This window comes from Nocardia sp. NPDC006630, from assembly GCF_040611495.1.
GTDB lineage: Bacteria > Actinomycetota > Actinomycetes > Mycobacteriales > Mycobacteriaceae > Nocardia.
In genome coordinates this window covers 515,013-569,198 of record NZ_JBEXOK010000003.1, presented here as the reverse complement: position 1 = coordinate 569,198, position 54,186 = coordinate 515,013, and the positions used below count along the sequence as shown (strand labels likewise).

At 66.0% G+C, this 54,186-nt stretch carries 64 protein-coding genes (2 of these 64 running past the window's edge); 30 read left to right on the top strand and 34 right to left on the bottom strand.

Annotated elements, in window-relative coordinates; genetic code table 11:
* Nucleotides 1–559: the 5' portion of an NADP-dependent oxidoreductase gene (locus tag ABZX86_RS10795; protein WP_355122222.1), read on the bottom strand. It extends 413 nt beyond the left edge of the window; the window shows 559 of its 972 coding nt (coding positions 1–559); its start codon is at nt 557–559; the stop codon falls past the left edge of the window.
* Between the two features lie 139 nt (nt 560–698).
* Nucleotides 699–1,184 (bottom strand): hypothetical protein, encoded by a 486-nt coding sequence (locus tag ABZX86_RS10790; RefSeq protein WP_355122220.1) that lies wholly within the window; start codon nt 1,182–1,184, stop codon nt 699–701.
* 349 nt (nt 1,185–1,533) lie between these two features.
* Between ABZX86_RS10790 and ABZX86_RS10785 the strand changes: the two genes are divergently transcribed.
* Together ABZX86_RS10785 and ABZX86_RS10780 are read left to right on the top strand one after the other, a co-directional pair.
* Nucleotides 1,534–2,181, top strand: coding sequence for a CoA pyrophosphatase (locus tag ABZX86_RS10785; RefSeq protein WP_355122218.1), 648 nt, complete (start codon nt 1,534–1,536; stop codon nt 2,179–2,181).
* A gap of 303 nt (nt 2,182–2,484) precedes the next feature.
* The gene (locus tag ABZX86_RS10780; RefSeq protein WP_355122216.1) at nt 2,485–2,988 is read left to right on the top strand and encodes a DUF6069 family protein; all 504 of its coding nucleotides are present in this window, start codon (nt 2,485–2,487) and stop codon (nt 2,986–2,988) included.
* Between the two features lie 137 nt (nt 2,989–3,125).
* Here ABZX86_RS10780 and ABZX86_RS10775 read toward each other — a convergent pair whose 3' ends face one another.
* Nucleotides 3,126–3,809, bottom strand: a complete 684-nt coding sequence (locus tag ABZX86_RS10775) for an HAD family phosphatase (RefSeq protein WP_355122214.1) — start codon at nt 3,807–3,809, stop codon at nt 3,126–3,128.
* A complete protein-coding gene (gene ribB, locus ABZX86_RS10770; protein ID WP_355122212.1) occupies nt 3,806–4,576 on the bottom strand; it encodes a 3,4-dihydroxy-2-butanone-4-phosphate synthase in 771 nt (256 codons plus the stop codon). The genes ABZX86_RS10775 and ribB overlap by 4 nt, the downstream gene beginning before the upstream one ends.
* 278 nt (nt 4,577–4,854) lie before the next feature.
* Between ribB and ABZX86_RS10765 the strand changes: the two genes are divergently transcribed.
* Entirely contained in the window at nt 4,855–5,664 is an 810-nt protein-coding gene (locus tag ABZX86_RS10765) for an amidohydrolase family protein (protein ID WP_355122210.1), read from the top strand.
* A gap of 3 nt (nt 5,665–5,667) precedes the next feature.
* Here ABZX86_RS10765 and ABZX86_RS10760 read toward each other — a convergent pair whose 3' ends face one another.
* The 8 genes from ABZX86_RS10760 to ABZX86_RS10725 are packed head-to-tail and all read right to left on the bottom strand — an operon-like array spanning nt 5,668 to nt 13,462.
* The gene (locus ABZX86_RS10760) at nt 5,668–6,516 is read right to left on the bottom strand and encodes a carbohydrate ABC transporter permease (RefSeq protein ID WP_355122208.1); all 849 of its coding nucleotides are present in this window, start codon (nt 6,514–6,516) and stop codon (nt 5,668–5,670) included.
* A complete protein-coding gene (locus ABZX86_RS10755) occupies nt 6,509–7,462 on the bottom strand; it encodes a sugar ABC transporter permease (protein ID WP_355122206.1) in 954 nt (317 codons plus the stop codon). Before ABZX86_RS10755 ends, ABZX86_RS10760 begins: the two co-directional genes overlap by 8 nt.
* A gap of 4 nt (nt 7,463–7,466) precedes the next feature.
* Nucleotides 7,467–8,324, bottom strand: coding sequence for a metallophosphoesterase (locus tag ABZX86_RS10750; protein WP_355122204.1), 858 nt, complete (start codon nt 8,322–8,324; stop codon nt 7,467–7,469).
* A complete protein-coding gene (locus ABZX86_RS10745) occupies nt 8,321–9,691 on the bottom strand; it encodes an ABC transporter substrate-binding protein (RefSeq protein ID WP_355122202.1) in 1,371 nt (456 codons plus the stop codon). Before ABZX86_RS10745 ends, ABZX86_RS10750 begins: the two co-directional genes overlap by 4 nt.
* 35 nt (nt 9,692–9,726) lie before the next feature.
* Nucleotides 9,727–10,860 (bottom strand): ABC transporter ATP-binding protein, encoded by a 1,134-nt coding sequence (locus ABZX86_RS10740; protein ID WP_355122200.1) that lies wholly within the window; start codon nt 10,858–10,860, stop codon nt 9,727–9,729.
* A 9-nt stretch (nt 10,861–10,869) separates the two neighbouring features.
* The gene (locus ABZX86_RS10735; protein ID WP_355122198.1) at nt 10,870–11,763 is read right to left on the bottom strand and encodes an alpha/beta fold hydrolase; all 894 of its coding nucleotides are present in this window, start codon (nt 11,761–11,763) and stop codon (nt 10,870–10,872) included.
* Complete coding sequence (locus tag ABZX86_RS10730; RefSeq protein ID WP_355122196.1) at nt 11,760–12,287, bottom strand: YiiD C-terminal domain-containing protein; 528 nt, start codon at nt 12,285–12,287, stop codon at nt 11,760–11,762. The genes ABZX86_RS10735 and ABZX86_RS10730 overlap by 4 nt, the downstream gene beginning before the upstream one ends.
* 14 nt (nt 12,288–12,301) lie before the next feature.
* Entirely contained in the window at nt 12,302–13,462 is a 1,161-nt protein-coding gene (locus ABZX86_RS10725; protein WP_355122194.1) for an acyl-CoA dehydrogenase family protein, read from the bottom strand.
* Between the two features lie 143 nt (nt 13,463–13,605).
* Here ABZX86_RS10725 and ABZX86_RS10720 point away from each other — a divergent pair, with 143 nt between their 5' ends.
* Both ABZX86_RS10720 and ABZX86_RS10715 read left to right on the top strand, forming a co-directional pair.
* Nucleotides 13,606–14,532 (top strand): PDR/VanB family oxidoreductase, encoded by a 927-nt coding sequence (locus ABZX86_RS10720; RefSeq protein WP_355122193.1) that lies wholly within the window; start codon nt 13,606–13,608, stop codon nt 14,530–14,532.
* A gap of 106 nt (nt 14,533–14,638) precedes the next feature.
* On the top strand, nt 14,639–15,337 hold the full coding sequence (locus tag ABZX86_RS10715) for a hypothetical protein (RefSeq protein WP_355122191.1): 699 nt from the start codon (nt 14,639–14,641) through the stop codon (nt 15,335–15,337).
* A 97-nt stretch (nt 15,338–15,434) separates the two neighbouring features.
* Here ABZX86_RS10715 and ABZX86_RS10710 read toward each other — a convergent pair whose 3' ends face one another.
* A complete protein-coding gene (locus tag ABZX86_RS10710) occupies nt 15,435–16,379 on the bottom strand; it encodes an AraC family transcriptional regulator (protein ID WP_355122189.1) in 945 nt (314 codons plus the stop codon).
* 87 nt (nt 16,380–16,466) lie between these two features.
* Between ABZX86_RS10710 and ABZX86_RS10705 the strand changes: the two genes are divergently transcribed.
* Both ABZX86_RS10705 and ABZX86_RS10700 read left to right on the top strand, forming a co-directional pair.
* Nucleotides 16,467–16,787 (top strand): EthD family reductase, encoded by a 321-nt coding sequence (locus tag ABZX86_RS10705; RefSeq protein ID WP_355122187.1) that lies wholly within the window; start codon nt 16,467–16,469, stop codon nt 16,785–16,787.
* Between the two features lie 31 nt (nt 16,788–16,818).
* Nucleotides 16,819–17,022: a hypothetical protein gene (locus tag ABZX86_RS10700; RefSeq protein WP_355122185.1), complete on the top strand. Its 204-nt coding sequence runs from the start codon at nt 16,819–16,821 to the stop codon at nt 17,020–17,022.
* A gap of 62 nt (nt 17,023–17,084) precedes the next feature.
* On the opposite strand, the gene ABZX86_RS10695 is transcribed toward ABZX86_RS10700, so the two are convergent.
* A complete protein-coding gene (locus tag ABZX86_RS10695) occupies nt 17,085–17,735 on the bottom strand; it encodes a class I SAM-dependent methyltransferase (RefSeq protein ID WP_355122183.1) in 651 nt (216 codons plus the stop codon).
* A gap of 54 nt (nt 17,736–17,789) precedes the next feature.
* Nucleotides 17,790–18,155, bottom strand: a complete 366-nt coding sequence (locus tag ABZX86_RS10690; protein ID WP_355122181.1) for a TIGR03618 family F420-dependent PPOX class oxidoreductase — start codon at nt 18,153–18,155, stop codon at nt 17,790–17,792.
* A gap of 122 nt (nt 18,156–18,277) precedes the next feature.
* Here ABZX86_RS10690 and ABZX86_RS10685 point away from each other — a divergent pair, with 122 nt between their 5' ends.
* Both ABZX86_RS10685 and ABZX86_RS10680 read left to right on the top strand, forming a co-directional pair.
* Entirely contained in the window at nt 18,278–18,745 is a 468-nt protein-coding gene (locus tag ABZX86_RS10685) for a helix-turn-helix domain-containing protein (RefSeq protein ID WP_355122179.1), read from the top strand.
* Nucleotides 18,746–18,792: 47 nt separating this feature from the next.
* Nucleotides 18,793–19,392: a hypothetical protein gene (locus ABZX86_RS10680; protein ID WP_355122177.1), complete on the top strand. Its 600-nt coding sequence runs from the start codon at nt 18,793–18,795 to the stop codon at nt 19,390–19,392.
* 9 nt (nt 19,393–19,401) lie between these two features.
* Here ABZX86_RS10680 and ABZX86_RS10675 read toward each other — a convergent pair whose 3' ends face one another.
* The gene (locus tag ABZX86_RS10675) at nt 19,402–20,622 is read right to left on the bottom strand and encodes a cytochrome P450 (protein ID WP_355122175.1); all 1,221 of its coding nucleotides are present in this window, start codon (nt 20,620–20,622) and stop codon (nt 19,402–19,404) included.
* Between the two features lie 153 nt (nt 20,623–20,775).
* Here ABZX86_RS10675 and ABZX86_RS10670 point away from each other — a divergent pair, with 153 nt between their 5' ends.
* A complete protein-coding gene (locus ABZX86_RS10670; protein ID WP_327140046.1) occupies nt 20,776–21,240 on the top strand; it encodes a PaaI family thioesterase in 465 nt (154 codons plus the stop codon).
* 100 nt (nt 21,241–21,340) lie between these two features.
* Here the strand turns inward: ABZX86_RS10670 and ABZX86_RS10665 are convergent, their stop codons facing one another.
* Genes ABZX86_RS10665 through ABZX86_RS10640 form a run of 6 tightly spaced genes read right to left on the bottom strand, consistent with a single transcriptional unit; the run spans nt 21,341 to nt 26,333 of the window.
* Nucleotides 21,341–22,183 (bottom strand): acyl-ACP desaturase, encoded by an 843-nt coding sequence (locus ABZX86_RS10665; RefSeq protein ID WP_355122173.1) that lies wholly within the window; start codon nt 22,181–22,183, stop codon nt 21,341–21,343.
* Between the two features lie 15 nt (nt 22,184–22,198).
* Nucleotides 22,199–23,047 (bottom strand): class I SAM-dependent methyltransferase, encoded by an 849-nt coding sequence (locus ABZX86_RS10660; protein ID WP_355122171.1) that lies wholly within the window; start codon nt 23,045–23,047, stop codon nt 22,199–22,201.
* Entirely contained in the window at nt 23,047–23,298 is a 252-nt protein-coding gene (locus tag ABZX86_RS10655) for an acyl carrier protein (protein ID WP_327140043.1), read from the bottom strand. The genes ABZX86_RS10660 and ABZX86_RS10655 overlap by 1 nt, the downstream gene beginning before the upstream one ends.
* A complete protein-coding gene (locus ABZX86_RS10650; RefSeq protein WP_355122169.1) occupies nt 23,295–23,846 on the bottom strand; it encodes a PaaI family thioesterase in 552 nt (183 codons plus the stop codon). Before ABZX86_RS10650 ends, ABZX86_RS10655 begins: the two co-directional genes overlap by 4 nt.
* A 2-nt stretch (nt 23,847–23,848) precedes the next feature.
* Nucleotides 23,849–24,637, bottom strand: coding sequence for a ferritin-like domain-containing protein (locus tag ABZX86_RS10645; RefSeq protein WP_355122167.1), 789 nt, complete (start codon nt 24,635–24,637; stop codon nt 23,849–23,851).
* A gap of 40 nt (nt 24,638–24,677) precedes the next feature.
* Nucleotides 24,678–26,333 carry a fatty acyl-AMP ligase gene (locus tag ABZX86_RS10640; protein ID WP_355122165.1) on the bottom strand — a complete coding sequence of 552 codons (1,656 nt, stop codon included), beginning with the start codon at nt 26,331–26,333 and terminating at the stop codon, nt 24,678–24,680.
* 227 nt (nt 26,334–26,560) lie between these two features.
* Between ABZX86_RS10640 and ABZX86_RS10635 the strand changes: the two genes are divergently transcribed.
* The 9 genes from ABZX86_RS10635 (at nt 26,561) to ABZX86_RS10595 (ending at nt 34,445) form a co-directional block, all read left to right on the top strand.
* On the top strand, nt 26,561–27,814 hold the full coding sequence (locus ABZX86_RS10635; protein WP_355122163.1) for a cytochrome P450: 1,254 nt from the start codon (nt 26,561–26,563) through the stop codon (nt 27,812–27,814).
* The gene (locus ABZX86_RS10630) at nt 27,811–29,025 is read left to right on the top strand and encodes a cytochrome P450 (protein ID WP_355122161.1); all 1,215 of its coding nucleotides are present in this window, start codon (nt 27,811–27,813) and stop codon (nt 29,023–29,025) included. Before ABZX86_RS10635 ends, ABZX86_RS10630 begins: the two co-directional genes overlap by 4 nt.
* Nucleotides 29,022–30,350: an FAD-dependent monooxygenase gene (locus ABZX86_RS10625; protein ID WP_355122159.1), complete on the top strand. Its 1,329-nt coding sequence runs from the start codon at nt 29,022–29,024 to the stop codon at nt 30,348–30,350. Before ABZX86_RS10630 ends, ABZX86_RS10625 begins: the two co-directional genes overlap by 4 nt.
* Nucleotides 30,351–30,422: 72 nt before the next feature.
* Complete coding sequence (locus tag ABZX86_RS10620; RefSeq protein WP_355122158.1) at nt 30,423–31,691, top strand: cytochrome P450; 1,269 nt, start codon at nt 30,423–30,425, stop codon at nt 31,689–31,691.
* 61 nt (nt 31,692–31,752) lie between these two features.
* Entirely contained in the window at nt 31,753–32,178 is a 426-nt protein-coding gene (locus ABZX86_RS10615; protein ID WP_355122156.1) for a hypothetical protein, read from the top strand.
* 11 nt (nt 32,179–32,189) lie between these two features.
* Entirely contained in the window at nt 32,190–32,396 is a 207-nt protein-coding gene (locus ABZX86_RS10610) for a helix-turn-helix transcriptional regulator (protein WP_355122154.1), read from the top strand.
* Entirely contained in the window at nt 32,396–33,364 is a 969-nt protein-coding gene (locus tag ABZX86_RS10605; RefSeq protein WP_355122152.1) for an NAD(P)-dependent alcohol dehydrogenase, read from the top strand. The genes ABZX86_RS10610 and ABZX86_RS10605 overlap by 1 nt, the downstream gene beginning before the upstream one ends.
* A gap of 171 nt (nt 33,365–33,535) precedes the next feature.
* Nucleotides 33,536–33,670 carry a hypothetical protein gene (locus tag ABZX86_RS10600; protein WP_327140032.1) on the top strand — a complete coding sequence of 45 codons (135 nt, stop codon included), beginning with the start codon at nt 33,536–33,538 and terminating at the stop codon, nt 33,668–33,670.
* Nucleotides 33,671–33,986: 316 nt separating this feature from the next.
* Nucleotides 33,987–34,445: an ester cyclase gene (locus tag ABZX86_RS10595; RefSeq protein WP_355122150.1), complete on the top strand. Its 459-nt coding sequence runs from the start codon at nt 33,987–33,989 to the stop codon at nt 34,443–34,445.
* Nucleotides 34,446–34,460: 15 nt separating this feature from the next.
* On the opposite strand, the gene ABZX86_RS10590 is transcribed toward ABZX86_RS10595, so the two are convergent.
* Together ABZX86_RS10590 and ABZX86_RS10585 are read right to left on the bottom strand one after the other, a co-directional pair.
* Nucleotides 34,461–35,021, bottom strand: coding sequence for a hypothetical protein (locus tag ABZX86_RS10590; protein ID WP_355122148.1), 561 nt, complete (start codon nt 35,019–35,021; stop codon nt 34,461–34,463).
* A 111-nt stretch (nt 35,022–35,132) separates the two neighbouring features.
* Nucleotides 35,133–35,606, bottom strand: coding sequence for a MarR family transcriptional regulator (locus ABZX86_RS10585; RefSeq protein ID WP_355122146.1), 474 nt, complete (start codon nt 35,604–35,606; stop codon nt 35,133–35,135).
* 85 nt (nt 35,607–35,691) lie between these two features.
* Between ABZX86_RS10585 and ABZX86_RS10580 the strand changes: the two genes are divergently transcribed.
* From ABZX86_RS10580 to ABZX86_RS10550, 7 genes are all read left to right on the top strand, one after another.
* The gene (locus ABZX86_RS10580) at nt 35,692–36,129 is read left to right on the top strand and encodes an SgcJ/EcaC family oxidoreductase (protein WP_355122144.1); all 438 of its coding nucleotides are present in this window, start codon (nt 35,692–35,694) and stop codon (nt 36,127–36,129) included.
* A gap of 265 nt (nt 36,130–36,394) precedes the next feature.
* Entirely contained in the window at nt 36,395–36,571 is a 177-nt protein-coding gene (locus ABZX86_RS10575; RefSeq protein WP_355122143.1) for a hypothetical protein, read from the top strand.
* Between the two features lie 265 nt (nt 36,572–36,836).
* Nucleotides 36,837–37,067: a hypothetical protein gene (locus ABZX86_RS10570; protein ID WP_355122141.1), complete on the top strand. Its 231-nt coding sequence runs from the start codon at nt 36,837–36,839 to the stop codon at nt 37,065–37,067.
* Between the two features lie 161 nt (nt 37,068–37,228).
* Nucleotides 37,229–37,558, top strand: coding sequence for a metalloregulator ArsR/SmtB family transcription factor (locus ABZX86_RS10565; protein WP_355122619.1), 330 nt, complete (start codon nt 37,229–37,231; stop codon nt 37,556–37,558).
* A gap of 96 nt (nt 37,559–37,654) precedes the next feature.
* Nucleotides 37,655–39,325: a SulP family inorganic anion transporter gene (locus ABZX86_RS10560; protein WP_355122139.1), complete on the top strand. Its 1,671-nt coding sequence runs from the start codon at nt 37,655–37,657 to the stop codon at nt 39,323–39,325.
* Complete coding sequence (locus tag ABZX86_RS10555; RefSeq protein WP_355122137.1) at nt 39,322–39,705, top strand: DUF5313 family protein; 384 nt, start codon at nt 39,322–39,324, stop codon at nt 39,703–39,705. The genes ABZX86_RS10560 and ABZX86_RS10555 overlap by 4 nt, the downstream gene beginning before the upstream one ends.
* A gap of 404 nt (nt 39,706–40,109) precedes the next feature.
* Entirely contained in the window at nt 40,110–40,370 is a 261-nt protein-coding gene (locus tag ABZX86_RS10550; RefSeq protein ID WP_355122617.1) for an SHOCT domain-containing protein, read from the top strand.
* Between the two features lie 80 nt (nt 40,371–40,450).
* Here the strand turns inward: ABZX86_RS10550 and ABZX86_RS10545 are convergent, their stop codons facing one another.
* On the bottom strand, nt 40,451–40,651 hold the full coding sequence (locus ABZX86_RS10545; RefSeq protein WP_355122135.1) for a three-helix bundle dimerization domain-containing protein: 201 nt from the start codon (nt 40,649–40,651) through the stop codon (nt 40,451–40,453).
* Between the two features lie 225 nt (nt 40,652–40,876).
* The gene (locus tag ABZX86_RS10540; RefSeq protein WP_355122133.1) at nt 40,877–43,054 is read right to left on the bottom strand and encodes a malate synthase G; all 2,178 of its coding nucleotides are present in this window, start codon (nt 43,052–43,054) and stop codon (nt 40,877–40,879) included.
* Between the two features lie 199 nt (nt 43,055–43,253).
* On the opposite strand from ABZX86_RS10540, the gene ABZX86_RS10535 reads away from it, so the two are divergent.
* From ABZX86_RS10535 to ABZX86_RS10525, 3 genes are read left to right on the top strand one after another with little or no spacing between them, the layout of a single operon-like run.
* Nucleotides 43,254–44,000 (top strand): SDR family oxidoreductase, encoded by a 747-nt coding sequence (locus ABZX86_RS10535; protein ID WP_355122131.1) that lies wholly within the window; start codon nt 43,254–43,256, stop codon nt 43,998–44,000.
* A complete protein-coding gene (locus ABZX86_RS10530; RefSeq protein WP_355122129.1) occupies nt 43,997–44,629 on the top strand; it encodes a TetR/AcrR family transcriptional regulator in 633 nt (210 codons plus the stop codon). Before ABZX86_RS10535 ends, ABZX86_RS10530 begins: the two co-directional genes overlap by 4 nt.
* A gap of 10 nt (nt 44,630–44,639) precedes the next feature.
* Nucleotides 44,640–45,929: an acyl-CoA dehydrogenase family protein gene (locus ABZX86_RS10525; RefSeq protein WP_355122127.1), complete on the top strand. Its 1,290-nt coding sequence runs from the start codon at nt 44,640–44,642 to the stop codon at nt 45,927–45,929.
* Between the two features lie 24 nt (nt 45,930–45,953).
* Here the strand turns inward: ABZX86_RS10525 and ABZX86_RS10520 are convergent, their stop codons facing one another.
* The 5 genes from ABZX86_RS10520 to ABZX86_RS10500 form a co-directional block, all read right to left on the bottom strand.
* On the bottom strand, nt 45,954–46,679 hold the full coding sequence (locus ABZX86_RS10520; protein ID WP_355122125.1) for a hypothetical protein: 726 nt from the start codon (nt 46,677–46,679) through the stop codon (nt 45,954–45,956).
* A gap of 138 nt (nt 46,680–46,817) precedes the next feature.
* Nucleotides 46,818–47,585 carry a glucose 1-dehydrogenase gene (locus ABZX86_RS10515; protein ID WP_355122123.1) on the bottom strand — a complete coding sequence of 256 codons (768 nt, stop codon included), beginning with the start codon at nt 47,583–47,585 and terminating at the stop codon, nt 46,818–46,820.
* Nucleotides 47,586–47,673: 88 nt separating this feature from the next.
* Entirely contained in the window at nt 47,674–48,342 is a 669-nt protein-coding gene (locus ABZX86_RS10510) for a DUF305 domain-containing protein (RefSeq protein ID WP_355122121.1), read from the bottom strand.
* Nucleotides 48,339–49,916 (bottom strand): hypothetical protein, encoded by a 1,578-nt coding sequence (locus ABZX86_RS10505; RefSeq protein ID WP_355122615.1) that lies wholly within the window; start codon nt 49,914–49,916, stop codon nt 48,339–48,341. Before ABZX86_RS10505 ends, ABZX86_RS10510 begins: the two co-directional genes overlap by 4 nt.
* A 230-nt stretch (nt 49,917–50,146) precedes the next feature.
* Complete coding sequence (locus tag ABZX86_RS10500) at nt 50,147–50,428, bottom strand: hypothetical protein (protein WP_327140004.1); 282 nt, start codon at nt 50,426–50,428, stop codon at nt 50,147–50,149.
* A 364-nt stretch (nt 50,429–50,792) separates the two neighbouring features.
* Between ABZX86_RS10500 and ABZX86_RS10495 the strand changes: the two genes are divergently transcribed.
* Nucleotides 50,793–51,185: a hypothetical protein gene (locus tag ABZX86_RS10495; protein ID WP_355122119.1), complete on the top strand. Its 393-nt coding sequence runs from the start codon at nt 50,793–50,795 to the stop codon at nt 51,183–51,185.
* Between the two features lie 279 nt (nt 51,186–51,464).
* On the opposite strand, the gene ABZX86_RS10490 is transcribed toward ABZX86_RS10495, so the two are convergent.
* The 3 genes in view from ABZX86_RS10490 to ABZX86_RS10480 are tightly spaced (at most 7 nt apart) and all read right to left on the bottom strand, a layout consistent with a single transcriptional unit that may run on beyond the window.
* A complete protein-coding gene (locus ABZX86_RS10490) occupies nt 51,465–52,349 on the bottom strand; it encodes a 3-methyladenine DNA glycosylase (protein ID WP_355122117.1) in 885 nt (294 codons plus the stop codon).
* 7 nt (nt 52,350–52,356) lie between these two features.
* Nucleotides 52,357–53,421: a hemolysin family protein gene (locus tag ABZX86_RS10485; RefSeq protein WP_355122115.1), complete on the bottom strand. Its 1,065-nt coding sequence runs from the start codon at nt 53,419–53,421 to the stop codon at nt 52,357–52,359.
* Nucleotides 53,414–54,186 carry the 3' portion of a hemolysin family protein gene (locus tag ABZX86_RS10480; RefSeq protein WP_355122613.1) on the bottom strand. 604 nt of this gene lie beyond the right edge of the window, so 773 of the gene's 1,377 nt are visible here — the last part of the coding sequence; its start codon lies beyond the right edge, outside the window; the stop codon is at nt 53,414–53,416. The genes ABZX86_RS10485 and ABZX86_RS10480 overlap by 8 nt, the downstream gene beginning before the upstream one ends.

Below are 54,186 nucleotides of genomic sequence, written 5' to 3'. Positions count from 1 at the left end.
GCCGGGCCAGCTGGACGGCGAATACGCCGACCCCACCCGCCGCACCGCCGATCAGTAGGGTGTCCTCCGGGCCGGGGTCGATCACGGCGAGAGCCGCGGATGCGGTGCGCCCGGCGATCGCGAAGGTGGCGGCGGTGCGATCGTCGACGCCGTCGGGAGTGTGATGGGCTTCGTTCGCCGCGATCTCCCCGGCCGGTGTGACCACCACGAAGTCGGCAACCGCGCGGGACAGGGCGCTCCCGAAAACTCGGTCGCCAGGCGCGAAGCCGGTCACCCCGTCTCCGACCTGATCGACCACGCCCGCATAGTCGGTCCCGAACCCCGCAGGAAGGCTCAACCCGAACCGTGCGGCGGTATCCGCATCGCCGGTCATAATCCAGTCCATCGGATTCAGACCGGCCGCAGCGACCCGCACCCGGATCTGACCCGGGCCCGCCTGCGGAGCGGGAATCTCACGGACTTCCAGGACCTCGGGTCCGCCGAATGAATCGAGCTGGACCGCCCGGCTCGTGCCCTTCGTCGATTGAGCGCTCTGTTCCTGCACGTATACCTCTTTCATTTGGGCCGAGGAAACGCATGTAAACGGACGATGCTCCGTTTAGATGAATTACCGTAACCCAAACGGAGCGTGATCCGCGTCGACTGATGCTGAGACTCCCCGGAACAGGTCCGCGCAATCGATCGCCGATACCGGGGCACTATCCCAGCGGTCCGACATCCTCGGCGCTTCCGCTCGTAGTGGGACCGATGCTTTCGATCGTCCGTGTCAGGTATGCGGCCACGTCGTTGACGGCGTGAATTGACAAGGCCTGGTTGACGATTAGCCAATCGGGGATGTCGTCGCCGCGGACGTACTTGCGGAAGCAGTTGTAGATTGCGTAATAAGTGAACTCGGCCGGATCTGGGAACGATAGGTCGTCGTCTTGTAGGGCGGTGATGGGCTCCAAGTATCGGTTGCCTATATCGGCTAGATCCATGCCGGCGTGGGCGGCGCGGAGGGCGTCGGCTGGGAGTTCGGGGTCTACGTGGTGCCACATTCCGACTATCGAGTCGCGGTAGCGAAGTGGGGTGCGCTTGCTGCGGATGTAGGTGATCCAGGTTGGCAGGGCGTCGTCGCAGAGCGCGAGGTGAACCTGTCGTCGGTGGTCGCCTCCCAGTTGGAGGAACAGTTCTCTCGGCGTCATGAGCGATTCTAACGAAACGTAAAGGAGAACGGGCAGAGGGTGTTTCGAGATCGGCGATCACCAGAGAGGCGTCGATGTCATCGGAGAAATCGGTGATTGCGCGGGTCCTGCTCTGGGTATTGTCGGCAGATTCCGTGGCATGTGCCGTGGCCGGTGCGGGCGAGACGCCTCAGGGGCGGCGTGATCGAGATGTCGAGTTGGTATCGATGTGGATGGCTCGCCGGAGGGGGTAGGCCAGCGTCGCATGCTGCGGTCGGTGAATCAGGCGTCCGGAGCACGGCAGCGTTGCGGACCGGGCTTGCCGGAGCGGGCGTTTGACGGTGATGGTGGGGCGAATTAGGTTCGGCTGATGGCGGTCGACGGGGATAGTGGGGGATACCGCTGGAGTGAAGTGCCCGGGGACCAGTTGCGGTGGGGGATTGCGGGGGCGCTGGGCGGGTTTTCGCGGCGGGCTGTTGATCCTGGTGACCGTAAGGCTGCCGCGGTATTGATTGCGATCGCCGATCGTGGTGGGGAACAGGGGATTTGGCTTACGGAGCGGTCTTCGGGGCTGCGGGCTCATGCCGGGCAGTTGGCCTTGCCGGGCGGGCGGCTGGATCCGGGGGAGGATGCGGAAGAGGCGGCGTTGCGGGAGTTGCACGAGGAGTTGGGGATCGCTGTGGCTCGCTCGACGGTGCTCGGGCTGCTCGACGATTACCCGACTCGCTCCGGCTATGTGATGACGCCGGTGGTGGCCTGGCTCGGTGACTCGCCGGAACCCACCCCCAATCCGGCTGAAGTGGCTGTGGTGCACTGGATTCCGCTCTCGGATCTCGATGTCGAACCGCGCTTCGTGCCTGTGCCGGGTTCCGACCGTCTCGCCATCCAGTTACCGCTGCTCGGCGGCCACCTGCATGCCCCGACCGCTGCGATCCTCTATCAATTCCGTGAAGTGGCCCTGCATCACCGCGCCACCCGCGTCGATCACATGGATCAGCCCCGCTTCGCTTGGGAATGAGCTGTAGCCGGAACCCGTATCGGATGACTGTGAGGCATCGGGGCACCGTGCCGCGCGACGATTTCCTGATCCCGACCTCACCCGCCGAGTCGATGCTGTCGACCGCTCGCCCGATCTCGAGATGATGCTCTCGACCTCGCGCCGCTGAAGATTTGCCATTGACCGTTACTGGGGAGTTCCCCGCAGGTTGGATGTGCGTTTTGGGTGATTGCGCAGTGGTTGTACGGCGCGTCGTTGTCGTGTCGTGTTGCGCGGAGCGCGTATTCGCGTGGGCATGGGGGTGGTGCCGGTACGGTCTGGCGCATGCGCGACTACAACGTGCCACTTCAGGGTGAACCGTACGCACCGCGAGCCGACTCCGGGTATGAGGAGCCGGCCTCCGGCCGTGGCATCGATTTCGGCAAGTTGTGGGCCGGGGGTGTGGGGGCGGCCATTGTCGTGGCGCTGGTGATCGTGGTCGGAGTGCTGTTGGTGCGCGGGGTGTTCGGGTTCGCGCTATTGGCGCCCGAGGGCAATGGGACCTACGGCAATGCGAGTACGACCGGGTACGCGCTCGGCGGTGCGGCGGTGGCGCTGCTGTCGACCGCGCTGCTCACGCTGTTGCTGCTGTTCATGCCCAATCCCATGACCCTCTTCTATTGGATCGTGGCCCTGGTCACCGCCGTCGCGGTGATCGTCCCGTTCACCCTCACCGCCGACCAGACGTCCGAAATCGCCACCGCCTGCATCAATCTCGTCGCCGGTTCCGCCCTGATAGCCGTGCTGGGCTCTGCTGCCCGGGCCTCGATCGGCGAACCGGATTATTGAGTGGCGGTGGTGCGCAGGTCGCCGTTATAGTGGTCGCCGCGACGCGGGGAAGCTCCTGGATCTATAGCTGGGGGCCGAGTTGAGTTCCCCTGCGTCGTCCAAAAATTCCCCGGTCGCGGCGGGTCCGGAGGGATCGGTCAGATTCCGGCCGGCACCGGCGTAGATCCGGTCATTGCCGCGCGCAGCCAGCGGTCGGCCTGTATGGCATCGGCGGCGAGGTGATCGGCCAACTCCGCCTCTGCCGGATGCAGCGCGGGGCTCCAGCTCGGAATTGCCAGCACTCGCATACCCGCCGCATGCGCGGAACGAATACCCGCAGCCGAATCCTCCACTGCCACACAGTATTGCGGTTCGACACCCAGTAGGGCCGCAGCGTGCAACCAGGGCGCGGGGTGCGGTTTGGTGGCTGCCTGGTCCTCGCGAGCCACCACGACCCGCAGGAACCGATCCAACCCGAAATGGTCCAGCGTGGCATGCACAAATCGGCGCGGCGACGCCGACACTACACCCGCCATCGCGGTGCTCACGGCCGTGTCCAGCAGCGCTTCCGCGCCCGGCAGCAATGCGATTCGCCCCGATTGCACCTGTTCAACCATCAGATCCACACAGTCGGTGACGACCCGATCGGCCGACTCGACACCGCACACCTGCGCGAGATACCGGGCCCACTCACCGTGGCCGTGGGTCCGTCGGCGGTCGGCATCGGACCAGTTGTGGCCATGCCGGGCGGCGTAATCCGACCAGCAGCGGTCCCACGGCTGCATTGTCGCGGCCAGCGTCCCGTCCAGATCGAACAGCACCGCATCGATGCGCCCGCTCATGCCGGCACGATCACGTCGGACTCGGGACGAGCCGCCTCGGACTCGGGATGAGCCGCTGCGGACTCCGAACGAGCCGCCTCGGACTCGGGGTGAGCCGCTGCGGACACCGGAGGAGCGGCCGCCGACACGGGACGACCGGCCGCGGCGATGAGCTGATCGATCGAAATCAGTTTCAGCCCATGGGTATCGGCGAAGACCCGAAGATCGCTCAGCCGCATCACCGACCCGTTGTCATGGCACACCTCGCTGATCGCCGCGACCGGTGACAGTCCGGCCAACCGCATCAACTCCACGCCGGCTTCGGTGTGCCCCTGCCGTTCGGCCAACCCTCCGGGGTGCGCGCGCAGCGGAAACACATGCCCCGGCCGCTGCAGATCACCCGCCGTCGTGCCCGAGCCCGCCAGCGCTCGCAGGGTCGTGGCCCGATCGGCGGCGCTGATCCCGGACACCACACCCGCCACCGCATCGACGGTCACCGTGAACGCGGTCTGCTTCTCGTCCTCGTTCGCCGAGGTCATCAATGGCAACCCCAGCAGATCCGCCCGCTCGGCCGGCATCGGCGCGCACACCACGCCGCCGGTGTAGCGGATGAAGAATCCCAGCGCCTCGGGCGTGGCCAGCTCGGCGGCCATGATCAGATCGCCCTCGTTCTCGCGGTGCTCGTCATCGACCACGATCACCGCACGACCGGCGGCGATCTCGCGCACCGCATCTTCTAGCTCGTCGAAGAGATTCACCCGGTACTGCATGCTCGCTGAAACGGTCATCTCAGTGGCCTCCGCCCTGTCTCGGGATGGAATCACACGTACAACGCAACAGACGGCAAACAAATCAAGATCATTATCCTCACCACTTCATACGATGCGAGCACCCCCTCCCGAGATATCCGCAGCCGGCCGCCCGCTGCACGAGTGCGGCGATCCTCGCCTCGTCGGCGCCACATCTCGGTCGCTTTCGAGTGTGATGCGCCGCCGCGGCAACAGCGTCTTCAAAACTGATCGATATCCGGCCATGATGGACTCGAGGTCGAAAGGAGCACCGGCGCATGACGATCGACGCTTGGGCGCAACATCCCACCGCCCGCTTTCTCGCACAGGACATGTTCGCTTCCCTGCGGAAGTGGACGGGTGATGCCATACCCACCGGTGAGATCCCGCTGTCGGCGACCCTGGCGGTGATGGATGCCGCCGGTGTGGACCGGGCGCTCATCTCGGCCTGGTCGGCGCCGGAGGGCGTGCTGATCAGCAATGACGAGGTCGCCAAATGGGTGGCCGAGGCGCCCGACCGGTTCTCCGGCATCGCCTCGGTGGATCTGCGCAAGCCCATGGAGTCCGTGCGCGAGCTGCGCCGGTGTGCCGAGCAGGGCTTCGTGGGTTTGCGGGTGCTGCCGTGGCTGTGGGAGGTGCCGCCCACGGACGCCCGCTTCTACCCGCTGTATGCCGCGTGTGTGGACCTGGGCATTCCGTTCTGCACCCAGGTCGGGCACACCGGCCCGCTGCGCTCCTCGGAGCCCGGGCGGCCCATTCCCTATATCGACCGGGTGGCGCTGGATTTCCCGGAGCTGACCATCGTCTGCGGCCATATCGGCTACCCGTGGACCGAGGAGATGATCGCGGTCGCCCGCAAGCACGAGAACGTGGTCATCGACACCTCGGCCTACACCACGAAACGCCTTCCGCCCGAGCTGGTCTCGTATATGAAGACCCGCAGCGGCCGCCGGAAAGTGTTGTTCGGCACCAACTATCCGATGATCTTCCCGCAGCACGCGCTGGACGGCCTGGACGATCTCGGCCTCGATGACGAGACGCGCGCGCTGTATCTGGAAGGCAACGCGCGCCGCGTCTTCGGGCTGTAGCGCCTATTTCAGGCCGGAGCGGACGAAGGCATTGACAATGTGCCGCTGCAGCACCAGGTAGAGCGCGAGGACCGGGAGGCAGGCCAGGCCCGCGACGGCCATCATCGGCCCCCACTGCGTGCCCTCGGTGCCCATGAAGCTGCGCAGGCCCAGCTGCAGTACCCCATTGGACTTGCGCAGCACCACCGCCGGCCAGAAGTAGTCGTTCCAGGCATTGATGAACAGCAGAATGCCCAGGGCGGCAAGGGCGGACCGCAGATTCGGCACCACGACCGTCCACAGGATGGACCAGGAGGAGCGCCCGTCCATCTTCGCCGCGGCCACCAGTTCCTTCGGAAAGGCCGCCATATGCTGTTTCATCATCAGCACCCCGAGCGCCGAGCAGAGCGTGGGCAGCACGATGCCGATCAGGGAGTCGATCAAGCCCAGCCGGGTGAGCAGAATGAAGTTCGGCAGCATGGTCACCTGGAACGGCACCAGCCAGATGCCGACGAACGCCAGATACAGCAGCTTCTGCAGCGGAAAGGTGTACATGGCGAAGGCATACGCGGCCAGCAGTGCGACCAGCAGCTGTCCGGTGGCCGAGAGTATCGCCACGAAAAAGGTATTCGCGATCAGGCCGGTGATGTCGACCTCGTGTGCCGCGGTGGAGAAGCTGCTGAACGACAGCGGCCACGGCAGCGGTGACTGCGAGTTGACGTCCTCGGGCCGGCGCAGCGCCGTGGCGAAGAGCCAGTAGATGGGGAAGACGCACAGGACCGCGGTGACCGCCAGCAGCAGGTGACTGCTCGCGGTCCGCACTCGTCCGCCGATCGAGGTGTCGGTCATCGTGGCAGGCGATGTGTCAGTCATCGTTGAAGGCAACCTTTTCCGAGATCCAGACGAGTATCCCGGCCACCACGCCGAAGCCGAGGAACAGCAGAACGCCTGCGGCGGCGCTCAATCCGGCGTCGAAGCTGTGGAATGCGTAGTCCCACAGCAGATAGTAGATATTCGTGGTGGCCTGCGCGGGCCCGCCCTGGGTCATAGTGTCGATGAGCGGGAAAGTCAGGGTGGGACTGAGCAATACGGTGGTCAGCACCAGGAACATGAGGGTGGGCGAGAGCATCGGCAGTGTGATCCAGCGCAGGATCTGGCCCGGACTGGCGCCGTCCACCTGTGCCGCCTCGTTGTAATCGCCACTGATGCCGGCCAATCCGGCCCACACCACCAGCACCGCGAAGCCCAGCAGCTGCCAGCCGGTGATCGCGATGATCACCCCGTGCGCCGTCGAGACGTCGTACACCCAGTTCCGCTTGCTGCCGAGCAGCTGATCGACAAAACCGCTGCCGGGGTGCAGGAGCCAGCGCCACACCGCCGCCGCGGCGACCGGAGCGACGAGGAATGGCGCGAAAATAAAGGCGTGGTACAGCGTCTGGGCGCGGCCCCGCACCCGCTGGCTGGCCAGTGCGATCACCAGCGGCAGCGCCACCGTGAACGGCAGCAGGCCCGCGATCATCTCCCCGGTTCGCCGCAGCGACGCCCAGAACGACGGAAGTTCCAGCAGCCGAGTGTAATTCGCGGTGCCCACCGGCTTCATCGGTGAGGACGGGAGCAGATTCCATGAGTACGTGGACAATTCGACCGCCTGCAGCAGCGGCCGGTACGTCCACACCACAACCAGGAACAGCGCCGGCGCCAGATAGAGATACGGCGAGGCAATGCGCAGCACCCGGCGAGCCAGGATGCGGCGCGGCCGCGCCGCTGGTGCCGTAACGGTCACCAGCGGCGCGGCCTGCGGAGCGTCTAGGACGAACACCGCATCACCCGGAGTGTGCGACCACGGTCGCCAGTCGTTCGAGCACGGCGGCCTCGTCATTGTTGTAGATCTCGGTCGCGGGAGTGGTCTCCACGGCGGTGGCGATCACCGCGGAGGGCAGCACATCGATTCGGCTGTAACCGGATCCGGTAATGCTGCGCTGGCGTCCCACCGGCGACATGGCGTCGAGGCGGTAGGCCAGGGCCGGACCGACCCACACCGGAATACCGGCCAGTGCGGAGGCGGCGGTCATATGGTTGTGCCCGCACAGGATCATGCGCACATCGGTGCCCGCGACCACTGCCGCCAGCTGTTCGGCATGCTGCAGCTTCAGCACCTGCGCGGCCGCGATGGCGGACGGCAGCGGCGGATGGTGCAGCACCAGCAGGGTGCCCCGCGGTGCGGGGGTACGCAGTTCCTCGGCGAGCCAGGCCAGCTGCTCGGGCTCCAGCCTGCCGTCGGCAAGCCCCGGAATGGTGCTGTCCAGCGCGATGATTCGCAGTCCGGATACCTCGGTGACCCGATCGTGCGGGGCTCCGGGATCAACCGAACCCGGCTCGCGGCCGAGCAGTTCGACGCCGAATGCGGTGCGCTCGTCATGATTTCCCATGACGTAGACCAGTTCGGCCCCGAGCTTCTCGGCCACCGGCTCGACGGCCTCGCGCAGGCGGCGGTAGCCCTCGACCGAGCCGTTATCGGTGAGGTCACCGGTCAGCAGCAGCGCGTCGATGTGGCGCCCGCTCGAAAGCAGTTGCTGCAGTGCGCGATCGAGTGCGGCGTAGGTGTCGACCGTATCGAGCACCTGCTCACCGCTGGCGCGGATATGGGTGTCTGTCAGCTGGATCAGCGTCAGTTCGTTCATGATGCCGGCAGCAATTTGGCGCCCTCGTTACGAGCGGCGGCGAGTGTGGACTGCGGATCCTTGCCCTGGAAGACGATCGACTCGACCGCGTCCATCATGCCGTCGCGGACCTGCAGATAGTTATTGCCCGGCATGGAAACCCACGGCTCCATATTCGCCAGCTGCGCGACATTCGGGGTGACCAGCGGATTCTTCGCGGCCCAGTCGTGCAGCACGCCCGGCGCGCTGAGCATATCGCTGCGCAGCGGCAGGTAGCCGATATTGGTGGTGATCCTGGTGTAGGAATCCTCACTGGTGAGGAACTTGATCAGCTCCCAGGCCGCCCGCTGCTTGGCCGGGTCCTTGGACAGGATGTGCAGGCCCGCACCGGAATTGGTGGGCACGGTGGGCTTGGGCCCGAAACTCGGCATGGCCGCGGCGCGCAGGTCCCACTTGTCCTTGGCGCCCGCCGTGAAGGTGCCCTGAATCGAGCTGGTCTCCAGAATCATGCCGATATCGCCGCGCGCGAACGCCTCGTAGCCCTGCTTCTGCGCCAGCTTCGGCATTTCGCCGGCATTGACCAGATCCTGGGCCATCTTGGTGACCTGCACGGACGGATCGTCGGCATAGGTCAGCGAATGGCGATCCTCGGAGATGACCCGCCCGCCATTGGAACGCACCATGGACTGGAAGCACCAGTCCTTGGCGGCCTTGGTCAGGCAGTCGATGTAGACGCCGTCCTTACCGGTCTTGGTATTGATCGCCTTGGACGCGTCCGCGACCTCCTGCCAGGTGGCCGGCGGCTTGTTCGGGTCGAGCCCGGCCTGGCTGAAAAGGCTGGCGTTGTAGTACAGCACCGGCGTGGAGAAGACGAACGGGACGCCGTAGGTCTGCCCGTCCCAATCGTCGAGGGTGCGGGCCTTCGGGGCGAACGGGAAGGTGGCGCCGTCGAAATTCGCCTGGACCGCCTGCTTGCCGAACAGCGAATCGAGCGATTTGGCCTGCAGCTGGTGGATGGTGAAATCCAGGTCGCTGAAACCCAATTGGGCCACATCCGGCGGCGTGCCGGCGACCATCTGGTTCTGAATGCTGGAGATGGTGTCGGTGGCCGGGTTCGGGCTGTTGCCCTGCGGCTTCTGCGCGGTGACCTTGATATTCGGGAACTTCTTGCCGAAGTCGGAGATCAGCGAGTTGAAGGTGTCGGTCCACGCGCCGGCCAGGCCGTAGTTGTAGGACTCGAACACGATGGACACCTGCTGGTCCGGCTTGAGCTCGGGGACCTGTCCGGTGGCGGTGGAGTCGGTGGAGGTGGTGCCGCCGAGCCCGCAGCTGGTGAGCGCGAGCGTGGCGGCGAACACCAAGCCCGCAAGGGGCAGGGTGCGTTTCACGGTAATTCTCCTCATCGAATGGGTCGTACGGGAAGTCAGGCGACGGACACGGCCGTCGCTTCGGGAACGGGTATCTCGAGCTGCTCGGGCTGCTGCCACGAGAGTCGGAGCCCGGAGTCGGCTTCGAAAAGGTGAATATCGCTGGGGTGCACGCTGAGACCGATGTCCTCGCCCGCACGCACCCCGGCGGGCCGGGCGGCGCGGACGCACAATTCGACCGAGCCCGCCGTGACATGGACGAGCTCCTCGCTGCCGAGGTTCTCCACCATGGTCACCCGCCCGCGTACGGCGGTGGCGGCATCGTCGATGCGCAGGCGTTCGGGGCGGATTCCGGCGATGACCGAGGTCTCTTCGCCGTCCGTCGAGGCGGTGATGTCCAGCGCCGCTTCCACCCCGTCGGCCCGCACCCAGAGTTCTCCTTCGCGCCGGATCACCTGCGCCGGAAAGAGATTCATCGGCGGCGAGCCGAGGAATCCGGCCACGAAGGTCGTCCGCGGCCGGTCGTACAGCTCCTCGGGGGTGCCGACCTGTTCGATCCGCCCCCCATTGAGCAGTGCGATTCGGGTGGCCATGGTCATGGCCTCGACCTGATCGTGGGTCACGTACAGGAAGGTGGCGCCCAGGCGGCGATGCAGGGCGATGAGCTCGGCGCGGGTCGCACTGCGCAGCTTCGCATCCAGGTTGGACAGCGGCTCGTCCATCAGGAAGGCGCCCGGATCGCGAACCATGGCGCGCGCCAGGGCAACTCGCTGCCGCTGGCCGCCCGAGAGCGCGGCGGGGCGGCGATCGAGCAGCTGCGAGAGCTCGAGCGTGGCCGCGACCTCCGCGACCCGTGCGGCGATGGCCGCGCGCGGACGGCGGCGGGCGCGCAGCGGGAAACCGATATTCTTCGCCACCGTCAGGTGCGGGTACAGCGCATAGCTCTGGAACACCATCGCCAGATCCCGGCGCTGCGGGGCCTCCTGCGTAATGTCATTGCCGTCCAGCAGGATTCGGCCGGACGACGGCTGCTCCAGGCCCGCGATCATGCGCAGCAGCGTGGATTTGCCGCAGCCGCTGGGGCCGAGCAGCACCAGGAATTCCCCATCGGCGATGTCGAGGCTCACCTCGCGCACCGCGTAGTCGGCGCCGAATTGTTTCGACACCGTGTCGATCTGCAGGCGTGCCACGTTTCTCCTTCAGACCGGCTGTGCGCCGGTCGTGATCCATCCCGCCACACCCGCCGCGACGGCCGGTGCGTCCTTCACCCACAGGAAGTGATCGCGATGCTGGATCGGCGAGTTCTCGTCGATATGCCACTGGGTCACCTGGGCGGCGGGCATGCGCGAAACCAGGAAGTCCACATTGGATTTCGGGCCGAGCACGTCCTGGTCCAGGGAGATGACCAGCACCGGCAGCTTCAGGGCGGCGAGCAGGGTGTTGTATTTGCGGCTGGTGCCGCGCGGGCGGTAGTAGCTGGTCAGCGAATGGATCGACCAGTCGATCATGACGCCGCCGGGCATCGGGGCGGGAATCAGCACACCGCCGGGCCAATGACCCGAGATCCGCGATTTGATGCCGATCCACTGGATCTGGCTCAGCGCCTCGAACCAGCGGCGCGGGCCGAACGCCCACCAGAACACCGTGCCGGTGCCGATGACGGTAATCCCGGCGACGCGGCCGGGTTTGGCGGCGGCGAACAGCAGGGCGAGCTGACCACCCAGGCTGTGGCCGAACAGGTGCACCGGTGCTCCCGGGAAGCGTTCCTCGACCGCCGAGACGATGGCGGGCAGATCGGTCTCGATCATCTCGCGATAGCCGAAGTCGGTGTGCTCGCCCAGCGCGGGGCGAGCCTCACCGTGGGCGCGCAGATCGACCGTCGCTACCGAAAGACCCTGGGCTTGCAGGCCTTTGGCGAGTGCGAGGTAGTTGCGCGCCTTCATCGCCATGGCCGGCAGGATCAGCACGACCGGAGCATCGGCGCGCTCGGCGGGCAGCCAGCGGACGGTGAACTCGATACCGTCGGCGGGGGAGACCCGCGTGGATTCCAGAGTGCTGAACTCCGACGGCGGCTTGGGGGTTGCGGTGGTCACGACGGTTCCGTTCCGGCGATGGTCACCATGCAGACGTAGTCGAAGGTGAACTTGGCGACCGCCACCTCGTTGTCGTCGAGAAGCACCGCCTTGCCGGACAATTCGAAGCGCGAGGAGGTGGTCGCGGCGAGAATGTCGGCCAGTTCGCGCAGATCGACGGTGGCGACGGCGCGAATGCGGCCCTGCGCCGGTTTGCGGTACGAGGCGGTGCCGCCGCGCAGCACCAGCGCCTCCACGGTGTGCAGGCGAGCGGCTGCCGCGCCGACAAACGCTGCCGCACCGGCGATATCGGCGGCGGTGAACAGCGCCCCGGCGTGCACGGTGCCCATGTGATTGCCGACGGTATCGCCCGGCGGGATCTCCACGACCGAGCGGTCGGGGCTGATTTCGCTGATCACGGTGCCGACGTGGCGGCCGAAGGGAACCAGGGCCTGCGACACCGCCCGCAGGTATTCGTAATCGATGGCGGCGGGATCGAGGTCCGGGTAGGCGGCGCCGAATCCGGGAAGGGTTCTGGTGGTCATGGTGATCGTTCCTTTCAGCGCGGTCCGCGCAGCACGCGCCGGGCGATCGACCAGCGCAGTACCTCGGACGGACCCTCGTAGATGCGGAATGCCCTGGCCTCGACCAGGAATCGGGCGACCAGGTGGTCCTCGGTGACGCCCAGCGCGCCGTGCAGCTGCACCGCGCGATCGAGCACCCGCCAGACCGCCTCGGAGACGAAGGTTTTCGCGATCGAGGTCTCGTGGCGGGCCTGCGGGGAGGTCGGTCCGTGGATATCGATGGTCTCGGCGGTGGCGCGGACCAGGCTGCGGGCGGCGGCGATATCGATCTCGCTGTCGGCGATGAGGCCCTGTGCCAGTCCGTGTTCGGCGATCGGAACACCGAACGATGAGCGGGTGGTGATGTGGTCGATGGTCAACTGCTGCGCCCGCACCGCGAGGCCGAGCCAGTTCATGCAGAAGGTCAGGCGGGACGGGGCCAGGCGGACCTGAGCCAGCTCCAGGCCGCGGCCGACCTGGCCGAGCACGGCGGCGTCGGAGACCTCGCAGTCGGCGAAATTGACTTCACAGTGCCCGCCCGGGGCGCTGGTGTGATCGAGGGTGCGCATGCGGCGGCCCACGTGCAGACCCGGATTGTCCTGATCGACCAGGAACATGGTGGGGCCGTCGGTGGTCATGGCGACGCAGATGATGAAGGCCGCGCCGTTGGCGCCGGTGGTGAAGTGCTTGGCGCCGTTGATGACCCAGCCGGTATCGGTCTCCTGCGCGGTGGTCTGCAGCATGCGCGGGTCCGAGCCGGCGCCGGGGGCGGGCTCGGTCAGGGCGATGGCCGAGCGGACGTCGCCGGCGGCGAGCGGGGCCAGATACCGTTCCTGCTGTTCGGCATTGGCGACATGCGCCAGCAGGTGGATATTGCCGTCGTCCGGGGCCCAGGCGTTCACCGCCAGCGGGCCGAGCAGGCTGGCGCCCGCGGCCTCCAGCACCTGTGCCTGACCGCGGGTGTCGAGGTCCAGGCCACCGTAGCGCGGGTCCGACAGGGGGCCGAAGACACCCGCGGCCTTCGCCTTCTTCTGCAGGTCCAGTCGCATCTCGTCATCGGTGACGCGACCGTCGACCACCACCTCCCGTTCGACCGGTATGACGTGATCAATAACGAACTGTCTGGTCTGCTCGACCAGCTCCGTCACAGCGCTCATGGGGTCAGTGTCGGTCCGCCGCAGCGTGTCAGGTCCGGGCGATAGGCAGAGCCGATCGTACGAATCGACTCCCGCAACCAGCGCGCGATCACGGTACTGCTCGGTCAGGGTGATCCCGACGCTGATTCCACCGAGGGGATGCGATGACCGACCTGACGGTTCGGGTGACCGATCGACGTGATGTGGCCGAGGGTGTATTCGCTCTCGAGCTGGCAGACGTCGATGGCGGGCCGCTGCCGCACTGGACGCCGGGCGCGCACATCGATGTGAGCGCCGGTGCGGCCGGTGTGCGGCAGTACTCGCTGTGCGGCGATCCTGCCGATGAGCGGCACTGGCGCATTGCCGTCCTGCACGAACCGGCCGGGCGCGGCGGTTCCGATCATCTGCACCGCACCGCCGAGCCCGGGACAGAGCTCCGGGTTTCACTGCCGCGCAACAACTTCGAACTGGTGCCCAGTGACGCGTACCTGTTCGTAGCGGGCGGGATCGGCATTACGCCGATCCTGCCCATGCTGGCGGCGGCGCAGCGTGCCGGTGCCCGCTGGTCGCTCTACTACGGGGCGCGGACGCGGGCACACCTGTCCTTCGAGAGCGAATTGCGGCACCAGCGGGTGCATCTCATGCCACAGGACGAGACCGGGCTGCTGCCGATCGCGGCGATCCTCGCCGAGCATGCGGGCAGCACGGTGTACTGCTGTGGACCCGAGCCGCTGCTGAACGTGGTCGAAACCGAAGGCGCGCTGGCCGGACTCGAGGTGCGCACGGAGCGTTTCGTGCCGCTGCAGGTCGATACGACCGGTGATCGTGCGTTCGAGGTGCGGCTCGCTCGCAGTGGGCGCACGCTGCGGGTCGCGGCGGACCGGACCATCGTCGAGGTGCTGGAGAGCGCGGGCATCGAGGTCATCACCTCGTGCCGGGAAGGCACCTGCGGCAGCTGTGAGACGCCGGTGCTGGAAGGCGAGATCGAGCACCGCGACACGGTGCTGACGGCGGCCGAGCGCGCGGCCGGGGCGACCCTCATGCCCTGTGTCTCGCGGTCGCGCTCGGATCTGCTGGTCCTGGACCTGTGAGGGCGAAAAGCGCTGTCCCCGATGGAATCACGCGCGACAGACAAGCACGTAAATCCACGTGCCTAGTTCCCGATTCGGGGAATGACAGAGAGAAGAAGAAACCAAGATGAGGAAGACTGCTGCGGCGTCCGCGCTGCTCGTCGCCGCGCTGGGCTTTGCCGCCGGGGCCACCGGAGCGGCCCAGGCTGATCAGAACGAGGCCGTGAACTTCACGGCGACCAATACCGAGAAGTCGACGATCATCAAGACCGATGCCGGCTCGCTGACCAACGAGAACGGCGTCTTCAAGATCAAGGCTGCCAATGGCACCGTGCTCGGCGGCACCGAATTGTCCTTCCGGGTGGACGATTTCGTCTTTCCGATCGCCGCTGACATCAGCGACCACACCGCCACGCTGACCCCGGAGCTGGACATCGACAAGGCTGTCTACCAGCCGGTCGCGCTGCCCTTCGACGACACCGCCCCCTGGAAGACCCCCTACGACCGCGAGCAGGCCGCCTGGGGCCGCATGCGTGACACCATCTCCGTCGGTGCGGCCATCGGAACGCTCGTCGGTGGTCTCGGCGGCGGCGCCGTCGGTTGCGTCATCGGCGGCGTTGTCGGCGCCGGCGCTGCCGCTGCCGCCATCGTCGGCCTCTTCGGCCCGATCGTTCCCGCCGCCGTTCTCGGCTGCATCGGTGGCATGGCGGCCATCGGCTTCCTCGGCACCCTGGCCGGCCAGCTCCTGGTGACCGCCCCGGTCGCCATCCTGGCCGCGGTCCAGTACTTCACCACGATCAACCAGCCTCTCGTTCCCGCGAAGTAGCTGGCCTCATACCCGGCGAACCTCGCCCGGGGGACACTGACCCCGCCCGGACCCTACATCCGGGCGGGGTCTTTCGCGTTCCTGGGACCTGAGATGCTCAGCGTCCCAGGATGTCTCGGCGCCAGCGGGCGGGTGGCGTGCCGTAGCGGCTTTTGAACGCACGGCTGAATGCGGCCTCGGAGGTGTAGCCGACTCGTTCCGCGATGAGCGTGATCGGCAGGGAGGTGCCGCGGAGCAGGTCGGTGGCGGCGTCCAGGCGGACATGCGTGAGGAAGGTGGCCGGTGGCTTCCCGACGCGATCGACGAACCGCGCGGCGAATGCCGACCGGGACAGGTTGCAGGTGTGTGCCAGCTCCTCGACTGTCCAGTCGTGACCGGGGTTTCTGTGGATAGCGCTGAGGGCCAAGCCGATCTGCGGGTCGAACGCGCCGGCCAGCCAGTTCGGTTCGGCGTCCTTGCCCGCGGCCCAGGCGCGCAGGATCTGGATGAAGATCAGGTCGAGAATGCGGGCGATCATGACCGCCGATCCCTGTGAGGGCGAATGCATTTCGATCAGGAGCATTCTGCGTGCGACTTCGAGCCCTTCGGGGGCCGGGGCGCGGGCATCGCCGAGAATGATGACAGCGGGCAGGCTTCCGAGCAGATGGCTCGCCTGCGGGTCGCCGATAGTGAATGTTCCGCAGAGCCAGCGCGCCGGCTCGGGTGTGTTGCCCTCGGCTGCCATCGCTTGTGTGTTGTTGTCTGTGTTGCTGATGTGGTGCGGGTCGCCGCGCGGGAGCAGGACGACATCGCCGCGTCTCAGGTGCTGGACCTGGTGGTTGCCGTCGAGTCGGAGATCGAGCTCGCCCGCTTCGATGATGTGCAGGCTGCCGGTCTCGGCGAAGCCGATCGAGAAGGTCTGCGGCGGAGCGTATTCGGTGGTCCGCTCACCGCTCAGGCGCACGCTCCGGAGCAGCTCCGAGAGCAGGTCGTCCGACTGGTCGGCTGGCGAATCAGCCTGTGTCGCTGGACGATCGGCAAGATTTACCGGCGGTTGGGTCATGGTCGCTACCCATTCCTCTGGTTAGTGTCGACAACCGTGAGCGGGTCCGCTCGCTGGTATCAACGGAGACTAACGGAGAGGTCAGCAATGACCGAGCACGGCAATACCACCAAGATCACCTTCGTCTATTCCAACCCCACCGACCCCGACGCCTTCGAGTCCGCCTACCCCGACCAACTCACCCTGGCCCGCAAACTCGCCGGCCTGACCAAACTGCAGTCATCGAAAGTCTGGCCCAAAGAAGACGGCACCCCCACCCCCGCCTACCGCCTCCTGGACCTCTACTTCACCGACTACGCCGCCGCCAGCGCCGCCGCCGCAGAAGCAGGCCCCCTGGTCGCCGCCACCCTCGAACACGCCACCGGAGGCGTAATCATCGCCTTCGCAGAAATCCTCGAGGACGCCTAACCCCGCCGCCCGCAACACCCCTGATCCCGTTGTGCCGCTCCGTGAGTACGAGCGACCCACCGGTCATGGAAACCGGCTGCACCGGACCCTTCCACCCGCACCACCCACCGCACTCGGCAATGTCCTGACCCTCGACCCTGCCATCACCGAACTCGGCGGTGATGTGCCACGCACGGGCCGGGTGGTCGCAGATCGGGCATTTGCCGAAGTAGTTCAGGATCTCCTGCACCTCTGACGCAACAACATTCGGTAGGGCCATGGCGTGAACCTCCTCCGCTGAGGGTATTCGGGACGTGCTTACTGATCGTAATGCGATGCGACGCTGTCCTGGCCGGTGTAGTTCGGTCCGGCATGATCATCGGCGCCGAGGTAGTGGAGATCCCACTGCGGAAGTGCTTGGCCGGTGCGAGTGAGTCGGCGGCGTTTTGCGTCGTATTGGAATCCTTTGTCGCGCAAGGATGTAGTGAATTTCCTGCCGATCGGGGAGCCGTCGGCCCAGCGCACCGAGGAGGCGTCGAAGTTGGCGGCGAAGTGTCCGTCGGTGGTGAGCCAGGATGCCATTCGGGTCAGGGCATCGAGTTTGTCGCCGACGTAGTGCAGGCTGTGGACGGCGGTGATGAGGTCGACCTGAGTGTCCGGGGTCCAGGTCAGAACCGAGCCGGTGACCAAATCCACTCCGGCACAGGGTGATCCGGCGAAGTAGCCGACGAGGTCCAGGCCGATGATCTGGATCTCCTCGGGCAGGGATTGAGCTGCTTCGAAGAGGGCGTGGCCGCTGCCGCATCCTACGTCCAGCCAGCGTTGTGGTGCTGGTCGTGCTGCCAGCCATGCCACCGGGTCGAAGCCGAGTTCGCGGCGGTAGGCGGGCAGTCGGCGGTCGCGGTTCATCGCGGAGTTGGCTACTACCGAACTCTGTTCCAAGCGCGTGTCGTCGAGAAACTCAGTCACATCGATATCCTGCCGTACTGCGGTATTTCGAGCCTCTCGACGGCAAGGCGGTTGCTACTCCGGGTCGATGAGGAAGACGACTCGCTCGTCGGTCCGGGGGTAGGGGGTGCCGGTGTATTTCATGGCGATTCGGTCGACGATCGCCCAGGCGGCGTCGCCCTCGAGCCACTCGACGACCCTGCCCCGAATGATCACCGGTTGAAAGAAGTTGTCGGCGGTGGTCATCGAGAGGGCCAGGCGTGGATCGCGGCGCAGGTTGCGAGCTTTGCGGGAGCCCGGGCCGGTGAACATCGCGATGCGGTCGCCTTCGGTGCCGACGTAGACGGGAACGGCATGGGGACCGCCGTCGGGGAGGATGGTGGCGACGTGGGCGTGCGGGGCGCCGTCGAGTACGCGGCGCACATCGGGATCGAGGCTCATCGCCACACCTCGCAGTGCAAGACATTGGTCATCGCCGTGTTCCTTTCTAAGTTCCTTCAGGAGACTTAAACACCGTAGCAAGCAAAGTTCCCTAAGGGAACCCCAATTGCTAGGCTGCAGATATGCAACGTACGAACTTCGGCGAGATGGCCTGCTCGATCGCCCGCGCCCTCGATGTCATCGGCGAGCCGTGGTCACCGTTGATCCTGCGCGACGTATGGGTCGGGTTCAGCCGGTTCGAGCAGATCCAGGCCGACCTCGGCATCTCCCGCAAGGTGCTGACCGAACGGCTGAACCACCTCGTCGAGCACGGCGTACTGGACAGAAAGGCCTACGACCAGCGGCCGCGCTACGAATACGTCCTGACGGAGAAGGGAACAGAACTGATCGACCTGCTCCTGGTCATGAAAGGCTGGGGCGACAAGTGGTCCGCAGGCGAGGCGGGCCCGCCGGTCCTGTACCGCCACCACGCCTGCGGCGAGATCACCGACGTCGACCTCCGCTGCGCCCACTGCGGTCAGCCGATGCACGCAGGGGACATCGACCTATTGCCGGGGCCGGGTGCGGCAGTTCAAGCCCCCCGTCACTAGCGCGGGACACCTTGGGCCCCAGTGAGTCTCATCGGCTCGGCAAGGATGTGGCGCTGAAGCCGGAGCGGATATTCGCCCATGAACCGGTGATGCGAACCATTGCTTGGGATGATGAGGGTATGGGTGGAACGGATGCGGTGTTCTTGAATGGGACGGTGGGAGTGGGGAAGAGCGCTGTTGCTGAGGCCCTTGCGGAACTGGAGGAGCGGGGCGGTACTTCGCATGCGGTGATCGACCTTGATTACATTCGGCGGTTCTGGCCCGCGCCGGGTGGGGATCCTTTCAATCTCGCGCTGGAGTTGGCGAACCTGGAGGCGGTGGTGGCGAATTACCGTGCGGCTGGTGCCGAGCGGCTCATTCTCGCGGGTGTGATCGAACGTCGTGGTGATGTTGCCCGGTATGCGGCGGCGACTCGGGCAGCGAGGCTGGTGGTGGTTCGGCTGACTGCGAATCGGAGGTCGGTCGACGAACGGTTGCGCGGGCGGCACGCGGGCGATCCTGCGGGCCTGGCATGGCATCTCGCGCGGGCGGGGGAGTTGGCCGGAATCCTGGATGCTGCCGGTGTCGATGATATTTCCGTCGACACGTCGGGGCTGACGCCCGCAGAGGTTGCGGGGGAGGTTCGGCGCGTTGCCGGATGGCAGTAGGGCTCCTGGTCAGCGAAGGCGGACAGGCAATTCCAGGAGTCCGCGGATGAGGGTGCTGGATTGCCAGGCGGTGGTGGTGGCGATGGGGGAGAGGTAGAGGTTCGGGAAGTGTTGTAGGAGAGCGGTGAAGGCGATCTGGGCTTCCATTCGGGCCAGTGGTGCGCCGAGGCAGAAGTGAATGCCGTGGCCGAAAGCCAAGTGGCCGGAGCTGTCTCGGGTGGGGTCGAGGATGTGTGGGTCGGGGTAGCGGGCGGGGTCGCGGTTGGCGGCTTCCAGGGCGATGTAGACGAGTTCGTCTGCGGGGATGGTGATGTCGGCGATGTGGATCGGTTCGGTCGTGAAGCGGACGGTGGAGAGGTTGACCGGGCCGTCGTAGCGGAGGAATTCCTCGACTGCGGAGGGGATGGCAGCGGGGTCGGCGCGCAGGGCATGGAACCGATCTGGGTGCTGGAGCAGTGCGTAGGTGCCGTTGGCGATGAGATTCACTGTGGTCTCGTAGCCGGCGACCAGGAGCAGGAAGGACATGGCCACCAGCTCGGGTTCGGTGAGGGCATCGCCGTCTTCGCCGACCTGGACCAGTCCGGAGAGCAGGTCGTCGGCGGGGGTGGCCTGTTTGGCGCGCACCAGGCGGGTCAGGTACCCGATCATGGCGAGGGAGGCGCGGGTGCGTTCCGCTTCGCGGCCCACGACGCCGACGAGGTCTTGGGTCCACTGCTGGAAGTCGTCACGTTCGGCGGGTGGTACGCCCAGTAGTTCACAGATGACCGTAATAGGCAGTGGCACAGCGAATTCGCGCAGCAGATCGACCTCGTCGCGGCCGTCGATCCCGTCCAGCAGGGCGCTGGTGATCTGCTCGATCCGCGGCCGCAGCGCTGCCACGCGGTGTGCTGTGAATGCCTTGCTGACGAGCTTGCGCAGGCGGGAGTGGTCGGGCGGGTCGATATTGAGCATGTGCGTCAGCAGCGCGATCTGCCGCGGATTCATCGGCGGCGTCTGACGTTTCGCGCTCACCAGTGCTTCGACATGCGCGATGTTCTTGCGCAGCCGCGGATCCGCGAGCGCGGCGCGGCCCTCGGCGTGGCCGAGGATCACCCAGCGAATCACGCCGTCGGGGAAGCGAACCCGCCGCACCGGACCGTATTCGCGCCAGCGGCGATAGTGCCGGTGCGGATCGGCGAAGAAGTCCGCGCCGATGGTCTCGATCCGGTCCGGTGTTTCGATATCGACCATGGCGCGACGCTATCGACTGGCATCGAGGGCGGTGCGGGGGTGCGCCGGTCTCGATCAGCCGATCGGATATTGAAATGGAATGGGTTGCCGGCAGACGGAATTCACCGCCGACTGCTCGAATGAAGGGAATCGTTCGGCAGGAAGGAAGAATTCATGACCAGCATCGACAATCACGTCGAGGACAAGGTCGCCAAGCGGGTCGGTGAACTCACCGAGGTATTCCAGCGCGGGCTCGACGAGAAGCTCGGCGTCGGCGCCTCGCTGGGCATCCGATTGGAAAGCGCCGGGGCGGGCTGCACCCGCTACTACCTGGATCCGAATGTGGCGACCATCAATGCCATGTTCACCGTGCACGGCGGTGTGATCGCGACCCTCATGGACACCGCCATGGGCAGCGCCGTATTCACGAAACTCGATGACGGCGTTGCCTATACGACGCTGGAACTGAAGGTGAACTTCATTCGGGGCGTGACCCTGGACGGCTCCCGGCTCACCTGTGATGCCACGGCCGTGCACGTCGGCCGCCGCACCGCCACCGCGGAAGGCCGGATCACCGATGCCGCAGGCAAGCTGATCGCCCACGGCTCCACCACGATTCTCATTCTCCGCGCCGACTAGCTCTCCGCGCCGGCCGGCAATCAACGAGAAAGGCCCTGCCCCCGGGGAAGTCGGGAGCAGGGCCTCTTCTCTGTGACCGCCTCGCTCAGTGCGTTGCTGCTCAGCCCAGCGTGCGGCACTGCGCGACGAAGTCGGCCAGTTCGTCCACCCGGTCGGTGCGCGCATCCACCGCCCGGTCGATCACCTTGATCAGATGGTCGTACGCCGCGGTGTGGTCGTAGTCCGCGACATCGGCGATCCGCAGCGCCCACCGCCAATACCCGCGCAGCGTATCGGCAAGGGGCATACGGAATCCCGCGATCACCTCGCGAATCGGCTCCACGGCGTCATCACCCTGCGTCCGCAGATACCGGGTCACCACATCGGCCATGAAGCTGAAGTGCCGCGCCTCGTCCCGCGAGAGCCGGGTGAGCACCGCACCGAGCACCGGATCATCCACCACATCCCGCAGCTGGTGGTAGTACATCTGAGTGGCCTTCTCCTGCACCAGCGCATAGGCGAAGTACTGCACCGGATGGGTGTACGGCAGCTCGAAGGACTTCTGCCCCTCCACCGCCAGCTCACCGCGCAGTGCGCTGCGATCGGCCATACCGGAGGCTTCCTGATATCGCGCCAGCGCCCGCGAATGCGTGTCCTCCTCGAGTGCCCAGCGCACGGTGAAGTGGTGCAGCTCCCGATTGTGAATGAAGGTCGGCAGGTCCACCGTATCGTCCACCGGGAAACTGCGCTGGTACACATCGAAATACCCGGGCAGATGATCCTCGATGAGGGTGACGAACTGCACCGCCGACCGCTGTCCCTCGGACAGCCGGCCGGCGTCGGCCGCGGCCCAGTCGAAGGCCGTCTCCACATCCCAGGCGCGCGCGGCGGGGGAGGCCGCCAGGAAGCTGTCGACTGCCGCCACCAGATCCTCGACCGGCAGCAGTGCGGATTCGATCGTCATGACTGCTCCTGACAGCTATCGGGCCTTGCGGCAGACCAGCGCGTAATGCTTTGTGGTGTAACCCCATCCGGCATTGGCGACCTCCAGGTAGTGCCGCAGCTTCGCGGCCAGACCCGGCTGATGGGCATCGATGCGCTCGGCGGCGACATCCACATTGTCGATCCAGTGGTCGATGGTGCGGCGGTAGTCATCGGTGAGATCGTCGACCGAGGCGATGGAGAATCCGGCATCCTCGGCGGCCGTGACCAGATCCGACAGCGGCCGCAGATCGCCCCAGCCGAAGATGTCCGAGCGCACGAACTCGGTGCCCGCCCGCTCGTCGAAAGCCCTGCGGGCAGCCGCATTCCGGAAGCAGCTCTCCGAGACGTAGAGGCTGCCGCCGCGCCGCAGCACCGCGCGCGCCCGCCGGAACACCTCGTCCAGATCGGGCATATGCACAATGGATCCGAGCATGGTGACCGCGTCCACGCTGGCATCGGGCAGCGTGAGCTGCTCGAAATGCCCTACGCGAGTGCGCACCTGATTGCTGACGCCCCGCGCGGCCGCCTGCTCGGCAATGTACTCGTGCTGACGCGGGGCCGGGCTGATGCCGAGCGTATCGCAGCCGTACTCCTGCGCCATGAACAGAATCAGCGAACCCCAGCCGCAACCGATATCCAGCAGCTCCTCGCCGCCATTGAGGCCCAGGCGCCGGGCGACGAAACGCAGCTTGTTGCGCTGCGCCAATTCCAGTGAGTCACTGTCGGATTCGTACAGCGCCGAGCTGTACTTGCGCAGCGGATCCAGGAACTGCCCGAAGATATCGGGATCGAGATCGTAGTGCTGATTGGTATCGGCGGTGACGGTCACCTCGGGTGCGGACATCAGGCGGCCGTCCGCACAAGCTTGTCCACCACGGCCGTCACCTCGGACAGCGTGGAGGTGCCGAACACATCCTTGTCCTCGAGCTCGATGTCATAGGTGCGCTCGATGCGGGCGATCATGCGCAGCACCCGCACCGAATCCACGCCCGCCATGGCGCGCAGATCGGCGTCGGGCGCCAGCACGGTCTCGGGCAGGCCGGTTTCGGCCGCGGCGATCTCGGTGACGGTACGCAGGATGTCGTCGGTGGTCATGGCTGAACTCCATTCGATGGCACGGCATCGGCCGTGGTCAGGGCGTGCGAGAGCAGTGCGACTTCGTCGTCGTCGAGGGAGAGTTGATGGCGCACGTCCGCCAGCACGAACGGCTGGTAGGTGGCGCTGGAGGAGGCGCAGAGGTCGCCGTCGGCGTCGAGGATGTCGGCGGACGCCCGGATCGGGGCCTCGGCGCTGTTGTCGGACAGTGTTGCGACACAGCGGTATTCGCGGTCGATCAGCAGCGGGGTCAGAAATCGGGTGCGCTGCGAGATGGTGAAGGCGGGTACGTGGCGGACCAGCACGATGAGATTGCCCATCACCTCATCGCAGATCACGCCGGTGAGCCCGCCGTGCACCACGCCGGGATAGGACTCGAAGGCCCGGTTCAGGCGGAACCGGGCCTGCAGGCCGTCCGGATGCGGCGTGAAGGTCAGCTGCAATCCGGACGGATTGTGTGGGGAACAGCCGAAGCAGTGATAGTCCGGAATCACCGACCAGGGCACCGCGACGGCGGGCGGATCGGCCGGATGGGCGCAGTGCTGCACCGCTAGGCGATCGCGTCGGCCAGCGCGCGGCGCACCTTGGCATTGCTGGACACATCGAGCCCGGTCAGTGTCGCGAAGGTGCGGCGCACCTTGTCGTGCAACACCTCCAGCTCACCCTCGGCCGCCACCTGCTCCAGGAACAGATCGAAACCGGTGTCGATGGTCTCGTGATCGCCGAGTTCGGTCAGGCCGGCCTTGAAGGTGCTGACCGGATGCTTGATCTTGGCCTCGGAGCTGTACACGTACAGCGTCTCGAGGACCGAGGGCAGCTCCTCCGGACGACGCCGCAGTCGCTCGGTGGCGTAGTGGATGAATTCGCGCGCATGCCCGGCCTCATCGCGACTTGCGTTGAGCAGCAGGGCTTTCAGAATCGGCTCCTCCACCCACGCCGACACCGCGCGGTAGATGTGATTCACCGTGAGCTCGGAGATGATATTGGTGGCCAGCGTCGCAGACGGCGTGCTGCCCGGCGCGTACGGCTCGCGCATCGCATCCACGGCCTTGTCCTGCACGTCCTCGCCGATCGCGCGCAGCCAGGTGCGGAAAGCGTAGTGGTGCTGGACTTCCTGATAACCCCACACCACCGCGAAGGTGGAGAAGTCGTAGTCGTCCACGAACTCCGCGAGGAATCCGTGCACCGCCGCGATGACATTGGATTCGCCCATGGCCGAACTCTTGGCCAGGGTGATGTACTCCGGCCGCACCAGGGCGGGGTCGATGGCATCGAAGTTGAGGTCGGTCAACTTCCAGTGCAGGCGCTCGTAGTGGCGGAAGACGTCATAACTGTGCACGGGAGACTCCAGTTTCGTGAGAGGCGAAAACCACTGGGCTTCAGCGTTGCTGGGCGATGAGTTCGCGGGCGGCGAGCCGCTGCAGCTTGCCGCTGCTGGTCCGGGGAATGCTGCGCGGGGGCACGAGGTACACGGCCACGGCGGCCAGGCCGAGTTCGGCCGCGACCCGGTCCCTGATGGCGCGGTCCAGGGCCTCGGCCTCGGGACCGGTGAGCTCGGATTCGGCAATGAGAGCGATGACGTCCGCGCCGTCCGGATCGATGGCCGCTGTGCAACGGCCCTTGTAGATTCCGTCGAGGTCGCAGACGACGGCCTCCACGTCCTGGGCGTAGTGGTTGACCCCGCGCACGGTGATCATGTCCTTGCAGCGGCCGGTGACGAAAAGCTCACCCTCGCAGAGGTATCCGAGATCGCCGGTACGCAGCCAGCCGTCGATGAACCGATCCGCGACCGCCGCCGGATCGACCGCCAGATAGCCGTCGGTGACCGAAGCGCCCTGGATCAGGATCTCGCCCACGTGCCGGTCCGGTAGTTCCGCATCGGTCTCAGGATCGACGATGCGCAGAGACAGGCCGTCCACCGCCGAACCCACTCCGGCCACCGCGCGCGCACCCGGTCGAGTCGCGGAAACCGGTTGCGCGAGACTGTCATCCGCGAGCGTGGCGCGATCGACCCATTCGAAGACCGTCTCGCGCCCAAGCGGCGGGAAGGCGACCGCCAGGGTGGCCTCCGCCATCCCGTATACCCCGAACATGGTGCTCGGCTGGAACCCTGCGGGCTCGAACCGCTCACAGAAGCGTGTCACCACATCGTGCGAAATTGGTTCCGCCCCATTGAAAGCGATGCGCCAGTGCGAGAGATCGTATTCGGCCACCCGCTCCGGGGGCACCGCGGCCAGCAGCGCCTCGTAGCCGAAGTTCGGCATGGCGGTGATAGTGGTTCCGCTGGCGGCGAATTCGCGCAACCAGCGCGCCGGATCCTTGACGAAGGCCAGCGGCGACCAGACGTGCGCCGGAATCCCGCGCAGGATCGCCGACAGCGTGCCGAACAGGCCCATATCGTGGAACAGCGGCAGCCAGAACCCGCCCTGATCATCGAGATCGAGGGCAATGCCCGTGCGGATGGCGGCCAGCCCGCTGGTCACCTGACGGTGGGTGAGCTGGACACCCTTGGGTGCGGCGGTGCTGCCGGAGGTGAACTGCACGACGGCGAGATCGTCCGGTCCGGGGGTGGGCAGCGCCGGGGCGTACCCATCGTCCGGCCCGGAAAGGGTTGCAGTGTCGACGAATTCGACATCGACCCCGGCGAGCAGCGGCACCAGTTCGGCGAATGCCGGTGAGACCAGCACGGTGCGCATACCCGCCGCCGCGGTGATGGCGGCCAGCTGCTCCGGATATCCGGCTGCCCGGCGGATCCCGGCGGGCAGCGGCAGCGGAGTCGCCGCGCCACCGGCGGCGGCAATGGCGAAGAAGCTCACGATGAACTCCGGGGCGTTCGGGCACAGGATGCCCACCGGCTCGCCGCGCCGCACCCCGCGCTCGATCAGCACCGCCGCCGCACTGCCGGCCGCCCGGTGCAGTTCGGCGTACTCGATGCTCTCGGCCGTCGACCAGAAGGTTGCCGCTACCCGGGGATGCGCTGCCGCGATACCGGCGAGCATTCCCGGCAAGGTGCCCGAAGAATCCGAGGAATTCATGGGGCCAACCACAACAGCGAATTGTGTCCAGCCGCTGAACGCATTGTGAAACCCGCGCTGTGATAAGCAGGCTCGATCAACCAATTACGTTGCACGATAAAGGGACACGGTGATCGCGCGATAGCTTCCGGCGATAGCCGGGTAACCGCACCCGGCCGGGCGGCGAATATGAACGGCGGAATTGTTCGAGTATCCGATATCGCAGTGATTTCTTTCAGGAGTTGCCGGTGAGTTCCGACCAGGCCACCGCTCCGGCAGTGGTAATTCCAGACGTGACCCCGGTACAGCTGGCGGTGGTCGAGAGCGTCGCACCGCACCTACGGCACAACCCCTACGACAGCTACGAGACACTGCGCACAGCCGGGCCGTTCGTCCCCGGACCGCACGACACCCACCTGGTGCCCAGACATGCCGAGGCACAGGCCATTCTGCTGGATCCGCGCTGGAGCCACGCCGAGGAACCGGAACTGCTGCACGGCGACAGCGAGGTCGAACTGCCCGGCTCGTTCCTGTGGATGGAGCCGCCGGACCACACTCGGCTGCGCGGACTGGTCGGCAAGGCGTTCACCGCGCGCACCATCATCGGATTGCAGGCGCGCGCCGAACAGCTGGTCGACGAACTCCTGACTCGCATACTCGCCGCCGGTGAGGTGGATCTGCTGGAGGCGCTGGCATATCCGGTGCCGCTCACCCTGATCTGCGAATTGCTCGGTGTCCCCGTCGAAGCGCATGAGCAGGTGCGATTCATGTCGGCTGGAATTGCGCGCGGCCTGGATCCCGATGTACTGCTGTCCCCGGAAGAACTGGCGGCGCGCACTGCGGCCGTGCACGAATTCACCGAATTCTTCGGCGATCTGGTGGACCAGCGTCGCCGGACGCCGCGCGCGGACCTCATCACCGCGCTGGTGCAGGCCGAGGAGGCCGGGGTGCGGCTGACCCACACCGAGCTGATCGGCACCCTGCTCATCCTGGTGGTCGCGGGGCACGAGACCTCGGTCAACCTGATCGGCAACGGCGTGCTCGCGCTCATGCGCCACCCCGGCGAATTCCAGCGGCTGCGGCAGGATCCGGAGCTGGCCGCACCGGCGGTGGACGAGGTGCTGCGCTATGACGCGCCCGTGCACCTCACCACCCGCACCGCCCGGGCCGAAATCATGGTCGCCGGAAGGACATTCGTACCCGGCGATGCCGTCATCGTGCTGCTCGGCTCCGCCAATCGCGATCCGGCGGCCTTCCCCGAACCCGACCGCTTCGATATCCGCCGGTACCGGCCGGGCCGCCGCGCCGAACGGCACCTGTCCTTCGGTCTCGGGCTGCACTACTGCCTGGGCGCACCGCTGGCCCGCCTGGAAATGCGCGAAATATTGCACGCCCTCGCCCTGCGCGTGGAGAACCTGACCCTGCTCGAGGAACCGCCGTACCGGCCGAATGTGGTGGTGCGCGGCATGTCCGAACTTCTTGTCCGTGTGGAGGGCCGATGAGCACTGCCGAAATCACGTTCGACGCTTTCGAATCGAGTGAGCGCGCCGATCCCTATCCCGCCTACCGCCGCGTGCGCGATGCGGCCGCACTGTTCCCCTACGCCTTCGATGAGGTGCCGGTCACCCTGGTGACGCGGTACGAGGAATGCTCGGCCGTGCTCACCGGCGCGGACTGGGGCCACGGATATGCCGCCGGCATCAGCCCTTTCCGCGATACCACCGCTGCCATTCCCGGCTCCTTCGTCCGCATGGACCCGCCCGAACACGCCCGCTATCGCAAGCTTGTGGCCAAGGCGTTCACCCCGCGCATGGTCGGCGAACTGGCGCCTGTCGCCGGACAGGTGGTGAACGAACTGGTGGATGCCGCGGTGCAGCGCGGTGAACTCGACATTCTGGCCGATCTGGCCGTGCCGCTCGCGGTCGCCATGATCCCGGTGCGGCTGCTGGGCGCCGATCCCGCCGACGGTGCGCGATTCCGGGAGTGGCAGTTGGCGATTGCCCGCGGCAGCGATCCGGACACGCTGCTGGGCGAGGCCGATATGACGGCGCGCGGTGCGGCAGCCATGGCCTGCATGGGGTACTTCGCCGAGTTGATCGCCCGCAAGAAGCACAGTCCGACACCGGATCTGCTCAGTGAACTGGTGGCCGCCAGCGTGGACGGTGACATGCTCACCGAATCCGAGGTGATCGGCATATCGCTGCTGCTGCTCGTGGCGGGTATGGAAACCTCCATCAACCTCATCGGCAATGGGATGCTGGCGCTGCTGCGGAATCCCGAGCAGCTGCGGCTGCTGCGCGAGCGGCCCGAATTGATCGGGTCGGCGCTGGACGAAATGCTGCGCTATGACGCACCCACCCAGTTCACCATCCGGGTGGCGCTGGCCGACACCGTGGTCGGCGGCCGCGAGTTCAAGCGCGGTGACGGCGTGGTCGTACTGACCGCCTCCGCGAGCCGGGACGACCGGGTCTTCCCCGATGCCGATTCGTTCGATATCACGCGCTATGCCGGAACCCGGCCCGCCCGTAAGCATCTCGGCTTCAGCCTCGGCATCCACTACTGCGTGGGCGCGCCGCTGGCGCGGATCGAAGCCGAAGCCGCTGTGCTCACACTGCTGGATCGGGCCCCGGAACTACGGCTGGCCTCCGACACCATCGAATACCGCCCCAGCCTCATCCACCGGGGCGTCACGGCATTGCCGGTGACGATGTGACCGCCGGACGGCACGCCGTTGTCCTCGGTGCCGGGATCGCCGGACTGCTGGCGGCCCGGGTGCTGTCGGAAGAGTTCGCGCGCGTGACGATTCTGGAGCGCGACCGGTGCGAGGGCGTCCAGGTGCGCCGCGGCGTACCGCAGGGCCGCCATCTGCACGGGCTGCTGGACAGCGGCCGCGCCGTCCTCGAAGAGCTGTATCCGGGATGTACGGCCGAACTGGTCCGCCGCGGTGCGACCGCCGCCGAGGTGCTGGTCCAAACCCGCTGGTACGTCGGTGGCGCCCGGCTCGTGCCCACTTCGACCGGATTGACCTCCGTCATCGCGAGCCGCCCGCTGCTGGAGGCCGTGCTGCGCCAGCGCACCTGTCAGATACCGAATGTGCGTATGCGCGAAGGCATTACGGTGCGGGGCCTGCTCGGCGACGCCGAGGCGGTGACCGGCGTCGCGACGGTCGCCGACGGCCGTGCCGAGGACATCACCGCCGATCTGGTCGTGGATGCGACCGGTCGTGGATCCCGAATCGAGGAGTGGCTCACCGATATCGGCGCCGCGGTGCCCGATACCGAACGGCTCGATGTGGATCTCGGCTATTCCTCCCGGCTGTATCGGCACCGGCCCGGGCAGCTGGGCGGGCACTCCTCGGTCATCGTCTCGACCGGAACGAACGGCCGCGGCGGCGGGGCGGTGCATATCGAAGGGGACCGGTGGCTGGTCACCCTCGCCGGAATGCTCGGTGACCATCCACCGGCCGACCCCGCCGAATTCCCGAGCTATGCCGCGACACTTTCAGCCCCCGACATCCATGAGATCGTCACCGACTCCGAACCACTCGACGATCCGGTGCCGTACCGATTCCGGGCGTCGCTGCGCCGGCATTTCGATCGGATGACCGCCGTACCCGGGGGCCTGCTGGTGATCGGCGACGCGCAGTGCGCCTTCAATCCGCTGTACGCGCAGGGCATGACGGTCGCCGCACTGCAGGCCGCCGCTCTGCGCATCTGCCTGGACGGCGCACCCGCGACCCTGGCCGCGCGGTTCTACGCCGCCGCCGCCGACCCGGTGGCCGCCGCCTGGCGCCTGGCCGCCTCCTCCGACCTGAGCCATCCGGGTGTGATCGGTCCACGTTCGCTTCGGACCCGGCTCACCAATGTCTATGTGGCTCAGGTGCAACGGGCCGCCCATCACGATCCGGTGGTGTCGCGGACCTTCATGCGTGTGGCCCATCTGGTGGAACCGCCTGCCGCGCTCACGCATCCGGTCACCGCCGGACGGATCATGCTGCGCGGCAGCGGATTCGCGAACACCAGAGCCACGCCGAGCTGAACCACCTATGTCCAGTCGAACGTCATCGCCGCCGTCGACCGTCATCGCGCTGTCGAATTCAGGAGGATACGCATGGCCGCACCAGACGTGAACACCGTTGCCGCCGACCAAGATCCCGCCATTCTCACGGCAATGGCACAGCTCTTCGGACCCGATGGCCGGGCCGATCCCTACACTCCGGCGCGCGTCCTGCGCGAGGCCGGGCCCATCCATATGACCCCGATCGGCCACCACGTCCTCACCCGGTACGAGGACTGCGCCGCGGTGCTGTCCACCACCGCGTGGAGCCACGCCGAAGAGGCCGGGATGATGCACCCGACCGTCACGCCGGAGACCGCCGCCGACGAACTGCCCACCTCCTTCCTGTGGATGGAGCCGCCGGACCACACCCGCCTGCGCAATCTGGTCACCAAGGGATTCACCCCGCGCATGGTGACGCGGCTGCGCCCGCGCATCGAGGAACTCACCGAACAGCTCGTCGACAAGGCGCTGGAGGCCGGGGAATTCGATCTGATCGAGTTCATCGCCTATCCGCTGCCGCTGATCATCGCCTGTGAGCTCATCGGCGTCCCGCCGGAGGCGTACGAGCAGGTGCACCAGTGGTCGCAGGACCTGGCGCGCGGCTTCGACCACGACTACACGCTGCCGGAGGAATCACTGAAGGCGCGCAGCGCGGCATCGCGTGGATTCATGAACTACTTCCGCGAACTGCTGAACGAGCGCCGGGTCAATCCGACCGACGATCTGCTCAGCGTGCTGTCGCAGGTCGAGGACCGCGGTGATGTGCTGACCGAGCAGGAACTGCTTGCCACCTGCATCACCACCTTTGTCGCCGGGCACGAGACCACCGCGAATCTGGTCGGCACCGGCATGCTGCGCCTGCTGCGCGAACCCGGTCAGGTCGAACTGCTGCGCGCGCGGCCCGAACTGGTGGCCGTCACCCCCGACGAGCTGCTGCGGCTGGAGCCGTCCGTGCAGATCACCACCCGCGCCGCGACCCGGCCCATCACCGTGGCGGGCCACGACTTCGAGAAGGGCGAAGGCGTTGTGGTGCTGATCAATTCAGCGAACCACGATGACGCCGCCTTCACGAATCCGGATCGCACCGATGTGACCCGCTACTCGGATCCGAAGAATCCGGCCAAGAAGCATCTCGGCTTCAGCCTCGGCATCCACTACTGCCTCGGCGCGCCGCTGGCGCTGCTCGAGATGGAGGTGCTGCTGGAGGTGCTGCTGCGCAAAGTCGGTGCGATGGAACTGCTTTCGGAGAATCCGCCGTTCAAGCCGAACGTCGTCATCCGGGGGCTGGAATCGCTGCAGGTCGGATTCAAGCCCGCCTGATCCGATTCTGGCCATGTAAAAAATTGTTTACATGGTGTCTGAAGTTCTTTACACTGGGCGCATGCCGTTCGAGGAGAAGCGCACCTGGATACTGGGTGTGGCCGCTGTCGTCTCGTACGCGATCTACCTGGTCGTGGTACTGATTCGGGCACGGCATGACGCATTGACGATGGTGGCCTACGTTTGGCCGCTGCTGTGGGCCGTGGCCGGCTCGATAGCGGCGTCCATCGTGGCCACCATTGTCGTTTCCCTGACCTCCCGGGACCGCGATCGCAAGGATCAGCGCGATCGCGAGATCGACCGGGCCGGTGCGCAGGTCGGCAATGCCTTCGTGGTGCTGGGCGCGGTGGCCGCGTTGCTGCTGGCCCTGGCCGGCGGCGATCGATTCTGGATCGCCAATGTGATCTACCTCGGCTTCACGCTGTCCGCGGTGGTCGGCGCGGTCGCCAAGATCGTGGCCTACCGGCGGGGGCTCTGGCCGTGGTGAAACCGACGAGGGTGACCAATAACATTCGGGCCCTGCGCTTCTCGCGCGGTGAGATGACCCAGGCCGAACTGGCCGACCGTCTCGGCATTACGCGGCAGACCGTCATCGCCATCGAACAGGGCAAATATTCGCCGTCGCTCGAGGTGGCGTTCCAGATCGCCAGGGTGTTTCGCGCATCGCTGAACGAGGTTTTCGAATACCCGGAAGAAGAATCCTGATGAAAGCCATTGTGCAACAGGCGTACGGCTCCACCGAGATGCTCTCCTACGCGGACGCGCCGATGCCGGTGATCGGCCCGGACGGCGTCCTCATCCGGGTGCGATCCGCGGGTGTGGATCCCGGCGTGTGGCACATGATGACCGGACTGCCGCTGGCCGGGCGGCTGGTGCTGGGAGTGCGCAAGCCCAAGGTCGCCATTCGCGGCTGGGATGTGGCGGGCATTGTCGAGGGCGTCGGCGCGCAGGTGACCCGATTCCGGCGCGGCGATGCGGTCTTCGGGACCACCGATGGGTCTTTCGCCGAATTCGCCTGCGCCCCAGAGCAGAAGCTTCAGATCAAGCCCCCGAATCTGAGCTTCGAGGAGGCGGCGGCACTGCCGGTGTCCGGTACCACCGCGCTCACCGGGCTGCGGGATGTCGGCCGTATCCGGGCCGGGCAGCGCGTGCTGGTCATCGGTGCGGGCGGCGGTGTCGGGCACCTGGCGGTGCAGCTGGCCAAGCACTTCGGTGCGGAGGTGACCGGGGTGTGCAGCGCGGCCAAGGCGGAGTTCGTCACAGGGCTGGGCGCCGACCACATCATCGACTACACCGCTGAGAAGCTCAGCGGCAGTTACGATCTCATCCTCGATATCGCGGGCGGGCGATCGCTGTCCGAACTGCGCGCGCTGCTCACTCCCGCCGGAACCCTGGTGCTCGGCGGCGGCGAAGGCGGTGGCCGGATACTCGGCAGCACCGAGCGCTCGATTCGCGCGCTGTTCGTCACCCCCTTCCTCCGGCAGCGGCTCCGCGGCCTGCTGTCCCTGCCCAAGCCCGAATCCCTCTCTGTACTAACGGAACTCGCCGGAGCGGGCGCGGTGATTCCGAAGATCGACCGCACCTTCGCACTGTCCGACGCCGCCGCGGCGGTCGACTACCTGGTCACGGCGCACCCGTGCGGGAAGGTCGCGCTCACCATCGGGGCCGATTAAGCAGCGCGACACTCGGGCAGAATGACTGTGATATTTCTGAGAATCTGGCAGTGAATCAGCTACGAGTACGCCGACTTGCCGCAGCGGACAACGTGTCGCGGCCGAGCGCCTGCTTGTCTGTATTTCGACGCGGCCCACGGCCGTCTTCGAAATAACCGATAGGAGATGGACATGCAGAACTTCGCAACCAATCTTGGAACGATCGGGTATGACGTGCTGTCGATCGGACAGGGGATGGTGTCACTGTTCGGCGACGTCGTCGGAATGGGCGGCACCGGCGGCGCCGGGCAGTACCCGCTGAGCTGATCCCGCACCCGTGCGGACTGTCCCCCCGATTTCCCATGGGCCGGTGGTGAATGCACCTCGTGCGCCGTGTATTTCGCCGCTCCGGCGCAGGCCGACGTGCCGTCGGGGCCAGCGGTTCCGGACACGGCGAACCCCTCCACCGTGCGCGCGGCGGAGGGGTTCGTTGTCCCTATCGGATCCCGGCCAGTAGGCCGCCGCTGTGCCTGCCGCCGTACCGAACTGGTCGAGTTGACAACTCTTACGTTGTAAGTCAAAGTAGTGCACAACGAAGAACTCTTACGACGTAAGAGTGTGAGAGATCGAGCGGGAGATAGTCATGAGCACCACGATTGCGGACAACAAGGCCACCATCACCTCGTTCATCAACGCGCTCAACGAGGGCATCGACGGGACCGCTACGGACTGGATCGCCTACCTGTCTCCACAGGTCATCGACCACAACCAGATCATCTTCGGCGAAGCGGACGAGCCGGGGGCGGCCATCGAGGGGTTCCGGCAGCAGTTGGCGGCCTTCAGTAATACCGATGACGGGGAGGGTGGGATTCTGATTCAGGATCTGATGGGTGAGGACGGGCGGGTGATGGCTCGGCTGCGGGTGGTGGGTAAGCACACCGGTGCGCATGCGCGGATGCCCGAGCCGACCGGCCGTAGCTGTGATGTCGAGCAGATTTGGGTGTTCACACTGGTCGAAGGACGGATTGCCGAGATCCGCGCGGTCAGTGACCGGCTGGGTATGTTCCTGCAGCTGGGCTGGGACTGGCCGACGGTCGACTGATCGCGACAGGAGCGATCAGGCGGCGGGATCGATGAAGTGGTCGAAGGTGAACCAGGGCCCTCCGAGTGGGGTGTAGCGGTCGCCGACCAGGGCCCTCGCGGGCAATTCGGGTGCCGAACCGCTCGGAATGTAGGCGAAGCCGTCGGGGCCCAGACCCGAGCCGGCCAGGCTGAAGGTGCAGCCCTCGGGGGTTTTGCGAATGTAATCGAAGGTGTAGAGCCCGATTCGGGTATCGGAGCGGGTGTCCGCACAGGCGGCGGCCGCCTTCTCCAGGGCGGGACGGGACATTCGCCAGCCGAGGTCCTGCGGTATCTGCAGGACCAGCAGCGCTGCCGTCAGCACGATGAGCGCGGGCGCCAGCACGCTGAGTAGGTATGTGCGATAAGCGATTCCGCCTATAAGGGCGAGCATGAGCCAGATCACGCCCAGGACCAGCAGCCCGCCGCCGGCGTAGAGCAGCGCGGTGAGGGCGTCACTGCGGGTGGCGAATGCCCACAGCAGCCCGAGACAGCACACCGCGATCAGGAGCAGCGTCGCGACCATCGCGAACACCCAGCCGAGCGATGTGTTGTGCATCGGCTGGGGGTACGCGGGTGAGGGGAGGGCGGTCACGAGTGTCCATCTTGCCCGATTAGTCAGGTTTCCCGGGCACGTGCCGGACCGGCCCGTGGGTTCGGATGGGTGCTCTTACGGCGGTGCGGTGTTCGACTCTGGGGTGAAGCGGTGTTCCTCGGCTGCTTCGGTCAGCCGTGTGAGGAATTCTGCGACACTTTCGAGCTGATCGGCCTCGTACTCACCGAGTACGGCAGAGAGGGCCTGTTCGTGTGCGTCGAACATGCCTCCCACTCGCGTGAGCGCATCGGGGTCGGCTGTGACGATGACCTTGCGCCGATCGGTGTTGTCACGTTCCCGTCGGAGGTAGCCGCGCTCCTCGAGTCGATCGAGCACCCCGGTGATGGTGCCGGAGGTCACGCCGGTTGCACGGGCGATCTCGCCTGCGGTCCGAGAGCCCTCCAGCCCGAGGAGATTGAGGACTTCACTCTCCGTGGCGTTCAGTCCGAGAGCCGAGGCCGCCTGCTGGCTGTAGACAACGATGTGGATCGCGAGAAGTCGCAGCTCGCGGGCGATGCGCTCAGCGACATCGTGGGTGGACCCAGACATAACGTGTTCCGCTCCTCGCATTTACTTCGGAAATCCGAGATACTTGTTTTGCAGAGATAAATCTACGCTGCGACTTGGAGGAACCATGAACGCCACTCAGCAGACCGACCCGAACGCTGACCTCTCGGCGATCCGCGCCGTGTTCGGGGATCTGTCCGATACCTGGGGCAGGGGTGACGCCGCCGGCTTTGCGGCGCTGTTCACCCAGGATGCGCAGTACACGACCAACTTCGGCCTTACCCTGCAGGGGCGAGCGCAGATCGAGCAGGGGCACCGTTACGTCTTCGAGGGCCCGCACCGCAGTGCGGAACTCGTGCTTCTGTTCGGAGAGGAGCCGCAGATCCGTCTCGTACGTCCCGACGTGGCCATCGTGCTGATCGGCGGTGGGACCAGTGACGGTGGTGAGGTTTCGTCACGCGAGAACAGCACGCGGTCCACACTCACGTACGTGATGCTGCGAGAGCCGACCGGCTGGCGCATCAGCATGTTTCAGAACACCCGGCGCACACCGATCCCGGCCTGATCCACTTGCGGCCGTTGCTGATTCCGCCGCGAGTCCTCGGGCTCGCCGAAGAATGCCCCTGCCTTCCGAAGGGATTCGATCGGAGGATCTGAACTGGCGTTTCGGGGTTGAGCGCGGAGTGTGTCGGTACCGCCTGGCAGTATTTGCCCGTAGGGCGGGACGGAGGTTCCCGAGTCTTGAAAGATGGTTGGGGACATCGCAATTCACCGTTAGTTCAAATTCGCGCAGCGCATGGTGTTCGTCGGTAGCGCAGCTGTGGACGGAGATGTCGCCGAGTTCGACCAGCGCCGAGTGGGACACTTCCGGAGCGATCTTGCTGGCGGGATTCGACGGGAGCGGTGGCACCGTGCACCTGATGGCCTACGACGCGCAGTACGGCCATGCCGGCCCGATCGGCGCACCGGATCTCGCCTGTGAGCCGTTCCGCAACCAGAACTCCTAGCGCGAAATCTGGGTTGATCTCGGGTAATGAACGATGCCGGTTGCGGATCGGTCGGCGATGATCTCGGCCACGCGAGCGGCGGTGTCGGGGAGCCTTCCTCCTGTCTCGGAGGGTCAATGGTCACATTCGGGCCGTTGACCTGCTGAGGCGAGTAATCTACTAGTTGCTAAGATTAGAAAGTAATATCGGTCGCTCCAGTGGCGTACCGGGTTGGTGACCGCATGCCGCCTCGTCGAGGTGGCATCCATCGAGAAAGAAGTGACCGATGTCCGCAATTGCCCGACTCGAAAGCACTATCTGCCATCTCGAACTGCCCGAACTCGCCGGCGCCACGGTATCGGCGCACGCTGTCGTGCAAACCCTCGATCCCAGCTCCTTGGCTGTCGTAGCGTTCTGCGGCCGCAACTCCCAGATCATCGAGGACGCTATTCGGGATCAGCACTACGACACCAAGGGCATCACCGCCACCGGTGGAATCATCACCGTCACCATCTGACCGGCGGGCGCGACGGCGCCTGGCACACACTGTGCCCGGCGCCCAGCGTTCGGCCGATGGGCGACAGGAGTGTCGCGATAAATGTACTGTTTGCTGAACTACGCAATCAGCGGGCCGGTTCCCGTGCCGCCGCTGGGCTTTCGAGGGAAGGGTGGCGTGCCATGCCGGGGTTGAGCAGGCCGCTGTATCAAATGAAAGCCGATTTCTTCAAGACGCTGGGTCATCCCATCCGGATCCGGGTGCTGGAGCTGCTCAGTGAACGCGAGTACCCGGTCTCGGAGATGTTGGAAGAGATCGGCGTGGAAGCGGCGAATCTGTCGCAGCAGTTGTCCATTCTGCGTCGAGCCGGGTTGGTGGTCGGTCGCAGGGAAGGTTTGTCGGTCACCTACGAACTGACCTCTCCGCAGGTTGCGGAGTTGCTGGCGGCTGCCCGAGCGATCCTCACCGGAGTGGTGGCCGGGCAGGCCGAAGCATTGGAAGAGTCTGCCTGAGGAGCACTTCCTGCGCACTCCCCGGTGCTGCTTGTTCTGCACTGATTGCAGACTTTCATAACTAAAGAACTAGTAGTTCAGTATCGGAGTAGATCAGTGACCGACCAATCCCACGCCGTAGTGACCGTGCGGGCACTTCTGCCGAGTTGGTCGGAGTGGAGACCGGCGATCCGCGCTCCCGGCGCAGACCTGTTGTCGGGGTTGATCGTTGCCTTGATCGCATTGCCGCTGGCGCTGGGTTTCGGCATCAGCTCGGGCATGGGTGCGGCGGCCGGGCTGGCCACCGCCGTGGTCGCGGGTGTGGTTGCCGCGGTGTTCGGCGGCTCACGTTTTCAGGTGTCGGGTCCGACCGGCGCGATGACCGTGGTGCTGGTGCCGATCTTCCATCGGTTCGGGAGCAGTGGAGTGCTGACGGTGGGGCTGCTGGCGGGCGTTGTGCTCGTGGTGCTTGCGATTGCCGGGGTCGGCCGGGCGGTGCGATACATGCCGGCCCCGGTGATCGAGGGATTCACCGCCGGTATCGCGGTGGTCATTGCGCTGCAACAGTTTCCGGCGGCGCTCGGGGTCGCGCACGTCCACGGTGACAAGGTGTGGCAGTCGGGATTCGACGCTGTGCGGCAATACTTTTCGCATCCGAATCACATATCCCTGGCGACCGCGCTGATCGTGGCCGTGATCGTGCTGGCCGGCGGGCGGTATCTGCCGAAACTGCCGTTCGCGCTGCTCGCGGTCGCCCTCACGACCATTGTCGCGCGAATCTTCGGGCTCGATCTGACGCTCATCGGGGCGATCCCCTCCGGATTGCAGGCTCCCACAATAGGATTCGTGCATCTCGAGCAGCTGGAGTCGCTGCTGGCGCCCGCGCTGGCGGTGGCCGCGCTCGCCGCGCTGGAATCGCTGCTGTCGGCCACGGCTGCCGACGCGATGGCGGTGGGCACCCGTCACAATCCCGACCGCGAACTGCTCGGGCAAGGCCTGGCAAATATCGCCGCACCACTGTTCGGTGGAGTGCCTGCCACCGGCGCGATCGCCCGCACCGCCGTGAATGTGCGCGCCGGTGCGCGCACCAGACTCGCGGCGCTGACGCACGCGGTGGTGCTGGCCGCGATCATCTACCTGGCCGCCTCGCTGGTCGCGGATATCCCTGTCGCCGCGCTGGCCGGGGTGCTGCTGGCCACCACCGTCCGCATGGTGGAGACGGCGTCGCTGGCGGCGATCGCCCGCGCCTCGAAAGGTGATGCGCTCATCATGGTCGTGACCTTCGCGGTCACCGTCGCGCTCGACCTGGTGACCGCCGTCGCGGTCGGTGTCGGTATCGCGGTGCTGCTGGCGGTGCGGGTGATCGCGAAAGAGGCTCGACTGCACCAGGTCCCACTCGATGACTCCGATCACCTGGTCGAGGAACACGCCCTGCTGGACGAGCACATCGTGGCCTACCGCCTCGACGGGCCGCTGTTCTTCGCCGCCGCCCACCGCTTCCTGCTCGAGCTGGCCGAGGTGTCGGACGTGCGGGTGGTCATCCTGCGCATGTCCCACATCAGCGCCCTCGACACCACCGGAGCGCTGGTGCTCAAGGACGCGATCGGCAAACTCGAACACCGGGGCATCACCGTCCTCATGTCCGGGCTGCGCGCCGACCATCGTCAGTGCCTGGCCGCGATCGGAGCGCTGCCGGGCGGCGGTCACGCACCCCTGTTCGACCACACCCCCGATGCCATCGCGCTCGCCCGCGAATACGCATCCCACCCCGCAGGAGCCACCCTATGACGACCGGCCGCACCACACCGACACTCGCCCAACGGATTCGCTATGTCGGGGGCGGGCCGCTGCCCGCATCCATGCGTGCGTGGGTGGTCAAGGATCTGACCGGCCCCGGAGCCACGCGCCGGTACCTGCTGCGCATGCTCCTCCCGGTCATCCCGCCACTCTGCTTATTCCTGCTGATCCCGGGTCCGCTATGGATGGGATTGGCGATGATGGCGCTGCTCTATCTGCCGCTGATCTATTTCACGACCGCGCTCATGAATGTGTTCCGCCGTGCCCGCCTCACCAAGCACGGCCTCGACCCCGCCCTGGCGGATGTGCGCCACCGCGAGCGGTCCGCCGGCGAGCGCGCAGCCTATGAACGCCGACATGGCCGCGCCTGAAGCATTGTCGGCCACCATATTCGGAGGAGAATCGCCATGCGAGTGACACCGTTCCACCGGCTCCGCGGGCGCATTCTGCGGTGCTTCGACTGCGGTCTGCTGTGCCGGACCTCTGCTCTCGCACCAGGATCGCGGGCCTGCCCTCGATGCGAGGCGCCCATACTCGTGATCGTCAGCACCGGCACGGCCTTCTCCCCGAGCGTCCGGTAGCTGATCTCCCGCGTCGTTGTCCGCATCGCGGGACCATGGCTGGTTCGTGTGCCATGGTCACATTCGGGCCATTGGTATATGCCCTGAAGGGCCATCTCCTCTGCTGCGGGTGCCGCTGCCCGGCGCACAGTGAGGATGCACCGTCGGTTCAGGCCCGCCGGGCCGAATCGCACTGTGAAGGAGGCACTGTCGTGATGTTCTGGTACAACCACGATATGGGCGGCTGGGGATACGCCGGGATGGGTCTCGGGATGCTGCTGTTCTGGGGGCTGCTGATTGTGGGAACGGTTTTCCTGATCCGGATGACCGCTGACGGCTATCGCGATGTGGCCACTCGGCAGGTGCTGATGCCCGCGGAAGAGGTTCTGGCACAACGCTTCGCGCGCGGCGATATCGACGAGAAGGAGTACGCGGACCGCGTTGCGACACTTCGCGCGCACTCCACGACAGCTTAGGTTCTCGCACGTACAACGATCGACAAGAAGACCGCCATGCCCGACCAGACCGTTCCCGTGGTCCGCAGTCCGAGCTCGATTCAGTTTCTCGAGGCGGCCGCCAGTTCGATGTTCGCGCGGCGTTCTATCGGCAGGGGTATGAAGACCCGAATTCTGGCATCCGCGAAAGAATCTCGGGCGTGAGCAACGATCGCTGCCATGACAGTTGGTGACACTTCGGGATGGCGTTCAGCGAGTCTTTCCAGCGTGACCTGGATCTGACTGTTCTCGTCGTTTCGCATGCCTCCATGGTTCTCGGCCGGCCGGCGGCACAACAGAGCACTTGTTCCCGATCATGAGCTCACCTGTATCCGCGCCCGAGTCCTGTTCATCGGAGGCGTGAACGCGTTACCTTCGTAATCTCCGCTGATTCCAGGTATGAACGAGGCCCCGCTCCGGGGTGTCCGGTGCGGGGCCTCGAGTAGAAAAGAGCTGCTAGGAGCTATTTTTCAGGGGTCGGCAGCGCGCTACTTGCACGCCTCCTTCGCCTCGCGGCGACGACGGTGCAGGATGGGCTCGGTGTAGCCGTTGGGCTGCTTGGTGCCCTCGAACACCAGTTCCTTGGCCGCCTGGAAGGCGATCGAACCCGCGAAATCGGGGGCCATGGCGCGGTAGTTCGAGTCACCGGCGTTCTGGTGGTCGACGACCGGGGCCATGCGCTGCAGGCTCTCGAGCACCTGCTCCTCGGTCACGATGCCGTGGCGCAGCCAGTTGGCCACCTGCTGGCTGGAGATGCGCAGGGTTGCGCGGTCCTCCATGAGGCCGATGTCCTTGATATCGGGCACCTTCGAGCAGCCGACGCCCTGATCGATCCAGCGCACCACGTAGCCGAGGATGCCCTGGGAGTTGTTGTCCAGCTCCTGCTGCTTCTCCTCGGCGGACCAGTTGGTGTCCTGCGCCAGGGGGATCTCCAGGATCTGATCGACAGTGGCGCGCGGGCCGCCCTTGGCGATCTCGGCCTGCCGCTTGAACACATCCACCAGGTGGTAGTGGGTGGCGTGCAGCGTGGCGGCGGTCGGCGACGGCACCCAGGCGGTGTTCGCGCCGGCCTTGGGGTGGCCGATCTTCTGGACCAGCATGTCGGCCATCAGATCGGGCATGGCCCACATGCCCTTGCCGATCTGCGCCTTACCGGGCAGGCCGGCGGCGATGCCGGTGTCGACATTCCAGTCCTCGTAGGACTTGATCCACTGCTGCGACTTCATATCGGCCTTGCGGACCATCGGCCCGGCCTCCATGGAGGTGTGGATCTCATCGCCGGTGCGGTCCAGGAAGCCGGTATTGATGAAGACCACGCGGTCCTTGGCGGCATGGATGGACGCCTTCAGGTTCACCGTGGTGCGGCGCTCCTCGTCCATGATGCCGACCTTGAGGGTGTTGGGGGTCAGGCCCAGCACGCCCTCGATGCGGCCGAACAGCTCGCTGGTGAAGGCGACCTCGTCCGGGCCGTGCATCTTCGGCTTCACGATGTAGACCGAGCCGGTGCGGGTATTCGACACGCGCGCTTCGCCGTTCAGCGCGTGCTTGGCGATGAGCGAGGTGACGAGGCCGTCCAGGATGCCCTCGGGCACCTCATTGCCCGCCGCGTCGATGATCGCGTCGGAGGTCATCAGGTGACCGACATTGCGGACGAACAGCAGCGAACGGCCGTGCAGCACCAGATCGGAACCATCGAGCGCGGTGTACACGCGATCGGGGTTCATGGTGCGGGTGAAGGACTTGCCGCCCTTCGACACCTCTTCGGACAGATCGCCCTTCATCAGGCCGAGCCAGTTGTGGTAGCAGAGGACCTTGTCCTCGGCGTCCACGGCGGCGACCGAATCCTCGAAGTCCATGATCGTGGTGATCGCGGACTCCAGCACGACGTCCTTGACGCCGGCATCGTCGGTCGAGCCGACCGGCGACGAGGGATCGATCTGCAGTTCGATGTGCAAACCGTTGTGCTTGAACAGGATCGAGGTCGGGGCCTCGGGGGTACCGAGGTAACCGACCAGCGCATCGGCATCGGCCAGGCCGATATCGGTGCCGTCCTCGAGGGTGACCTCGAGCTCGCCGTCGACGATGGCGTACTTGCTGGTGCCCAGGTGCGATCCGGTGATCAGCGGCAGCGCGTCGTCGAGGAAGTTACGGGCCCACTCGATGACCTTGTCGCCGCGAACCTTGTTGTAGCCCTTGCCCTTTTCCGCGCCATTGGCCTCGGAGATGGCGTCGGTGCCGTACAGGGCGTCATACAGCGAGCCCCAGCGCGCGTTCGCCGCATTGATGGCGAAGCGGGCGTTCATGACCGGAACCACGAGCTGCGGGCCCGCGGTGATGGCGATTTCGGCGTCCACGTTCTCGGTACCGATTTGGAAATCGGCCGGTTCGGGACGCAGGTAGCCGATCTCGGTGAGGAACTGCTTGTAGGCAGCCTTGTCGTAGCCGGCGCCGGGGTTAGCGCGGTGCCACTCGTCGATCTTGGCCTGGATGTCGTCGCGTTCTGCGAGCAGAGCACGGTTACGGGGGGCGAGGTCGTTGATAACGGCCTCGGCACCCGACCAGAACGCGGCGGAGTCTACGCCGGTACCGGGAAGAGCCTCGTTCTCCACGAAATCGTGAAGGACGCGCGCGACCTGGAGTCCGCCGACCTGAATCCGCTCTGTCATCTACTGCCTCGTTTCGAGAAAGCCGGGTGGGCTGTGATGTTCGGGAAAAAGTACGCCTGTCATGTTACTCGCGGGTACCCGTCGGGATTTCGCGGTACCGGTGTTTCGGTGTCCTGCGGCGGGTCTTGATTGTATCGCCCGGTACATTTAATGTACTGATCGGAACATTTCCGGGGTCGAGCACATGAAGGTGTCGCGCATGGGAAACACGCTGTCCGGCAAGGTTGTCGCGGTCACCGGCGGTAGCCGGGGGCTCGGCCGGGAGATGGTGCTGGCCTGCGCGGACGCCGGTGCGGACGTGGTGATCGCCAGTCGCAAGTTCGACGCATGTGACGTACTCGCCACTGAAGTACGGGAGAAATACGGGCGGCGGGCGCTGCCGGTGGCCTGCAATGTGGGGGAGTGGGCGCACTGCGAGGCCCTGGCCGAGGCCGCCTATACGGAGTTCGGGCAGGTCGACGTGCTGATCAACAATGCCGGCATGTCGCTGCTGTATCCGAGCCTGGATCAGGTTTCCGAGGCCATGTTCGACAAGGTGATCGCCACCAATCTCAAGGGACCGTTCCGGCTGTCAGCGCTGATCGGGGCGCGCATGGCGGCGGCGGGCTCGGGATCGATCATCAATATCTCCTCGATCGAGGCGGCCAAGCCCGAACCGATGGCCGTGCCCTATGCGGCCGCCAAGGCCGGTCTGGAGGCGCTGTCGAGCGGGCTCGCGCAGACCTATGGCCCGGCGGTGCGGGTGAACACCATTCGCTGCGGGGCCTTCGATACCGATATCGCCAAGGCGTGGCCGCGGGCGATGCGCGACTACCTCACCCAGCACAATGCGCTCGGGCGGATCGGCGCACCGGCCGACATCGTCGGCGCGGCGCTGTTCTTCGCCTCCGATGCCTCGGCCTTCTGCACCGGCGCGACGCTCGTCCTGGACGGCGGGTGGCGATGACCGAGGTACCCGCCCGCCGGCGCGGACGGCCACCGGCCTCGGAATCGAATCCGGTGCAGACCCGCGAGCGGATTGTGCGGGCGGCGCTGGAACTGTTCGCGGAGAAAGGATTCCACGCCACCAGCGTCGGCGAGATCGGCGATCGGGCCGGGATTCAGCGTGGGGCGCTGTACTACCACATCGGGTCCAAGGAGGAATTGCTCTTCCAGATCCGGCGCGGTTACACCCAGCTCATGCTCGAGGCCGCGGCCGGTATCGCCGAGACCGGCGATGCGCCGATGGACAAGCTGCGCAAGCTGATTCGCACTCACGTGCGGCTCATTCTCGAACACCGGCACGAGGTCACCATCGCCCTGCGCGACGCCGGTGCGCTGACCGGCGAACGCAATGCCGATCTGCAGGAACTACGGGACGGGATCCAGCGCAGCTGGCAGCGGGTCTTCGACGAGGGTCATGCGGCGGGCGTCCTGCGGACCGCTGATCACGTCGTCACCAAAAGCGTTGTGGCCATGCTCAATATGACCAGTTCCTGGTACCACCCCGAGGGCGAGTACACGCCCGATCAGATCGCCGACATTCTCATCACCACCATCCTCGACGGTGTCACTACACCGGCCGGAATCAAGTGAAAGGCTGACCATGGCTTGGGATTTCGAGACCGACCCGGAATATCAGAAGAAACTGGACTGGGTCGCGGAGTTCGTCCGGACCGAGGTGGAGCCGCTGGATCTGCTCTACCCGAATCCCTACGACCGGCAGAACCCGGAGATCCGGGCGCTCATGAAACCGCTACAGGAGCAGGTCAAAGCGCAGGAGCTGTGGGCCTGCCATCTCGGGCCCGAGCTCGGCGGACCCGGCTACGGTCAGCTGAAACTCGCCCTGCTCAACGAGGTGCTCGGCACCTCGCAGTGGGCGCCGCTCGTTTTCGGTTGTCAGGCACCCGATTCCGGCAATGCGGAGATTCTCGCGCACTTCGGCACCCCGGAGCAGAAGTCGAAGTACCTGGAGCCTTTGCTCGCCGGTGAGATCGGCTCCTGCTACGTCATGACCGAACCCACCGGTGGTTCCGATCCGACGTCCTTCAAGACCCTCGCCGTTCGTGACGGCGACTCGTGGGTTATCAACGGCGAGAAGTGGTTCAACTCCGCGGCCGCCTACGCCACCTTCCATATCGTGATGGCGGTGACCGATCCCGAAGCCGCACCGCATCAGCGACTCTCGATGTTCATCGTCCTCGCCGACACCCCCGGCCTGGAGATCGTCCGCAACTTCACCGTGCCCGGCTTCAGCGATACCGAAGGCCACCTGCGCTTCACCGATGTGCGCATCCCCGCCGACAGCCTGCTCGGCGCCGAGGGGCTCGGTTTCGTCGTCGCGCAGACCCGCCTCGGGGGCGGGCGTGTGCACCACGCTATGCGCACGGTTGCCCTGGTGCGCAAGGCTTTCGACATGATGTGCGAGCGCGCCGTCTCCCGGCCCATGCGCAAGGGTGTGCTCGGCGGCCTGCAGCTGACGCAGGAGAAGATCGCCGAATCGTGGATCGAGATGGAGCAGTTCCGGCTGCTGGTCCTGCGCACAGCCTGGCGCATCGACAAGGAGCAGGACTACCGCAAGGTGCGCCACGATATCGCCGCCATCAAGGTGGCCATGCCCAAGGTCATGCACGATATCGCCCAGCGGGCCATGCACCTGCACGGCGCCATCGGCGTCAGCACCGATCTGCCGTTTGTCGACATGATGAACTACGCTCAGGTCATGGCGATCGCCGATGGTCCCACCGAGGTGCACAAGATCACCCTCGCCAAGGAGGTCCTCAAGACCTACGCGCCCGGAGATCCGGTGTACCCCAGCGGTTATCGGCCCGCGCTTCGTGAGGCGGCGCGGGATTTGGTGGCTCGCCGCCTGGAACACGCCGTCGGCAACCTGTAGGCGCCGAATGCGTTCGCGCGCGGGCTATTCCGCGCGCGGCTCGATCCACAGGGCCTCGGCGAGCGCGCAGAGTTCACCCTCGGCGGTCGAAAGCGCTACGCCCACCGTGTGTTTGCGACCATCGCGGTCGATCGGCCAAGCGTGTGAGATGTATTCGGTCCCGGCGAACATCGGGCGCAGCTGCCTCGCCGTCAGGGCCGCGGTGAACGCGCCCATGCCCATCTCGGAGTAGACCCATGCGGCAATGCCGCCCGGGCAGTCGAGCGCGGACCACACCGTCTCGGGCGGCAGTTCGCCGTTCTCCCCGGCCAGACCCGCATCAGGGGTCCATGCCGCCGCCATGACACGTCGCTCCCGGATGCCCCAGGCGAACAGGCGTAAGCCGCGTCCGGGCGGGCAGGCGACACCGCAGCCGTAGCAGTCGGTGACCCGGCGCTCGGGAGCGGACAGTGCCCGTGCGGTCGCGGCTCTGGCCTCGGAGAGAGGCGGGGCCGGAACCGCATCGATGCTCAGCATCGACGGTGTGGCTTCGACCAGCAGCGTGCCGTCCGGTGCCAGCAGGCTCGCGCCCTCGTCCTCGGTGGTGAGCACCACCGGGGTCAATACCGACACGGCTCGCCGAAAGTCCACCCGGAGCGTGTCCCCGGTGGCCCGCGCGGCCAGCATGCCTGCCACGTACCCGCCGAATGCCAGGTCAGGGTATCCGTGAATATGTTCGGGGATGGTCTGCGTATCGAGAGGAATCGTCATACTGCAGCAGTCCTCCCGCATCGCGACATTGATCAACACTTCGACGATAACGCCGCCGCTGCCCGCCGAGCACGCGAGATTCGCACGAGTGAGAAGTTCCACAGCCGCTGTCGATGCGGGCCCGGCGAAGGGTGCGGGTCAGCCGACGTTTGCGCTGCCGCCGTGAATGTTCATCTTCTGGCCGGTGATGTATTCGGCCTGCGGGGAGACCAGGAAGCGGACCATATTCGCAATGTCCTCGGGGCGGCAGACGCGGCCGAAGGGGGAGTTCTCGTCCAGCTTGCGGATATCGGTGATGCCGGTGACGGCCTTCACCAGGCGTCTGCCCATATCGGTGTCGACCAGGCCGGGCGCCACGACATTGACACGAATACCGTTGTCGCGCTCTTCTTTTGCGAGAGTGAACGCGAGGGCCTCCAGGGCGGCCTTGGCCATCGTGTACGGCGCTCCACCCGGTGCGAAGCCCAGGGAGGCGACGCTGGAAATCATGATGATGTCGCCGCGCGGGCGTGAACGCATGGAAGGCAGGACCAGCCGCGAGACGTGATGTGCGCCCAGCGCGTGCGTGGCCATGACGCGCAGCAACTCATCGGGATTGGTGTCGGCGACAAAGCGGCCGCGGCTGGCAATGCCGGCATTGTTGACGAGGATGTCGATATGGCCGAACTCGTCGATGACGTGGTCCACCATGCGCTCGTCGTCCTCGACCGAATCCACGCTGGCCTGCACCGCGATCGCGCGGCGGCCCAGTTTCTCGATCGCTGCCACCGTTTCGGCGGCGGCCTCTGCGTCGGAGCGGTAATTCACCGCGATATCCGCGCCGTCCTCCGCCAATGCCAGCGCGATGGCGCGCCCGATCCCGCGGCCGCTACCGGTCACCAGTGCGACGCGTCCCTCTGAACTCATTCCGCCGACGATACCCATGGCGCACACTTTCTTTCGAGGAGACGTCCGGGACTTCCGGCGCAGTATCACAGTGCGCGCACTGTGCCGTTCACGCGAGCGGCTGGGCGCCGCGCTGGGCCAGCAGCACTGTCATGATGCCCGCCTCCTGGGACTGCGCGGTGATCATGGCGCGGGCGGTCTCCTTGACCGGACCGGAGGCCACCTGCTTGTCGGCGGCCTGGGCCATGGCAACGCCGCCGCGGTGGTGGCGCAGCATCAGTTGCAGGAAAAGGGTTTCGGCGGCGGAACCGCGCGCGGTGGCGAGGGCGTCGAGTTCGGCCAGGGTGGCCATGCCGGGCATGGTGACGCCCGCCGTCGATGCGGTGCCGGTGGGCATATTCATGCCCGAATGGTCAGTGCCGCCGGGCATTCCGGTGCTGTGCATCCAGGACATCGGATGCGGATTGCTGGGGGAGGCATTGGCCAGGCGCAGCCAGCCGAGCATGGTGCCGATCTCCATGCGCTGGCTGTCGGAGATCTGCTGTGCCAGTTGGCGAATGGCCGGATCGGCGGCCGGGTCCAGGCGCTGCACGATGATCAGCGCTTGCTCATGGTGCGCCATCATGTCCTGCGTGAAGCCGATCTCGGTCGGGTTCAATACCGGCGGCGCGGACTGACTGTCGGGAATGAGGAACGGGCGCAGCAGCATTCCGCTGACACACAGCAGCAGGGCGAGCGCGGCCAGACCGACCGCGCGCATCCAGCGATTGCCCGTCACGAGCCCACCACGGAATGCTGATCATCGGGCGGGGTGTACACATCGTTGCCGAGTTGCAGCACCATGAAACCGTTGTCATTGCAGCTGGTCCAGAGCTGGCTGCCGTGCCACTCGGGCGGGGCGAAGCACCAGTCGGTGGACAGATCACCGAAGGCGATCTCACCGGTGCGCGACGAAAGTGCCTGGGTGGGATCGAATTTGCCTTCCAGGATGGCCCGAGCGGCGGCGGGGAACTGCAGCAGCGGGGGACCGATGATCGAAGCGAGCGCATGCGGGGAGTTCCACAGTTCGAGATTGCGGCCCTTGCGTGCGGGCGGGTTGTAGTAGGCGATCTCCTTGGCGTGGAACGGATCACGCACATCGAAGACGCGGATGCCGGACTCCTCCCAGCCGCAGGCCAGGGCCGTCGGATTATCCGGGCGGTCGGCCGCGCAGTAGTGCGCGTCGTAGGAGAACACCGAACCGCCCATGGACGAGGCCAGCCCCGAATCCAGGTTCTCCTGGAGTTCGATCTGCAGTTTGATCTTCGAAACGACCTTGGGATTGGTGTCATCGGAGATATCGATGAGCTTCACGCCGCCGGCGCCGGCCTCGTCCACCGTGAACAGGAACGGCTTCCCGTCGTAGGTGACCGGAATGCTGTGCTGGGTCGCGATGCCGTCCGTCCAGAAGACCCGGCCGATGTGATTGACCTGCGGATTCGGATCGCGCCGCTGGACCGCGCTGATATCGAGGGTGGTGAAACCGCCCAGCGCCGAGAGGTACATGCGATTGCCGTCGGGGCTGATGCCGAAGCCATGCGCTTCGATACCGGTGAGGCCCTGCCAGATCACGTGCGGATTGGCGGCATCGGTGAGATCGACCGCGCTCACGAAGCCGGGGGCGATGCCGGAGGCCCAGTAGGTATTGCCGTCCGGTGAGAATCCGCCCTCATGGGTCGTGATCGGCAGCGGCATGAGCAGATTCGTGCCCGCGCCCGCATTCAGGAGTCGTGGATGCGCGCAATCGGAGATGTCGTAGACCGACAGATACCCCGCGCCCTCGCCGACGGGAACACCGGTGCCCACCAGGAGCTTTCGCACCGGATTGACCTTGAGCGACTCCCAGGTGCCCGCGAGCATGGCGGGTTCGGTGAGATTGCCGGTCAGTACCGGATTGGCCGGATCGGAGACATCCAGGACCTGTACGCCCTGCGCGGGCCCGAGAATATTGCCCGGGAACATCGATCCGGTGTACGAGCAGTGGTCATAGGTGGCCGAGGTGATGCCCGCGCCGCGGCCGACGTAGCCGCCCACCAGCGACATATTGCACCGGTAGCCGAGCGTGCTGCGGCCGCTGTTGCGGTCGTCTGCGGGCACATCACCCTGCATGCCGGTCTCCGGCAGCGAGTCCGGGCCGCAGTCCGCCCGCGGTACCGATGTCCGCCCCACATCGAAGAACTGCTGCACCTGATTCTGGATATCCGATTGCAGATCCGCCTGCGCGCCGGTCACCGGGAGCATGGCTCCGCACATGAACGCGGCTGTCAGCAGGATCGCCGGTTTGAACCGCCGTACTTCCGAGAACCGCCACATTGCGGTGCCCCCCATTCCCTCAGAGCAGCTATGCCGATGACCAGCACAGTCAGGTGCCCGGAGTGGTCTCGGTTACATCTCGGAACCGTAATCCATGAACTGACCGCTCGGTAGGGTTCGCCACGGAAATCAAGATCACCCGCTCGAATTGGCGGATTCTGTCAAACACCCGGCGAATGGGCATCCGCCGCCGACCTGCCTTGCCGCCGCCTCCGTCCGCGGCGCCCGGGTCAGTATTCGGTCTGCTCCAGCGCGTACTTGCGCAGTCGGCCCTTGATCACGGCTATCAGGGTGAGAACGAAGCCGGCGCCGATGCTCGTTATGACGAACGAGATGAGGAAGCATTCGATCCAGATCGAGCGGGGGCCACCGTATTTCGCATTGGGGGAGTTCCAGATGGTCGCACCGGCGCTGTGCACGATCAAGCCGCCGAGCGAGAGCGCGATCAACCAGTTGATGAAAACGAACAGTCTCGCGGTGAAGAAGACGATCCGCTGATTGGGTGTCAGCAAATACCTGTCGTGCGTCCAGTCATGCGAAGGGTCTTCTAGTTCCTCTCGTGGTTCCCGCTCGTACGGTTCCCTGACTGCTGTTCGAGTGCCATGTGGCTGACGCGTCACTAATTGCTCGCTCTCACTTCAGATCTGCCCGTGTGGAGACGTGCCATCTCCGTCTCCGGAGCCTTCGGTTGTCGGTCGACATGAGAAGTCCCAACCTGATCGCTCCCGAGTGAGTGCGAGGATCGTATCCAGCGCAACGGCTTTCGTGTGTGGACTCGCAAGAATGCGGGAGATGCCACATTGTCGCCGCATCGGCGGGGGTGTGATGATCTTGATTGGGGGCAGGACGTCTCTTCGGTTCTACAGAGAAGAAAACATGCGAAAACTGATTACGGTTGCTGTTGCCATCGCGGTAGCGACTGGGGGCGCGGCGGCAACGGCCGACGCGGGAGTGAATGAGGAAGCCGCATTGAAGGCGGCACTCGCCGACTGTCGTGGGCACATTGCCGAGCGGTACTGGGTGTACGGCTGGGTGACTACCGCAGGTGGTCCCCGGGAAAGCTCTTTCCACGCGTACCTGACCGCCGATGAGAGCGCTGATCCCGAAGCGGACGGGACGCTGGTGACGGTTGATTTTCCTGCGTGGAACAGAGGACTTCAGCAGGGCGACGTGTTCCACGCGGAGGTATCCATCGTCGGGGATGGATATGACGGTCCCAATGTCTTGATGGGCTCGCTCGACAAGCCCGAGGTTGTCGGTCACCGCTAGCCGAGGGAGCTGTGCGCCTGCTTCCGGCGGGCTGCGCGGGTGCGGGCAGCTACGGCTGCCCGCACGCCGCCTCGTTTGCCCGGGTCTACTGCTTCAACAGCGTGGCGACCTGGATGTCCGGCTGAATCCGGACCACATCCAGGTGCCAGGCAGGTTCTGCAATATGCCGAGCCCGGCATTGGAAACGGGTGCGGGCGCGGCGGCGCGAAAGCGCAGTGTCATGACATCTCCCCTGTAGTGAAATTCCTCCCACGGACCAGGGTGCCACCGCGCGGTGAGTTACGCCACGTCTATCAACGCCTGGCAGGCGGTCAGCAATCGCTGTCGAAGGGTTTCGCCGCGGGCGGCGATCTCGACCTGGCGGCGGACGTATTCGGCACGGCCCGAAGGGGTTTCGATACGGATGGGTTCGTATCCGTAGTCGGAGAGGTTGTAGGGGCTGGCCTTCATATCGAGTTCGCGGGCGGCGCAGGCCAGTTCGAAGCAGTCGAAGAGCAGATCGGAGGCGATGAGGGGGGTGAGTTTGAAGCCCCATTTGTAGAGGTCCATATTGGCGTGCAGGCAGCCGGGTTGTTCGCGGTGCTCCTGGGTTTCACGGGTCAGGGGCTCGATATTGAGGGGGATCGCTTCGGGGGTGAAGAAGCGGAAGGCGTCGAAGTGGGTGCAGCGCAATTGCATTGATTCGACGACGGCGTCGGTGCCCGCGTGGCCGAGGCGGAGGGGGACCTGCTGGTGGCGGACGTCGTCGGTGCGGTAGACCATGGCCCACTCGTGCAGGCCGAAGCAGGACAGTTGAGCGGGGCGGGTCGCCGTGGCCGAGAGCAGGCGGGCGACAAATTCGATGGTGTCGCGGCGCTTCTGGAGGAAGGCCGGGTCTGCCGTCCATGCGAGGGTATCGGGGGAATCGCCTGGAACCCGGTGGTAGCCACGGGCTTCCGAATAGTCGGCACCGTCGGCCAGCGCCACCCCGAAGCCGGGATGCCAGCGTCTGAGCTGTGCGGGCTTATTGCCGTAATAGGTGAACAGGAAGTCGATGACCGGATGTTTCGCCCCGACGGCCCGCTGCTGGAGATACGGGCCCACGAGCACGTCGACCCGTTCCCGGTGTGCGGCGGCTCGCGCCCGCCAGTCGGCGGGCGCGAGCACTGGGAGATCGGCAAGCACGGTCAGATCACTCCGCGACCCGGTGGGTGCCGTCGCGCACGGTGCCGACGAACTCCTCCACCAGATCCTCCAGGGCGACAATGCCGACGGTATTGCCGCGACTGTCAACCACCCGCCCCAGATGGGAGTTGGTGCGGCGCAAGCGGGCCAGGGCCTCGAAGAGGGTGGCGCCGGTGCTGACCGTGGGCAGTGGGCGGATATCGGTGCGGGGAATGGGCGTGGACGGCCCCGCATCATCATCGGCCACCAGGTCCAGCACATCCTTGACGTGCAGATAGCCGACCAGGGAACCGTCCCCGGCCCGCACCGGATACCGTGAGAAACCCGTTTCGGCGACCGCGTTCTCGATATCGCCGAGGGTGGTGCCGTCACCGCGCAGCGGCACCGAGCGGGTCTTCGCCAATGCCACCATCACATCGGCGACAATGCTGTCGCTGGAGCCCAGCGCCTGGGTGAGGCGGCGGTGCTCCTCCTCGTCCAGCAGGCCCTCGGACCGGGATTCGCCGAACATCTCGGCGAGCTCCACCGACGAAACAGTGGAATCCAGTTCATCTTTGGGCTCGATGCGCAGCGCCCGCAGCGACAGGTTCGCCGCCAGGTTGTAGATCGCGATGAGCGGCCTGGCCAAGCGCAACCACGCCAGATGGATCGGAACCAGCAGCAACGCACAGCGTTCCGGTCCGGCCAGCGCGATATTCTTCGGGATCATCTCACCGAGCAGGATGTGCAGGATGACCACGATGGTCAGCGCCAGCGCGAACGAAATCGGATGCAGCAGTTGATCGGGCACCCCGACCAGATCGAACGGGCCCTGCAGTAGATGCGCCACGGCGGGCTCACCGACCCGGCCCAGCAGGATCGAGCAGATGGTGATGCCCAGCTGCGCCGCCGCCAGCATCATCGACAGGTTCTGCCCCGCCTCGATGACCGTATTGGCACTGCGCTTGCCCTGTGCCGCAAGGGCTTCCAGGCGATCGCGGCGGGCGGAGATCAGGGCGAACTCCGCGCCGACGAAGAACGCATTGCCCAGCAGCAGCACCAGGGTGAGCAGGACCGCGGTGATATCACCCATGGTTGCGCTCCCACTCCGCCAGGCCCTCGGCGTCGACGGGGCGCAGTAGCACCCGGTCGATGCGCCGGCCGTCCATACGTTCGATCTTGGCGATCCAGCCGCCGCTGGTCGGCGTTTCCATGGTGTGCTGATTGCCGGGTTGCGGCAGCAGCACTTCGTCCCCGGTGACGGGGATGCGGCCGAGGCGGGTCAGCACCAGGCCGCCGAGCGTTTCGTATTCGCCCTCGGGCGCGTCGTATCCGGTGGTGCGGGAGACCTCGTCGATACGCAGCAGTCCCGAGCAGTTCCAGTCGTTGCCGGTGCGGCGCACATCGAGTTCTTCCTCATCGTGCTCATCGCGGACGTCGCCGAGAATCTCCTCGATGATGTCCTCCATGGTGACAATGCCCGCGGTACCGCCGTATTCGTCGACCACGAGCGCCACCTGCATACCGTCGGCGCGCACCCGCTCGAGCACCTCGTCGCCGTCCAGGCTGGCGGGGACTATCGGCACCGGCTGGGCGATATCTTTGAGCTTGATGACGCGCCGATCCTTGGCCAGATGCATGAACGCCTGTTTGACGTGCACCACGCCGAGGGTGTTGTCGAGATCGCCGTCGATGACCGGGAAACGCGAAAAGCCGGTGCGGCTGGCGGTTTCGATGAGGTCGGCGATGGTGTCGTCCTGATCGAGGGATTCGATCTTCACCCGCGGCGTCATGAGCTCCTCCGCGCTGCGCTCACCGAACTGCAGTGAGCGATCCACCACCTGCGCGGTGCGCTGAT

What these genes read in the sequence shown, in the direction of transcription:
- ABZX86_RS10790 (WP_355122220.1), bottom strand. Translation starts at nt 1,184, where the DNA reads ATGACGCCGAGAGAACTGTTCCTCCAACTGGGAGGCGACCACCGACGA.
- ABZX86_RS10785 (WP_355122218.1), top strand. Translation starts at nt 1,534, where the DNA reads ATGGCGGTCGACGGGGATAGTGGGGGATACCGCTGGAGTGAAGTGCCC.
- ABZX86_RS10780 (WP_355122216.1), top strand. Translation starts at nt 2,485, where the DNA reads ATGCGCGACTACAACGTGCCACTTCAGGGTGAACCGTACGCACCGCGA.
- ABZX86_RS10775 (WP_355122214.1), bottom strand. Translation starts at nt 3,809, where the DNA reads ATGAGCGGGCGCATCGATGCGGTGCTGTTCGATCTGGACGGGACGCTG.
- ribB (WP_355122212.1), bottom strand. Translation starts at nt 4,576, where the DNA reads ATGACCGTTTCAGCGAGCATGCAGTACCGGGTGAATCTCTTCGACGAG.
- ABZX86_RS10765 (WP_355122210.1), top strand. Translation starts at nt 4,855, where the DNA reads ATGACGATCGACGCTTGGGCGCAACATCCCACCGCCCGCTTTCTCGCA.
- ABZX86_RS10760 (WP_355122208.1), bottom strand. Translation starts at nt 6,516, where the DNA reads ATGACTGACACATCGCCTGCCACGATGACCGACACCTCGATCGGCGGA.
- ABZX86_RS10750 (WP_355122204.1), bottom strand. Translation starts at nt 8,324, where the DNA reads ATGAACGAACTGACGCTGATCCAGCTGACAGACACCCATATCCGCGCC.
- ABZX86_RS10730 (WP_355122196.1), bottom strand. Translation starts at nt 12,287, where the DNA reads ATGACCACCAGAACCCTTCCCGGATTCGGCGCCGCCTACCCGGACCTC.
- ABZX86_RS10725 (WP_355122194.1), bottom strand. Translation starts at nt 13,462, where the DNA reads ATGAGCGCTGTGACGGAGCTGGTCGAGCAGACCAGACAGTTCGTTATT.
- ABZX86_RS10720 (WP_355122193.1), top strand. Translation starts at nt 13,606, where the DNA reads ATGACCGACCTGACGGTTCGGGTGACCGATCGACGTGATGTGGCCGAG.
- ABZX86_RS10715 (WP_355122191.1), top strand. Translation starts at nt 14,639, where the DNA reads ATGAGGAAGACTGCTGCGGCGTCCGCGCTGCTCGTCGCCGCGCTGGGC.
- ABZX86_RS10710 (WP_355122189.1), bottom strand. Translation starts at nt 16,379, where the DNA reads ATGACCCAACCGCCGGTAAATCTTGCCGATCGTCCAGCGACACAGGCT.
- ABZX86_RS10705 (WP_355122187.1), top strand. Translation starts at nt 16,467, where the DNA reads ATGACCGAGCACGGCAATACCACCAAGATCACCTTCGTCTATTCCAAC.
- ABZX86_RS10690 (WP_355122181.1), bottom strand. Translation starts at nt 18,155, where the DNA reads ATGAGCCTCGATCCCGATGTGCGCCGCGTACTCGACGGCGCCCCGCAC.
- ABZX86_RS10685 (WP_355122179.1), top strand. Translation starts at nt 18,278, where the DNA reads ATGCAACGTACGAACTTCGGCGAGATGGCCTGCTCGATCGCCCGCGCC.
- ABZX86_RS10675 (WP_355122175.1), bottom strand. Translation starts at nt 20,622, where the DNA reads ATGGTCGATATCGAAACACCGGACCGGATCGAGACCATCGGCGCGGAC.
- ABZX86_RS10670 (WP_327140046.1), top strand. Translation starts at nt 20,776, where the DNA reads ATGACCAGCATCGACAATCACGTCGAGGACAAGGTCGCCAAGCGGGTC.
- ABZX86_RS10665 (WP_355122173.1), bottom strand. Translation starts at nt 22,183, where the DNA reads ATGACGATCGAATCCGCACTGCTGCCGGTCGAGGATCTGGTGGCGGCA.
- ABZX86_RS10660 (WP_355122171.1), bottom strand. Translation starts at nt 23,047, where the DNA reads ATGTCCGCACCCGAGGTGACCGTCACCGCCGATACCAATCAGCACTAC.
- ABZX86_RS10655 (WP_327140043.1), bottom strand. Translation starts at nt 23,298, where the DNA reads ATGACCACCGACGACATCCTGCGTACCGTCACCGAGATCGCCGCGGCC.
- ABZX86_RS10640 (WP_355122165.1), bottom strand. Translation starts at nt 26,333, where the DNA reads ATGAATTCCTCGGATTCTTCGGGCACCTTGCCGGGAATGCTCGCCGGT.
- ABZX86_RS10630 (WP_355122161.1), top strand. Translation starts at nt 27,811, where the DNA reads ATGAGCACTGCCGAAATCACGTTCGACGCTTTCGAATCGAGTGAGCGC.
- ABZX86_RS10620 (WP_355122158.1), top strand. Translation starts at nt 30,423, where the DNA reads ATGGCCGCACCAGACGTGAACACCGTTGCCGCCGACCAAGATCCCGCC.
- ABZX86_RS10615 (WP_355122156.1), top strand. Translation starts at nt 31,753, where the DNA reads ATGCCGTTCGAGGAGAAGCGCACCTGGATACTGGGTGTGGCCGCTGTC.
- ABZX86_RS10605 (WP_355122152.1), top strand. Translation starts at nt 32,396, where the DNA reads ATGAAAGCCATTGTGCAACAGGCGTACGGCTCCACCGAGATGCTCTCC.
- ABZX86_RS10600 (WP_327140032.1), top strand. Translation starts at nt 33,536, where the DNA reads ATGCAGAACTTCGCAACCAATCTTGGAACGATCGGGTATGACGTGCTG.
- ABZX86_RS10595 (WP_355122150.1), top strand. Translation starts at nt 33,987, where the DNA reads ATGAGCACCACGATTGCGGACAACAAGGCCACCATCACCTCGTTCATC.
- ABZX86_RS10590 (WP_355122148.1), bottom strand. Translation starts at nt 35,021, where the DNA reads ATGCACAACACATCGCTCGGCTGGGTGTTCGCGATGGTCGCGACGCTG.
- ABZX86_RS10585 (WP_355122146.1), bottom strand. Translation starts at nt 35,606, where the DNA reads ATGTCTGGGTCCACCCACGATGTCGCTGAGCGCATCGCCCGCGAGCTG.
- ABZX86_RS10580 (WP_355122144.1), top strand. Translation starts at nt 35,692, where the DNA reads ATGAACGCCACTCAGCAGACCGACCCGAACGCTGACCTCTCGGCGATC.
- ABZX86_RS10575 (WP_355122143.1), top strand. Translation starts at nt 36,395, where the DNA reads ATGTCGCCGAGTTCGACCAGCGCCGAGTGGGACACTTCCGGAGCGATC.
- ABZX86_RS10570 (WP_355122141.1), top strand. Translation starts at nt 36,837, where the DNA reads ATGTCCGCAATTGCCCGACTCGAAAGCACTATCTGCCATCTCGAACTG.
- ABZX86_RS10565 (WP_355122619.1), top strand. Translation starts at nt 37,229, where the DNA reads ATGCCGGGGTTGAGCAGGCCGCTGTATCAAATGAAAGCCGATTTCTTC.
- ABZX86_RS10555 (WP_355122137.1), top strand. Translation starts at nt 39,322, where the DNA reads ATGACGACCGGCCGCACCACACCGACACTCGCCCAACGGATTCGCTAT.
- ABZX86_RS10550 (WP_355122617.1), top strand. Translation starts at nt 40,110, where the DNA reads ATGTTCTGGTACAACCACGATATGGGCGGCTGGGGATACGCCGGGATG.
- ABZX86_RS10545 (WP_355122135.1), bottom strand. Translation starts at nt 40,651, where the DNA reads ATGCGAAACGACGAGAACAGTCAGATCCAGGTCACGCTGGAAAGACTC.
- ABZX86_RS10540 (WP_355122133.1), bottom strand. Translation starts at nt 43,054, where the DNA reads ATGACAGAGCGGATTCAGGTCGGCGGACTCCAGGTCGCGCGCGTCCTT.
- ABZX86_RS10535 (WP_355122131.1), top strand. Translation starts at nt 43,254, where the DNA reads ATGGGAAACACGCTGTCCGGCAAGGTTGTCGCGGTCACCGGCGGTAGC.
- ABZX86_RS10530 (WP_355122129.1), top strand. Translation starts at nt 43,997, where the DNA reads ATGACCGAGGTACCCGCCCGCCGGCGCGGACGGCCACCGGCCTCGGAA.
- ABZX86_RS10525 (WP_355122127.1), top strand. Translation starts at nt 44,640, where the DNA reads ATGGCTTGGGATTTCGAGACCGACCCGGAATATCAGAAGAAACTGGAC.
- ABZX86_RS10520 (WP_355122125.1), bottom strand. Translation starts at nt 46,679, where the DNA reads ATGACGATTCCTCTCGATACGCAGACCATCCCCGAACATATTCACGGA.
- ABZX86_RS10515 (WP_355122123.1), bottom strand. Translation starts at nt 47,585, where the DNA reads ATGAGTTCAGAGGGACGCGTCGCACTGGTGACCGGTAGCGGCCGCGGG.
- ABZX86_RS10505 (WP_355122615.1), bottom strand. Translation starts at nt 49,916, where the DNA reads ATGTGGCGGTTCTCGGAAGTACGGCGGTTCAAACCGGCGATCCTGCTG.
- ABZX86_RS10495 (WP_355122119.1), top strand. Translation starts at nt 50,793, where the DNA reads ATGCGAAAACTGATTACGGTTGCTGTTGCCATCGCGGTAGCGACTGGG.
- ABZX86_RS10485 (WP_355122115.1), bottom strand. Translation starts at nt 53,421, where the DNA reads ATGGGTGATATCACCGCGGTCCTGCTCACCCTGGTGCTGCTGCTGGGC.